Source organism: Mycobacterium sp. NPDC004974 (assembly GCF_053600815.1).
Window position 1 is genome coordinate 514,447 of sequence record NZ_JBSGAQ010000002.1, and the last position, 57,671, is coordinate 572,117.

General features: G+C 65.5%; 40 protein-coding genes and 2 pseudogenes (2 of these 42 only partly in view). 14 read left to right on the forward strand and 28 right to left on the reverse strand.

All coding sequences use genetic code 11. The features are described 5' to 3' along the window. The 4 genes from ACWEFV_RS07395 to ACWEFV_RS07410 form a co-directional block, all read left to right on the forward strand. Nucleotides 1–228: the 3' end of a hypothetical protein gene (locus ACWEFV_RS07395; protein WP_135451637.1), read on the forward strand. 594 nt of this gene lie to the left of the window's left edge; only the last 228 of its 822 coding nucleotides appear in the window; its start codon lies off the left edge, out of view; its stop codon occupies nt 226–228. A 62-nt stretch (nt 229–290) separates the two neighbouring features. Further along, nucleotides 291–2,198: a fumarate reductase/succinate dehydrogenase flavoprotein subunit gene (locus ACWEFV_RS07400; RefSeq protein ID WP_135451636.1), complete on the forward strand. Its 1,908-nt coding sequence runs from the start codon at nt 291–293 to the stop codon at nt 2,196–2,198. 2 nt (nt 2,199–2,200) lie between these two features. Next, the gene (locus tag ACWEFV_RS07405) at nt 2,201–2,950 is read left to right on the forward strand and encodes a succinate dehydrogenase/fumarate reductase iron-sulfur subunit (RefSeq protein WP_450069663.1); all 750 of its coding nucleotides are present in this window, start codon (nt 2,201–2,203) and stop codon (nt 2,948–2,950) included. 122 nt (nt 2,951–3,072) lie between these two features. Beyond that, nucleotides 3,073–3,234, forward strand: coding sequence for a hypothetical protein (locus ACWEFV_RS07410; RefSeq protein ID WP_135451634.1), 162 nt, complete (start codon nt 3,073–3,075; stop codon nt 3,232–3,234). A gap of 24 nt (nt 3,235–3,258) precedes the next feature. On the opposite strand, the gene ACWEFV_RS07415 is transcribed toward ACWEFV_RS07410, so the two are convergent. Both ACWEFV_RS07415 and ACWEFV_RS07420 read right to left on the reverse strand, forming a co-directional pair. Further along, nucleotides 3,259–3,744: a flavin reductase family protein gene (locus tag ACWEFV_RS07415; RefSeq protein WP_044514767.1), complete on the reverse strand. Its 486-nt coding sequence runs from the start codon at nt 3,742–3,744 to the stop codon at nt 3,259–3,261. A gap of 40 nt (nt 3,745–3,784) precedes the next feature. Then, nucleotides 3,785–3,907, reverse strand: a pseudogene (locus tag ACWEFV_RS07420) (isopenicillin N synthase family oxygenase); the annotation flags it as partial. Nucleotides 3,908–4,108: 201 nt separating this feature from the next. On the opposite strand from ACWEFV_RS07420, the gene ACWEFV_RS07425 reads away from it, so the two are divergent. Beyond that, nucleotides 4,109–4,576 carry a hypothetical protein gene (locus tag ACWEFV_RS07425; RefSeq protein WP_450069664.1) on the forward strand — a complete coding sequence of 156 codons (468 nt, stop codon included), beginning with the start codon at nt 4,109–4,111 and terminating at the stop codon, nt 4,574–4,576. A gap of 70 nt (nt 4,577–4,646) precedes the next feature. Here the strand turns inward: ACWEFV_RS07425 and ACWEFV_RS07430 are convergent. From ACWEFV_RS07430 to ACWEFV_RS07450, 5 genes and pseudogenes are all read right to left on the reverse strand, one after another. Continuing rightward, nucleotides 4,647–4,883 (reverse strand): annotated as a pseudogene (locus tag ACWEFV_RS07430) (SRPBCC family protein); the annotation flags it as partial. A gap of 151 nt (nt 4,884–5,034) precedes the next feature. Beyond that, nucleotides 5,035–6,789, reverse strand: coding sequence for an AMP-binding protein (locus ACWEFV_RS07435; RefSeq protein WP_450069665.1), 1,755 nt, complete (start codon nt 6,787–6,789; stop codon nt 5,035–5,037). Nucleotides 6,790–6,836: 47 nt separating this feature from the next. Continuing rightward, nucleotides 6,837–7,976, reverse strand: a complete 1,140-nt coding sequence (gene pe, locus ACWEFV_RS07440) for an acyltransferase PE (RefSeq protein WP_135451630.1) — start codon at nt 7,974–7,976, stop codon at nt 6,837–6,839. A gap of 96 nt (nt 7,977–8,072) precedes the next feature. Next, nucleotides 8,073–11,051: an MMPL/RND family transporter gene (locus ACWEFV_RS07445; protein WP_450069666.1), complete on the reverse strand. Its 2,979-nt coding sequence runs from the start codon at nt 11,049–11,051 to the stop codon at nt 8,073–8,075. Nucleotides 11,052–11,099: 48 nt separating this feature from the next. Beyond that, complete coding sequence (locus ACWEFV_RS07450) at nt 11,100–12,521, reverse strand: condensation domain-containing protein (RefSeq protein ID WP_450069667.1); 1,422 nt, start codon at nt 12,519–12,521, stop codon at nt 11,100–11,102. 231 nt (nt 12,522–12,752) lie between these two features. On the opposite strand from ACWEFV_RS07450, the gene ACWEFV_RS07455 reads away from it, so the two are divergent. Further along, entirely contained in the window at nt 12,753–23,870 is an 11,118-nt protein-coding gene (locus ACWEFV_RS07455) for a type I polyketide synthase (protein ID WP_450069668.1), read from the forward strand. Between the two features lie 71 nt (nt 23,871–23,941). Here the strand turns inward: ACWEFV_RS07455 and ACWEFV_RS07460 are convergent, their stop codons facing one another. Then, nucleotides 23,942–25,021: an NAD(P)H-dependent amine dehydrogenase family protein gene (locus tag ACWEFV_RS07460; RefSeq protein WP_450069669.1), complete on the reverse strand. Its 1,080-nt coding sequence runs from the start codon at nt 25,019–25,021 to the stop codon at nt 23,942–23,944. A 235-nt stretch (nt 25,022–25,256) separates the two neighbouring features. Here ACWEFV_RS07460 and ACWEFV_RS07465 point away from each other — a divergent pair, with 235 nt between their 5' ends. Continuing rightward, nucleotides 25,257–27,092, forward strand: a complete 1,836-nt coding sequence (locus ACWEFV_RS07465) for an acyl-CoA dehydrogenase (protein ID WP_450069670.1) — start codon at nt 25,257–25,259, stop codon at nt 27,090–27,092. 75 nt (nt 27,093–27,167) lie between these two features. On the opposite strand, the gene ACWEFV_RS07470 is transcribed toward ACWEFV_RS07465, so the two are convergent. From ACWEFV_RS07470 to ACWEFV_RS07510, 9 genes are all read right to left on the reverse strand, one after another. Continuing rightward, nucleotides 27,168–28,277, reverse strand: coding sequence for an ABC transporter ATP-binding protein (locus ACWEFV_RS07470; protein WP_450069671.1), 1,110 nt, complete (start codon nt 28,275–28,277; stop codon nt 27,168–27,170). A gap of 3 nt (nt 28,278–28,280) precedes the next feature. Next, nucleotides 28,281–29,075, reverse strand: a complete 795-nt coding sequence (locus ACWEFV_RS07475; RefSeq protein WP_286174563.1) for a carbohydrate ABC transporter permease — start codon at nt 29,073–29,075, stop codon at nt 28,281–28,283. A gap of 128 nt (nt 29,076–29,203) precedes the next feature. Then, entirely contained in the window at nt 29,204–30,040 is an 837-nt protein-coding gene (locus tag ACWEFV_RS07480) for a carbohydrate ABC transporter permease (protein WP_286174562.1), read from the reverse strand. Nucleotides 30,041–30,146: 106 nt separating this feature from the next. After that, the gene (locus ACWEFV_RS07485) at nt 30,147–31,421 is read right to left on the reverse strand and encodes an ABC transporter substrate-binding protein (protein ID WP_450069672.1); all 1,275 of its coding nucleotides are present in this window, start codon (nt 31,419–31,421) and stop codon (nt 30,147–30,149) included. 56 nt (nt 31,422–31,477) lie between these two features. Beyond that, a complete protein-coding gene (melA, locus tag ACWEFV_RS07490; RefSeq protein ID WP_450069673.1) occupies nt 31,478–32,788 on the reverse strand; it encodes an alpha-galactosidase in 1,311 nt (436 codons plus the stop codon). 31 nt (nt 32,789–32,819) lie between these two features. Next, nucleotides 32,820–33,791: a BadF/BadG/BcrA/BcrD ATPase family protein gene (locus tag ACWEFV_RS07495; RefSeq protein ID WP_450069674.1), complete on the reverse strand. Its 972-nt coding sequence runs from the start codon at nt 33,789–33,791 to the stop codon at nt 32,820–32,822. 6 nt (nt 33,792–33,797) lie between these two features. Beyond that, nucleotides 33,798–34,952, reverse strand: a complete 1,155-nt coding sequence (locus tag ACWEFV_RS07500) for an SIS domain-containing protein (RefSeq protein ID WP_135451618.1) — start codon at nt 34,950–34,952, stop codon at nt 33,798–33,800. Beyond that, nucleotides 34,945–36,345, reverse strand: coding sequence for a D-tagatose-bisphosphate aldolase, class II, non-catalytic subunit (locus ACWEFV_RS07505; RefSeq protein WP_450069675.1), 1,401 nt, complete (start codon nt 36,343–36,345; stop codon nt 34,945–34,947). Before ACWEFV_RS07505 ends, ACWEFV_RS07500 begins: the two co-directional genes overlap by 8 nt. Beyond that, the gene (locus tag ACWEFV_RS07510) at nt 36,342–37,238 is read right to left on the reverse strand and encodes a class II fructose-bisphosphate aldolase (RefSeq protein ID WP_135451616.1); all 897 of its coding nucleotides are present in this window, start codon (nt 37,236–37,238) and stop codon (nt 36,342–36,344) included. Before ACWEFV_RS07510 ends, ACWEFV_RS07505 begins: the two co-directional genes overlap by 4 nt. A 136-nt stretch (nt 37,239–37,374) precedes the next feature. On the opposite strand from ACWEFV_RS07510, the gene ACWEFV_RS07515 reads away from it, so the two are divergent. Next, nucleotides 37,375–38,160 carry a DeoR/GlpR family DNA-binding transcription regulator gene (locus ACWEFV_RS07515; protein ID WP_135451615.1) on the forward strand — a complete coding sequence of 262 codons (786 nt, stop codon included), beginning with the start codon at nt 37,375–37,377 and terminating at the stop codon, nt 38,158–38,160. A gap of 57 nt (nt 38,161–38,217) precedes the next feature. After that, entirely contained in the window at nt 38,218–38,850 is a 633-nt protein-coding gene (locus tag ACWEFV_RS07520; protein WP_135451614.1) for a DUF1361 domain-containing protein, read from the forward strand. Between the two features lie 9 nt (nt 38,851–38,859). Here ACWEFV_RS07520 and ACWEFV_RS07525 read toward each other — a convergent pair whose 3' ends face one another. Beyond that, nucleotides 38,860–39,462, reverse strand: coding sequence for a TetR/AcrR family transcriptional regulator (locus ACWEFV_RS07525; protein WP_450069676.1), 603 nt, complete (start codon nt 39,460–39,462; stop codon nt 38,860–38,862). 149 nt (nt 39,463–39,611) lie between these two features. Here ACWEFV_RS07525 and ACWEFV_RS07530 point away from each other — a divergent pair, with 149 nt between their 5' ends. Both ACWEFV_RS07530 and ACWEFV_RS07535 read left to right on the forward strand, forming a co-directional pair. After that, a complete protein-coding gene (locus tag ACWEFV_RS07530) occupies nt 39,612–40,058 on the forward strand; it encodes an MmpS family transport accessory protein (protein WP_135451612.1) in 447 nt (148 codons plus the stop codon). Further along, nucleotides 40,055–42,952, forward strand: a complete 2,898-nt coding sequence (locus ACWEFV_RS07535; RefSeq protein ID WP_450069677.1) for an MMPL/RND family transporter — start codon at nt 40,055–40,057, stop codon at nt 42,950–42,952. The genes ACWEFV_RS07530 and ACWEFV_RS07535 overlap by 4 nt, the downstream gene beginning before the upstream one ends. 19 nt (nt 42,953–42,971) lie before the next feature. On the opposite strand, the gene ACWEFV_RS07540 is transcribed toward ACWEFV_RS07535, so the two are convergent. The 5 genes from ACWEFV_RS07540 to ACWEFV_RS07560 form a co-directional block, all read right to left on the reverse strand. Beyond that, nucleotides 42,972–43,910 (reverse strand): aromatic alcohol reductase, encoded by a 939-nt coding sequence (locus ACWEFV_RS07540; protein ID WP_450069678.1) that lies wholly within the window; start codon nt 43,908–43,910, stop codon nt 42,972–42,974. A gap of 66 nt (nt 43,911–43,976) precedes the next feature. Further along, the gene (locus tag ACWEFV_RS07545; RefSeq protein ID WP_135451609.1) at nt 43,977–44,624 is read right to left on the reverse strand and encodes a LuxR C-terminal-related transcriptional regulator; all 648 of its coding nucleotides are present in this window, start codon (nt 44,622–44,624) and stop codon (nt 43,977–43,979) included. Further along, a complete protein-coding gene (locus ACWEFV_RS07550; protein WP_450069679.1) occupies nt 44,621–45,910 on the reverse strand; it encodes a sensor histidine kinase in 1,290 nt (429 codons plus the stop codon). Before ACWEFV_RS07550 ends, ACWEFV_RS07545 begins: the two co-directional genes overlap by 4 nt. 72 nt (nt 45,911–45,982) lie before the next feature. Continuing rightward, a complete protein-coding gene (locus tag ACWEFV_RS07555; protein WP_450069680.1) occupies nt 45,983–46,894 on the reverse strand; it encodes a TIGR03564 family F420-dependent LLM class oxidoreductase in 912 nt (303 codons plus the stop codon). A 425-nt stretch (nt 46,895–47,319) separates the two neighbouring features. Further along, complete coding sequence (locus ACWEFV_RS07560) at nt 47,320–48,621, reverse strand: acetyl-CoA C-acetyltransferase (RefSeq protein WP_135459734.1); 1,302 nt, start codon at nt 48,619–48,621, stop codon at nt 47,320–47,322. Between the two features lie 109 nt (nt 48,622–48,730). On the opposite strand from ACWEFV_RS07560, the gene ACWEFV_RS07565 reads away from it, so the two are divergent. Next, complete coding sequence (locus ACWEFV_RS07565; protein ID WP_450069681.1) at nt 48,731–50,083, forward strand: 3-oxoacyl-ACP reductase; 1,353 nt, start codon at nt 48,731–48,733, stop codon at nt 50,081–50,083. After that, nucleotides 50,028–50,912, forward strand: a complete 885-nt coding sequence (locus ACWEFV_RS07570; protein WP_210115445.1) for a MaoC/PaaZ C-terminal domain-containing protein — start codon at nt 50,028–50,030, stop codon at nt 50,910–50,912. Before ACWEFV_RS07565 ends, ACWEFV_RS07570 begins: the two co-directional genes overlap by 56 nt. A gap of 83 nt (nt 50,913–50,995) precedes the next feature. Here ACWEFV_RS07570 and ACWEFV_RS07575 read toward each other — a convergent pair whose 3' ends face one another. After that, nucleotides 50,996–51,700, reverse strand: a complete 705-nt coding sequence (locus tag ACWEFV_RS07575) for a DUF4386 domain-containing protein (protein WP_450069682.1) — start codon at nt 51,698–51,700, stop codon at nt 50,996–50,998. Next, complete coding sequence (locus ACWEFV_RS07580) at nt 51,697–52,431, reverse strand: NAD(P)-dependent oxidoreductase (RefSeq protein ID WP_450069683.1); 735 nt, start codon at nt 52,429–52,431, stop codon at nt 51,697–51,699. The genes ACWEFV_RS07575 and ACWEFV_RS07580 overlap by 4 nt, the downstream gene beginning before the upstream one ends. Before the next feature lie 105 nt (nt 52,432–52,536). Between ACWEFV_RS07580 and ACWEFV_RS07585 the strand changes: the two genes are divergently transcribed. After that, entirely contained in the window at nt 52,537–53,217 is a 681-nt protein-coding gene (locus ACWEFV_RS07585; protein WP_450069684.1) for a TetR/AcrR family transcriptional regulator C-terminal domain-containing protein, read from the forward strand. A 16-nt stretch (nt 53,218–53,233) separates the two neighbouring features. Here ACWEFV_RS07585 and ACWEFV_RS07590 read toward each other — a convergent pair whose 3' ends face one another. The 3 genes in view from ACWEFV_RS07590 to ACWEFV_RS07600 are tightly spaced (each overlapping or abutting the next) and all read right to left on the reverse strand, a layout consistent with a single transcriptional unit that may run on beyond the window. After that, nucleotides 53,234–56,596: an ATP-binding protein gene (locus tag ACWEFV_RS07590; protein ID WP_450069685.1), complete on the reverse strand. Its 3,363-nt coding sequence runs from the start codon at nt 56,594–56,596 to the stop codon at nt 53,234–53,236. Next, complete coding sequence (locus ACWEFV_RS07595; RefSeq protein WP_450069686.1) at nt 56,589–57,344, reverse strand: DUF4194 domain-containing protein; 756 nt, start codon at nt 57,342–57,344, stop codon at nt 56,589–56,591. The genes ACWEFV_RS07590 and ACWEFV_RS07595 overlap by 8 nt, the downstream gene beginning before the upstream one ends. Continuing rightward, nucleotides 57,341–57,671, reverse strand: the 3' portion of a protein-coding gene (locus ACWEFV_RS07600) for a DUF3375 domain-containing protein (protein ID WP_450069687.1). It continues 1,121 nt past the right edge of the window; only the last 331 of its 1,452 coding nucleotides appear in the window; the start codon falls outside the window, past its right edge — the gene reads right to left on this strand; its stop codon occupies nt 57,341–57,343. The genes ACWEFV_RS07595 and ACWEFV_RS07600 overlap by 4 nt, the downstream gene beginning before the upstream one ends.

The window sequence follows — 57,671 nt, forward strand, 5'->3', positions numbered from 1 at the left end:
CTGTGGGTCTACACGGTGTCTTGCCACTCGTGCCGGCACGTCACCGGCGGCCGGCTCAAGCACTTCTCCAAACACCCTGTGCGCTACTGGATGTGGACACAGGTGAGCAAGCTCAACACCCGCCACATGCTTTTCGCCTGGATCACGCTGGGCACCCTGGTCCTCACTGACTTCTACATCATGTTGGTGGCCAGCGGCACCATCTCCGATCTCAGGTTCATCGGCTGAGTCGCCCAACTGAATTCGTTGGCCGACAAGTACATACACGCGAAAGGCGAGTGGGGATTTTCATGGGCGAGTTGGAACGGCACACTTACGACGTCGTCGTGATCGGTGCCGGCGGAGCGGGTCTGCGCGCGGTGATCGAGGCCCGCGAACGCGGCCTGCGGGTGGCGGTGGTGACCAAGTCGTTGTTCGGCAAGGCCCACACCGTGATGGCCGAGGGCGGCTGCGCGGCAGCCATGCGCAACGTCAACACCAAGGACTCCTGGCAGGTTCACTTCGGTGACACCATGCGCGGCGGCAAGTTCCTCAACAACTGGCGGATGGCCGAACTGCACGCGCAGGAAGCCCCCGACCGGGTCTGGGAGCTGGAAACCTATGGGGCTCTGTTCGACCGGACCAAGGACGGCCGGATCAGCCAGCGCAACTTCGGCGGGCACACCTACCCGCGGCTGGCCCACGTCGGTGACCGCACCGGCCTGGAGATCATCCGCACCCTGCAGCAGAAGATCGTGTCGCTACAGCAGGAGGACAAGAGGGAACTCGGCGATTACGAGGCCCGGATCAAGGTCTTCCACGAGTGCTCCATCACCGACCTGATCAAAGACGGCGACCGGATTGCCGGCGCCTTCGGCTACTACCGCGAGACCGGCAACTTCGTGCTGTTCGAAGCCCCCGCGATCGTGCTGGCCACCGGCGGTATCGGCAAGTCGTTCAAGGTGTCGTCGAACTCGTGGGAGTACACCGGTGACGGCCATGCCCTGGCCCTGCGCGCCGGGTCGGGCCTGATCAACATGGAGTTCATCCAGTTCCACCCCACCGGCATGGTCTGGCCGCTGTCGGTGAAGGGCATCTTGGTCACCGAGGGTGTCCGTGGTGACGGCGGAGTGCTCAAGAACTCCGAGGGCAAGCGGTTCATGTTCGACTACATCCCCGCGGTGTTCAAGGGCCAGTACGCCGAGACCGAGGAAGAAGCCGACCAGTGGCTCAAGGACAACGACTCCGCGCGGCGCACCCCTGACCTGCTGCCCCGCGACGAAGTGGCCCGCGCCATCAACTCCGAGGTGAAGGCGGGCCGCGGCTCGCCGCACGGCGGCGTGTACCTCGACATCGCCTCGCGCATGCCGACCGAGGAGATCAAGCGACGGCTGCCGTCGATGTACCACCAGTTCATGGAGCTGGCCGAGGTCGACATCACCAAAGACGAGATGGAAGTCGGCCCCACCTGTCACTACGTGATGGGCGGCATCGAGGTCGATCCCGACACCGGTGGGGCGACCACACCCGGCCTGTTCGCGGCGGGCGAGTGCTCGGGCGGCATGCACGGCTCCAACCGCCTTGGCGGCAACTCACTTTCGGATCTGCTGGTGTTCGGCCGGCGCGCCGGCCTCGGTGCCGCCGACTACGTGCAGGCACTGCCGGAGCGGCCCGCGGTTTCAGAGGCCGCGATCATCGAGGCCACCGAGTTGGCCTTGGCGCCGTTCGAATCTCACGCGCATCCGGAGAATCCGTACACGCTGCATGCCGAGCTGCAACAGTGCATGAACGACCTGGTCGGCATCATCCGCAAGGCCGACGAGATCGAGGAAGCCCTGGCCAAGCTCGCCGAGCTCCGCACCCGCGTACACAACGTCAGCGTGGAGGGCGGTCGCGTCTTCAACCCGGGCTGGCACCTGGCCATCGACATGCGCAACATGCTGCTGGTCAGTGAGTGCGTGGCCAAGGCCGCGCTGGCCAGGACGGAAAGCCGCGGCGGGCACACCCGCGACGACTATCCGGACATGGACGCCAACTGGCGCAACACCCTGCTGGTGTGCCGCGCGGCCGGCGACGATCAGGTGGTGCCGGACGTGACGGTGACGCCCGAGTCCCAGCTGCCGATGAGGGAGGACCTGCTGGCCACGTTCGAGCTGTCCGAACTCGAAAAGTATTACACCGAGCAAGAACTGGCCGAACACCCCGATCGGAAGGGCTGAGCATGAGTGCCTACAACGCGAACCTGCGCGTCTGGCGCGGCGATGACACCGGCGGCGATTTGCAGGACTACACCGTCGAGGTGAACGACGGCGAGGTGGTGCTCGACATCATCCACCGGCTGCAGGCCACCCAGGCCGGCGATCTGGCGGTGCGGTGGAACTGCAAGGCCGGCAAGTGCGGATCCTGTTCGGCCGAGATCAACGGCCGCCCGCGGCTGATGTGCATGACCCGGATGTCGACCTTCGACCCGTCCGAGACGGTGACCATCACGCCGCTGCGCACCTTCCCGGTGATGCGCGACCTGGTGACCGATGTGTCGTTCAACTACGAAAAAGCCCGCCAGATCCCGTCATTCACGCCGCCCAAGGAACTGCAGCCCGGCGAGTACCGGATGCAGCAAGTGGACGTCGAGCGCAGCCAGGAATTCCGCAAGTGCATCGAGTGCTTCCTGTGCCAGAACGTCTGCCACGTGGTGCGTGACCACGAGGAGAACAAGGAGGCGTTCGCCGGGCCGCGGTTCCACATGCGGATCGCCGAGTTGGACATGCACCCGCTCGACGTGCTGGACCGCAAGGACATGGCTCAGGAGGAGTTCGGCCTCGGCTACTGCAACATCACCAAGTGCTGCACCGAGGTGTGCCCGGAAAACATCAAGATCACCGACAACGCGCTGATCCCGATGAAGGAACGGGTGGCGGACCGCAAGTACGACCCGATCGTGTGGTTGGGCAACAAGCTGTTCAGGCGCTAATCGTCCTCGAGTCTGCGTTCAGATCGCGATCCGGAACAAATATGCGATCTGAGCGCAGACTCGTCGTCGCTTCGGCGCGTAGGCTCAGGAAAAGCAGCCAATCAGCGTCGAAAGGCAGCTCCATGAGCATGGGACAGACTCACAGCATCAACGAGATCCGGACCGCGATCCGGGAACTGTCGATCCGGGCCGAGTTGGCCCGTAAAGAGGGCCGGCCGGGCGATGCCGGCGAGATCGAACAGCGCATCGCCAAATATCGCGACGAACTCGCCGCACGGCCCTGAGCCGGCCGGCCCGAGGCTCGGAGGTCAGGCGCCGAGCTTGCGGAACGTGCTGCGGTGGAACACGATTGGCGCCACATCGGCATTGACCGTGATGTCGCTGACACGCAGCACCACGATGGTGTGATCGCCGGCCTCGACGAGTTGCTCGATGGCGCTCTCCAGCCACACGCTGGTTCCGTGGATGAACACCGCGCCGGATTCGCGTGACTCGGTCTCCAGCCCGGCGAACCGGTCCCCCGTCTTGGCCGCCAAGGTGCGGGCCGCCTCGTCATGGGATTCGCCGAGCACGCTGATCCCCAGCGACGGCAGATCCTTGAGCTTGGGCCAGGTGGTCGAAGAGTTCTGCACGCAGAACGACACCAGCGGCGGGTCGAGCGACACCGGCACGAAGGTGCTGGCAGCCAAGCCGACCAAGGTGCCCTCTACCTCGGCAGCAATCGCGATGACACCGGACGGAAAGTGGCCGAACGCTTCACGCAGCGACGTCGGGCTCAGTTCTGTTGCACTCATAACACCTCCATCTTCACATTTAACCTTCAGCGTGTCACAGCTAGCCATGAGCGGCGGCCACGTCCGGGTGCGCTCGCACCCGGCTCTTCCACGCATTACGTCCGTACACCGAATAGATGCGGTCGTTGGACGGTTCGGCGCTCACGCCCCGGGCATGGGGACGACGAGACCATCGTCTCGATGAGCGTCGCGACGTCCCGCGACATCGTGGAGACCGGCAACACGACGAGACACGCTGTGCGGCTCACGGTCGGGTGTCGACCGGGTACACACGCGCGTTGCCCTCCGAAAGCTACTCTCTCCCATGACAACCTCGCCCTGGCCGACTCCCGTCGTGACCGGGCCACGACCATCGGGAGCAGTCATGGGCTACGCATCCTTCACCAACTGGCGGCGGCTGGAAGGCGACCCCGACCTCATCTGGCACGCACTCACGCACCCCGCGGAGACGCAACAGTACGAGGAGCACAAGACAGAGACCGTACTCGGGCCGAACTTCACGATGGCCGCCGGTCACAGCTGGGAGAGCAAGCACGGCGAGGAATGCGACCACGACGTCGTTCGGTGGACCATCACACGGCACGTGCCGGGCAAGGTGTTCGAGTTCACCGGCAAGCAGCGGGGCATTCGACAGAACGTGCTTCTCACCATGGAATCCGCGGATGGCGGCCACATCGTGACCGAGGCCATCCGCTTCCGCCCGGCGCTCGCCGGGCGGCCGGGTGCGCAGCTGCTGTCCTGGCTGCTGGTGGCCACCGGCCTGCTGGCCAAGGTGGGCGACGACCACGGCGAGAATCTCGACCTTCTCGAACAGCATCTCGCATCCCGGTAGCCGTCGTCGCCCCCGCGGAGCGGCGAACTCCCGGATCACGGTCCCTCGCCGCACCGGTCGGGGAGGGAATTCAGGCGGCGACGAGGTCGTCGTTCCGGTTGATCGCCGACGACGCGCCCTCGACCACACCCATGTCCAGCACCTGCTACAAAGCCTCAGCGGACTCGTAGGTGCTCACGCAGGTCGCACGAGTACCGCCGTTGTGCTCGGCGAAGGTGAAGACATTGGTGAACACCGATAGTGCGGGGTTCGGGTTGAAGTCCAGGTCGGCGAACCCGTCGACAAAGGCGAAGCTCTTCGGCTCGTCACCGAGCGGCGCGCGGCGGCCAGGGTCGCGATCGCGGTGAACACAACCCGGCCCCCGGCCGGTAAGTTGCCGGTAGCGTCGCGGTGGGCCGAACTAGGTAGTGCACTACTTTGCAATCTCGCGCGGTATCGCACAGCGGTACGGGGTCCGCTCAGGCGTCCAAGCGCGTGAACTCGTCCTGGCGGTACTGCTCGACGCAGGCGGCGCGCCGGACCTTGCCGCTCGTGGTCGTGGGTATCGACCCCGGAGACACGAGGACGAGATCCCCGACATTCAACCCGTGCGCATTGGATATCGCGGAGGTGACATCGCTCTTGATCTCCTTGAGCCAGTGCACCGCCTCTATCGTGGACTCTCCCCGCTTCTTGACCTCGATCACGGTCACCAGCTTCTCGGTACTGTTCACCGGCACCGAAATCGCCGCGACCCGACCACCGGTGATCTGTTGGACCGTCGCCTCGATGTCCTCGGGGTAGTGATTGCGCCCGCGGATGATCAGCAGATCCTTGATGCGCCCGACGACGAACAGATCACCCTCGGAGACGAAGCCCAGATCACCGGTTTTCAACCAAGGTCCGTCAGGCGTGCCGGCAGTCGGGTCGGCGAGTGCGGCGCCGAAGCACTGCTGCTCCTCCGGTGACCTGCTCCAGTAGCCGGCCGCGACATTGTCGCCGTGGACCCAGATCTCGCCGACCGCGTCCTGCGCGCATTCCGTGTTCGTATCGGCGTCGACGATCCGCACCACCGGAGACTGCGGCAGCTTGTAGTTGACCAGCGCAGAGCCGGTTCCGGCCGCACACCGCCGGACCCGGCCCGCGGACAGTTCATCGACGTCGAAGTGCGCGGGCTCCGACGCCTCACTCCACGTGCCGGTGGCCACGAACACGGTTGCCTCGGCCAGTCCGTATGACGGTCGCAGCATGTGATCGCGAAAGTTGAAGTGGGCGAACCGATCTGTGAAACGTTCCAGGCTGGCCGGTTCGACGCGCTCGGCGCCGTTGATGATGCCCCGCACCCCGCCGAGGTCGAGCCCGGCAAGGTCCGCGTCTTTCGTCTTACGGGCGGCCAGGTCGAAGGCGAAGTTGGGCGCCGCAGAAAAGGCACCCGGATTCTCAGCGAGCGCTCGGACCCATCTGGCCGGCTTCTCCAGGAAAGCCACCGGGCTCGTCAGGGCCGCGGAGTAGCCGCCGAGTATGGGTGCGCAGACACCGAGTACCAAACCCATGTCGTGGTAGAAGGGCAGCCACGAAACGATGGTCATATCAGTCGAGGTCTTGACGTTCGCATCCGCGAACAAACAGCGCATCAACTGCTCGAAATTCGACTGAAGGTTGCGGTGCGCGATCATCACCCCGGTAGGCAGCCGGGTCGAACCCGAGCTGTACTGCAGATACGCCGTGGCGGGGAATTCAGCTGTGCCACTGTCCAATCCATCTGTTCCATGGTCGGCGTCCAGGTTCAGCGAATCGACCACAACGATCTTCGGCGCGGTGCTCATACGTGACTGATCGACGTAGTCGCCGACATCCTCGGCGACCGCGGACGTCGTCAGGACCACCGAAGGCCTCGTATCGACGAACACCGCACTCACGCGCTCATGGCTTGAGCCGCGATGAGGCAGGGGAAGCGGAACCGCCACCAACCCGGCCTGCATCGAACCCAGGAACGCCAGGATGTACTCGAGGCCCTGCGGGGCCAGAATCACCGCACGGTCACCGACCGACCCGTGAAGGCGAATCTCGCGCGCCACGCTCATCGTCCGGCGCGACAGTTGCGACCACGTCAGCGTCTCGACCACGCCCGCCGGATCGGCGGCGTAATCGGTGAAGGTGAAGGCAACGTCGTTGGGCCGCAGACTGGCACGTCCATGCAGCATCGAGAGAATTGATGACTTGGGGCTGGGCATCACATCACGTCCGTTACTAGTCGATTCGATCGGCTCGGGAGGCGCCGTCAGCCCGCGCCCTGCGGGTTCAGCACCGACAACGCAGCGTTCGCCAGTTCCGACATCGGATCGGTGCCGCCGCCGAAGGTCGCCTGGTTCGCAGGTGCGGTGACTTCCGCGGGGTCGAAACCGTGCACCGGGTCCACCGTGACCGGAGCGGTCGCCGGATCGTCATTTCGCGAATAGCCCGCGTCCACCATAGGCAGCAAGACCCGGTCCAGCTCGTTGAGCGTGTTCTTGTCGTATCCGAGGTACTTGAACGGCAACACCAGCGGGAGGTGCTCCTCGGGGACCAGGTACGTCGTCGTCGTCGCACCCTTGGAGTTGACCGTCGTCCGGATGTTCTGTGCCGGAACGTTGCTCGGATTGGTGAACGCGATCGCGGTGTGACCGGTAGCCAAACCGGCGATCGCGTTGATCACGCTCATCCAGTTGTCGGGCCGGTCCGGCCAGTCGGCGATGCTGTCGTAGGCGGAGATGAACTGGTCGGTGTGGTACTGGCTCTCCACGGGAGCCGGTATGCGGTAGTCCATGAACGGCACGACGCTCCCGACGGGAAAGTTCTGGGTCAGGAAGCTCTCACCGAAGGGATGCTTGGCAATCGGGTCACCGAACGTCGCGAAGCTCAGCTGATCCGGCGGCGGAGCGGTCGGATCATTGGCCAGTCGCGCCTTCACTGCGTTGAGCACGAGGGCTCCCTCGGACAATCCCATCGCTGTCCCTTTGCCACCGTTGCGGATGGCCGCGTCGAGGTTTCCCTCTCCCTCGTCGACCGACTCGCCGATGCTGGGACCGTCGAGGCCCAGGCCGGGATAGATCTGTTCCCCGATCGGGCCGATACCGGGAAAGAGACGTTCCAGGGTGTGGCCCTGAACCTGTCCCGCCGGGTAGTCGACCTTCACCCGCTTCATGCCGGGGAACCACTGCTCACCCGTCATACGGATGTACTCGTCATAGGGAATCCCGAGGACGTGAGCCCCACCCAGGGCGTACGCGGTTCCGGGGTTTGACGTCCCAGAGGTCGGGCCGCCGGGCGTCGGCGGCCCGGGCGGCGACGTGTCATCGGCCGACGCGCTCCCGAGGACACCGAGGGATCCTGTGACGGTTGTCGTCACCAGCACCGCAAGTCCTGCAAGGAGTTTCTTCATCTCCACTCCTGATCGCCCCGCTTCGTTTCGTAGTTTCACACACATCACCCGTGCGCGCTCACCCGTCCTTACCTGCGCAACTTCCGAAATTGCCCCTCATGTGCGCTGCCGTCCGCCGGCTGCTCGGGACGGCCACCAGTTCGCCTTACCGATCAGGGCAGCGACGGCGGGCACCGTGATGGTGCGCACCACGAAGGTGTCCAGCAAGATGCCCACACCGATCACGAAACCGCCCTGGACCACCATGCCGATGGTGGAGAACATCAGACCGGCAACCGAAGCGGCGAAGATCAGACCCGCTGCGGTGATCACGCCTCCGGTAGAACTCAGGGTACGGATGACCCCATACCGGGTACTGTGCGGAGACTCGTCGCGCAGTCGCGACACCAGGAGCATGTTGTAGTCGGCACCCACCGCGATCAGCACCACGAACGCCAATGGGGGCACGCTCCAATGCAATTGCTGGCCCAGGAGTGCCTGGAACACCAGGACGCTGATGCCGAGTGCCGCGAAGTACGAGATCACCACGGACCCGACGAGGTACAAGGGAGCGACGATCGAACGCAACAGCAACATCAGGATCAGCAGCACCACGATGAGGGTCGCGGTCATGATGAACCGGATGTCCTGCTGGTAGTAGTCACGTGTATCCCGTAGTGCGGCCGGGAATCCGCCCATCGTTATCGAGGCGTCTGACAGCGTGGTGTTCGGCTGGGCCCCACGGGCGACGTCCTGGATCTGATTGACCTGATCCATCGCCTCGGAGCTGAACGGGTTGAGCTTGGTCTGGACCAGATACCGCACCGACCGGCCGTCCGGCGAAACGTACGCTGCCGAGGCTTTTTTGAACTCCGGAAGATTCAGCACCTCGGACGGAATGTTGAACCCCGCCTGTGCCGGATCTGCAGCGTCGTTGCGCATCGTCAGCAGGAACGACGAAGCCTGGTTCAACCCGGCAGAGATCACCTTGATCTGCTTGACCAGTTCATCGACGCCGCCTGCCACGTCCCGGCTCCCGCCGGCCAGGCGGTTGGCGCCTTGCTGCAGATCCTTCAAGCCCGACTGCGGACCGCCGGGCTTGTTCAGCCCCATGGCCTTGACCGCCTTGTTGACGCTGGCGAGCGCCGCGTTCAGCTTGGTGACCGTGGAGTTGAGCGATTGCTTGTCGTCGCCCGCGCCGTTCAGCTGATGAGCGAGATCGTTGATCTGGTCGAGGCTGCCGTCCTTGTTCGCGTCGACGAGCCGCTGGAACTGGATGCGAGTGTCGGCGCAGGACGGGTTGGCATCGCAGACCGCATTGTTCTGCAGCGCCGCCAGGACCGGATCGATCCAGGCGAAGATGTTCTTGACGGCGGACACGTTGTACCCCATGGCGTTGGAGAGCGCATTGACGCTCTGCACCAGCTTGGCCGTGGTTTCGACGTCCTTCACCAGCTTGTCGCCGCCGTACTCGGTTCGCACCGAGGAGAACGTGTCGACCAGGCCCTGCAGGCTGGGCGCGATCTGGTTGATCTGAGTGCGTACGTCGGCGAGGCTGTCGGCCAGCGTGTTGGCCCCGGATGCCAGTCGGTTGAGATCGCCGGAACGCTGATCGATCTGGGTGGAGCCGTCGGCCAACCGGGTACCGACGATGCCGGCCTGGAATGTGGCCCGGAATTCCGCGGGCACCTCGCCCAAGGGACGGGAGATGCCGCTGACCAGACCGACGTCGGGCAATTGGGCGACGCGCGAAGCCATCTGCTCCAGGTCCGCCAATGCTCTCGGGGTGCGCAGGTCATGTGGCGACTGGATGAGAATGTATTCGGGAATCGACTGACTGATCGGGAAATGACGTTCGACCGCGGCGTACCCGATCGAACTCGGCGCCGATGCCGCCACGACCTTGCGATCGTCATAGTTGTACTTGGCAAAGATCGCGGTGCCGGCCAGCAACGCCAACACGAGAAGACTGGCGACGAGATGCGGCACCGGCCGGCGCACGATGCGGATTCCCGAACGCCGCCAGAACCGGGCGGTGAGTTCGCGCCGCGGTTTCACCCACCCGCGCGGTCCGACCAGCACCAGGATTGCCGGCAGCAGCGTAAGTCCGGCCAGGTACGCGACGCCGATACCGATCGCCGCCGACACTCCGACCGTCTTGAACACTCCCATTTTGGTGAAGCTCAGCAGCAGGAAGGTGAGTCCCACTGTCGCTGCGGATGCGGTGATCACCTTCCCGATCGACAACATCGCGGCCCGGACCGCCTGATCGAAGTCGTTGTCCAGGCGCAGATAGTCGTGATAGCGGCTGATCAGGAAGACCGCGTAATCCGTGCCGGCGCCCGCCATGATCGCGCTCAGGAACACGACGGACTGGTTCGAGACACCGGTACCCGTCAGCTCGGAGAAACCCGCCACCAGCGCCTGGGCGATCAGCAGGGACGACCCGATCGTCACCAACGGCAGCAGCATCGTGACCGGACTGCGGTAGACCAGCAACAACACCGCCAGGACCAGCACGGCGATCGCGAGCTCGATCGGGAGCCGATCGTTCTCACCGGCCACGGTGAGGTCGGCGGCGGTGGCCGCGGGACCGGTGAGGTGCACCTGCAGCGGGCTGCCGGCCGTGCTGAGTTTGACGATCTCGGAAACCCGCTTGAACGAGTCCATCGCCCGCGGTGTGCCCAACTCACCGACCAGGCCCACCGGCAACACCCAGGTGGTCTTGTCCTTGCTGGTCAAGAACTGTCGCAATTGTGGAGTGCCGACAAAATCCTGGACGCTTTCGACGTCTGTGACGTCGTCGCGCAGGGCGTCCACCAGCTTGCGATAGGTCGCCTCGTCCGAGGGACCCAGCCCATTCTCGTTGATCAGGGCCACCAACAGCAGGTCGTTGTTGCCCGACTCGTGAAAGGCCTCGGTCATCTTCTGGGCGGTGACACTCGACGGCGCATCACTGGGCAGGATGGCGAGCGGATGCTTCTGGGCCATGTCGCTCAGCGACGGACATGCCAACGGCAGAGCGACGAGCAGCGCCGCCCAGATCCCGATCACCGCCCAGGGCCATCGCACTACGAAATCGGCTAGCCGTCGCATGTCGCCCTCACCCTCGCGCCGCTTCCATGGCCATCGCTCCGCTCGCCGCTACGCGACGCGCCCCCAGTGCCCGCTGTCAGCAACCCTCGAAGACACCGACTTCATCGCCTCCATGTACCGCGTAACCGACTTCTCGGCAACGGGATTGTCCGGATGCATGATCGCCATGACCGTGCCCTCCCCGTACCTGAAGATGTAGATCGTCAATTGGTACGAGAACCGATTGTCCGGGTACATCCCGATGTTGTTCGCGAGGCCCAAATCGCCTGCGGCGAGGATCGCGTTGAGCGGTGCGGCACCACCGTGGAGGAAATTCGACACCGGAAAGTTCGGCTGCGGCCAATTCAACCAAGGCGCCAACTCGAGCACGCGATAATACGGCACTCTCGCCATGTCCAGGCCCGAATCGAAAGAAGCCTGTGCGGCGCCGGCCGCGTCGCTGAAAGAGGTCGCCGCGACCGGCACGACAATCGGGATCAAACCGGTAAACCAACCCTGCGTGTTGAAATTGTCGCCGGCCGTGCGGGAATCTCTCGGGGTGAGTCCGTAATACGTCAGTGCGCCGGTGAACTCATGCTCGACCAGGCCCAGACAGGCGAACAGGCCACCGACGAAGCGTGCTCCCGCCGCCGCGCAGGCCGCGTCGAAGCGTTCCGTCTGCGCCGTGTCCATCAGGACCATGGAGCTCCAGGCACTGCTGGTCGACTTGTCCGGATTGCCCAGTGGCAGTGGGAATTCCGGAAATCCGTCGCTGTTGTTCTCGGCGAAGTCGATCCACGCCTGCACCCCTGGCGACTCGAGGGTCAACGCCGACGTGTATTCCCGTTCGCGGACACAGAAGTCGTCGAAGCTACCGGGTTCGGGCAACTGGAGAGCGTGACCGCTTCCGCTCATCGCGGAATACATGCCATTAGCTTCCATCATCGTCGTGCCGATCAACGTGGCATCTCCGTGCACGTGATCCATGGCCGCGAAGAAAGTGAAGTGGTCTTCGTTCTGGATTATGCCGAAAGTGAAACAGCCCCATTCCAAGGGATTGGGGATGGCCACGACATGGGCGTGTATTTCGTCGACGGTCATGGTGCCCTGATCGACCGGAACGAACTCGATATCGTCCGGCTTTTCGATCGTTCGCCTAACAAATTTGCCGTCATCGGCCTTTTCGAACCAGCTGCGGAATGTGTCGTGCCTACGCAGGTAGGTGTTGACCGCGTGGTCCATGGCCGAGATGTCACATTGGCCCGCCACCTCACAGCTGGCGATGATCTGCCGGGAGAAGTTCAGGCCGGCAGCCTTCCGCTCGCTGTAGTTCCGAAGATGTTGACTCTGCATGTAGCTAACTGGCACCGAGCTGACAGGTGCCCGATCCGCCGTTTCCTGAGCCGCAGCCGTCGGATGCCAGGACGTGACCGATCCCGAACTCAACGTCCATTCCTCAAGTGCGCCAACAGTTATCTTCCCGATGCGCAAAGCGTCGCCCTCCCGTTTGGCCGGCTGTGGCCGTGATCACCCGTGGTTGCCCAACATACCCCCACACCCGCTGGCAACCACTCCTGCGCCTCACGGCACAAGCTGCGCCCCACGCGTCACAGGTTCACGTGTAATAGTGCTCTAGTGCCGTCGGGGGGTGGACAATTTTCGCGTGCGACAAATGTCGGGCGTAGTCATTGAGTGACCGCCGACGCTAGGAGGACAACGGCCATGGGAACCGCTGAACATCCGATCGACAAGAACCCTCGCTTTGCCATCGTCGGCTACGCGGCGCGCTTTCCAGGCGCACCGGACGCCGATGCGTTCTGGGAGGTGCTGCGCGAGGGACGCGACGCGGTGTCAGAGATACCCGAAGACCGGTGGGACGCCGACGAATTCTTCGACCCGGAACCAGGCGTTCCCGGCAAGGTGGTGACCCGTCGTGCGGGTTTCGTCGACGACGTGACCGGGTTCGACGCGCCGTTCTTCGGCATGTCCACCCGCGAGGTACGGTTGATGGACCCCCAACATCGGCTCCTGCTCGAAACGGCATGGCGCGCGGTGGAGCATTCAGGCACTGCGCCAACAGCTTTGGCTGAAACCAACACCGGCGTCTTCGTGGGTTTGGCCACCCACGACTACCTCGGAATGGCCTCTGACGAGCTGACTTACCCCGAGATCGAGGCCTACATGGCCATCGGTACGTCGAACGCCGCGGCCGCGGGCCGGATCAGCTACCGGTTGGGACTGCAGGGTCCCTCGGTCGCCGTCGACACGGCGTGCAGCTCGTCGCTGGTGGCGATCCACCAGGCGTGCCAGGCGCTGCGCCTGGGAGAGTGCGACCTCGCCCTGGCCGGCGGCGCGAATGTGCTGCTCACACCGGCCACGATGATCACGTTCTCCAGCGCTCACATGCTCGCCCCCGACGGCCGCTGCAAGACATTCGACGCCGCGGCGGACGGCTATGTGCGCGGCGAGGGCTGCGGCGTCATCGTCATCAAGCGTCTTGACGACGCGATCCGTGACGGCGACCGGATTCGGGCCGTTATCCGCGGCAGCGCAATCAACCAGGACGGCGCATCCGGCGGGTTGACCGTGCCGAATGGTGTGGCGCAGCAACGGGTTATCACCGACGCTCTGAAACGCTCCGGCCTCCGACCCAGCGAAGTCGGCTACCTGGAAGCACACGGCACCGGGACTTCACTGGGCGACCCGATCGAGGCGCAGGCCGCAGGCGCGGTGCTCGGCGCCGGACGCGAACCCGACCGGCCGCTGTTGATCGGCTCGGCAAAGACGAACATCGGTCACCTGGAAGCGGCCGCGGGCATCGCGGGCGTCATCAAGGTCATCCTGTCGCTCGAGAACGAGACCTTGCCCAAGCACCTCCACTTCGAGAACCCGTCGCCCCACATTCCGTGGGACCGGCTGGCGGTGGAAGTGGTCAAGGAAGCCACCCCCTGGGAACGCAACGGCGAACCGCGCATCGCGGGCGTCAGCTCATTCGGGTTCGCCGGGACCAACGCGCACGTCATCCTCGAAGAAGCTCCCGAACCAACGGCGCGGCCGGCGGCAGAGCCGGGCCGAACTGCGCAGTCTGAGAGCAAGCGGTTCAGCATCCTTCCGGTGTCCGCACGGACACCGGAAGCGTTGGTGCAGGTCGCCGGCGAATACCGCAACTGGTTGGGCGCACATCCGGAGGCCACGTTGGCGGACGTGTGTCTCACCGCCGGCGTGGGGCGCGCGCACCTGGAGCACCGCGCCGCGTTGGTGGTCAACTCCAGGGAATCCGCTGTCGAACTGCTCGGCGCGCTCGCGGACGACCGCCCGGCCCCCGGTCTGGTTCGCGGGGAATCCCACGACACCCCGAAGACGGCCTGGCTCTTCACCGGCCAGGGCAGCCAGTACCCCGGCATGGCGCGCGAGCTGTACGACACCGAACCGGTGTTCGCCGAGACCCTGAACCGGTGCGCGGCCGCAGTCGCCGACGTCCTCGAAAAGCCGCTGCTGGACGTGATTTTCGACCTCGACAGCCCGGATGGCGAGGAGACGCTGCGGCAGACCTCCTACGCCCAGCCCGCGCTGTTCGCCCTGGAGATGGGCTTGGCCCAGCTCTGGCAGTCGTGGGGCTTCGAACCGGACGTGGTGCTGGGTCACAGCGTCGGCCAGTACTCGGCCGCGTGCGTCGCGGGCGTGTTCAGCCTCGACGACGGCATGCGGCTCATGGCCGAACGTGGCCGGCTCTTCGGCAGTCTGCCCGCGGGCGGCCGGATGGCGGCGGTGTTCACCGCAGCCGAGCGGGTCGAGAGCCTCACCGACGAGTACCCCGCGCTCTCGGTCGCCGCATACAACGGCGCCAACACCGTGCTGTCCGGACCTGCAGCGGACCTGGAGAAGGCCGTGGCGCGTTTGACGGCCGACGGCGTGCGGTGTGACTGGCTGGAAACCAGCCACGCATTCCACTCGGCACTGCTGGAACCGATCCTCGACGAGTTCGAGGCGTACGCGAACCGGTTCACTTTCAAAGCACCACAACGGATTCTGATCGACAACCGCACCGGCGCAGCCCTGGGCCGGAGCGTCAAGATGGACGGCGCCTACTGGCGTCGTCACGCGCGCCAACCGGTGGAGTTCGCCAAGAGCGTGCGCACCCTCGCCGATCTGAACTGCAAGGTGCTGCTCGAGGTCGGCCCGCGTCCGGTGCTCACCGCGACGGCCCTGGGCGCCTGGCCCGACCCGGCCACCGCACCTCGGGTGATCACCTCGCTGCGGCGGAACACCGCCGACCACCGGCAGATCAACGAAGCCGTCGCCGATGCCTACGTGCTGGGCCACCTGCCCGACTTCGGCGCCTTACGGCAGGCCCACGCGCAGAAGCTGGACCTTCCGACCTACCCGTTCGAGCACCGCCAGTACTGGTACCGCGACAATCGTGACGAGCCCAACCAGCAGCAGCACGTGGCCGCCCGCACCCAGGCGGTCCGGCTGCTCGAGGACGGCCGGATCGAGGAACTCGCAGCCCTGCTCGACGGCGCCGGCGGCGACGATCAGACGCTCGCGGTACTGACCAAGCTTGCGGCGCAACACAACCAACAGCGCTCGACGCAGTCCATCGCGGACGACCGTTACGAGTTCCGATGGGAAAAGGCGGTTACCCCCCTCTCCGGTTCCGAAACCGGAGAGAGTTCCTGGATCCTCATCGGCGACGAGTCCGACGCCGTCAAGCCTCTGGTGGACACCCTCACCGCGCGTGGGCAGCAGTATCGGTTCTTCGGATTGCCTGCGTCCGATGCGGACGAGGTGCAACTCGCAGCGACGTTGCGCGCCGCGGCAACGGGCGATTCGACGCTGCGCATCGTGCACGTCGCCGCGCTTGACTCCGGCGCCACCCCCTCGATGCGATCACTGCTGCGGATGCAACACCAGGTCCTGGCCGGAACGCGGCGGCTCTTCCGCGCCGCGGTCGCCGCTGACCTGAGGGCACCAATCTGGCTCGTCACCCGCGGGGCACAACACGTCACCGAGGCGGACACCGTGACGCCGGAGCAGAGTGCCCTGTGGGGATTCGGCCGCGCCGCGGCCCTCGAGCTTCCTCAGGTGTGGGGCGGTCTGGCCGATCTCTCCGAGGGGACGACCGGCGAATGGTCCGGGCTGCTCAACCGGATCACCACGGCAGCCGAATCGGCCGTCAAGGAAGACCAGGTCGCGCTGCGGGGTCACGAGGTCTACGTTCCCCGGCTCGTTCGGCCGGAGGACCTGCCGAGCGGCAAACCGCTGGAACTGCGCGCTGACGCAACGTATCTGGTGACCGGAGGGCTCGGCTCCATCGGGCTCGAAATCGCCGGGTACCTGGCCGCGCACGGCGCCAAGCAACTGGTGCTGACCAGCCGGCGCCAGCCCGGCGACACCGCACAAAAGCGCATCGATACGCTGCGCGACCAGCACGGCTGTGAGATCCGGGTCGCCACGGCCGATGTCGCCGACGCACATGACGTCGCCCGCCTTCTGTCCGGTGTGCGGGCCGAGCTGCCACCGCTGGCCGGCATCGTGCACGCCGCGGGCGAGATCGGTACCACTCCGCTGAGTGAGCTCGATGACGCTGAAGTGGATCGGGTCTTCGCCGGGAAAGTCTGGGGTGCCTGGCATTTGAGCGAGGCAGCAGCTGACGAGAAGCTCGACTTCTTCATCAGCACCTCCTCGATCGCCTCGGTCTGGGGCGGTTTCGGTCAGACCGCCTACAGCGCGGCGAACGCTTTCCTGGATGGGCTGGCCTGGCGCCTGCGCGATCAGGGCATCGCCGGCACCAGCGTCAACTTCGGTCCCTGGTCGGCGGGTATGGCCGACGCGGACTCCCGTGCCCGGCTGGAGCAGCGCGGGATCAAGACATTGTCGCCGTCCGATGCGCTGGCCGGTCTGGCCGATGTCGTGGCGGCCGCTTCGGCGCACGGCCCCGCCCAAGGAGTGATAGCCCGTATCGACTGGGCCCGCTTCCTGCCGCTCTATCAGCAGGCGGGCCGACGGGCGTTCCTGTCCGAGTTGGAACGTGAGTTGCCCGCCCAGCTGACGGGAGTGGCGTCGCCGGCCACCGCGTCCGGGAAGACCAAACTGGTCGAGCAGCTCACGAATGCCCCTGTGCAGCAGCGTAAGAAGCTGCTGACGGATTACCTGCGTGACGCCGTGGCAGAGGTGACGCGCGTGGACGCCGCGGAGATCCGTGAGGACGCCGGGTTCTTCGACCTCGGCATGGATTCGCTGATGGCCGTCGAACTGCGCCGCCGCATGGAACAGGGAGTGGGGGCGGAGATCCCCATCACCCTGGTGATGGACTACCCCCGGATCTCCGACGTGGCCGACTACCTGCTCGGCGACGTGCTCGGACTCAGTGAGCAGCCCAAGCCCGCTCCGCAACCGGCAGCGGCGACGACGCGCACCGACGATCCGATCGCGATCGTCGCGGTGTCGTGCCGCTTCCCCGGTGCGCCCGACCCGGAGGCTTTCTGGGACGTCCTGTCCGGCGGTGTCGATGCGATCCGGGAAGTCCCGGAAGACCGGTTCGACATCGACGAGTTCTTCGACCCGGATCCGGATGCTCCGGGCAAGACCTACACGCGATTCGGCGGATTCCTCGACGGCATAGACGGATTCGACCCCGAGTTCTTCGGCATCTCCCCGCGTGAGGCCGTCTGGATCGAGCCGCAGCAGCGGCTGATGCTCGAAACGGTCTGGGAGGGCCTGGAACGGGCCGGGTACGCGCCGGCGACGTTGCGCGGCAGCCGAACCGGCATCTTCGTGGGTGTGGCGGCCAACGAGTACGCACACCTGCTGTCGTCGGAATCCATCGACAAGATCGAGCCGCACTTCATCACCGGCAACGCACTCAACGCCATTTCCGGTCGCGTCGCCTTCTCGCTGGGGCTCGAGGGACCCGCGGTGGCGATCGACACCGCCTGCAGCTCGGCGCTGGTGGCCGTCCATCAGGCCTGCCAGGCACTGCACTCGGGTGATTGCGACATGGCGTTGGCCGGCGGCGTGAACGTCCTGCTTTCTCCGGTGACCGTCGTCGCCGCATCCCGCGCCAGGATGCTTTCCCCGGTGGGGCGGTGCAAGACGTTCGACGCCTCAGCGGACGGCTACGTGCGCAGCGAAGGCTGCGGAATTCTCGTCCTCAAGAGATTGAGCGACGCGCAACGCGACGGCGATCGGATCTGCGCGATCATTCCGAGCAGCGGGGTGAACCAGGACGGCGCTTCGAGCGGTTTGACCGTGCCCAATGGTGGTGCGCAGCAACGGCTCATCGGGTCCGTACTGGCTCGCGCCGGGCTGTCCGGCGGGGATGTCGACTACCTGGAGGCGCACGGAACGGGCACTCCGCTGGGTGATCCGATCGAGGTGCAGGCAGCCGCGGCCGCCTACGGCGGATCACGCGACTCGGACCGGCCACTGTTGATGGGGTCGGTGAAAACCAACATCGGCCACACCGAATCGGCATCGGGGGCAGCGGGTCTGATCAAGGTCGTGTTGTCTCTGCAGCACGAAACACTGCCGCAGAGCCTGCATTTCGACAATCCGTCCCCGCACATCCCGTGGGACTCGCTGCCGGTGCAGGTCGTGGACAAGGCGATTCCGTGGCTGACCAACGGCAGGCCGCGACGCGCCGGCGTGAGCTCCTTCGGCTTCACCGGCACGAACGCCCATGTGCTGGTCGAGGAGGCGCCAGCGCAAGCGGCACCGGCACCGGCCGGCGACGACCTCGCCGACGGGGATCTTGCCGAAGGCGTCGCGCCGGAAGCTCAGACCGAGCAGGTGAATGTGCTGGCGCTGTCCGGGCGGTCACCGGAAGCGGTGGTCGCGCTGGCGCAGCGTTACGGAACCTGGTTGGCCGCCCATCCGGAGGCCGACCTCGCCGACGTGTGCCTCACCGCAGGCACGGGCCGTTCACACTTCGAGCACCGCGCCGCACTGGTGGTGGATTCGATCGACGATGCGCGCATATACCTGGAGGATCTGGCCGAGAATCGCACGCGGCCCGGTGTCGTACGCGGCGAGCACTTGAACCACCCGACGACGGCGTGGTTGTTCACCGGCCAGGGCAGCCAGTACCCGGGAATGGCCCGTGAACTGTTCGACTCCGAACCGGTCTTCGCGGAAACCGTGAAACGCTGCGCAGACGCGGTCAAGGACATCCTGCCGAGCCCGCTGCTCGAGGTCATTTTCGCCACCGATCGCGAAACGGGCGGCAAGGCCGGAGAGACGTTGCGGCACACGTCCTTTGCCCAACCGGCGATCTTCGCAGTCGAGATGGGCCTGGCGCGGCTGTGGCAGTCGTGGGGCATCGAGCCCGATGTGGTGCTCGGGCACAGCGTCGGCCAGTACGCAGCGGCATGCGTGGCCGGAGTATTCAGCCTCGAGGACGGTGCGCGGCTCATGGCCGAGCGCGGCCGGCTGTTCGGCAGCCTCCCCGAAGGCGGACGGATGGTGGCGGTGTTCGCCGACCCCAAGCACGTCGAGCAGATTGCCGGCGAGTTCCCGCGGGTGTCGGTCGGCGCCTACAACGGACCCAATACCGTGCTGTCGGGTCCGGGTGAGGATCTCGAGCAGATCGTCGAGAAGTTCGGTGACGAGGGGGTCCGCTGCACCTGGCTGCAGACCAGCCACGCCTTCCACTCGGAACTGCTCGACCCCGTACTCGATGAGTTCGAGTCGTACGCAGCGCAGTTGCAGTTCGCCACCCCGACATTGCCGCTGGTCTGCAACCGCACCGGCAGCGTGCTCACGGCCCAGACCCCGCTCGATGCGAAGTACTGGCGCCGACACTCACGCCAACCGGTGCAGTTCGCCGAGAGCGTGCGCACCGTGGCGGCACTGGGTTGCTCGGTGTTGATGGAGATCGGTCCGCAGCCGGTGCTGACCGGGGCTGCGGTCCAGGTCTGGCCGGAGCACCTGCCTGCGCCGCGCGCAATCGTCTCGATGCGCAAGGGCGTTGCCGACCGGCGCCAGATCGCCGATGCGCTGGCCTCGGCCTACGTCGGCGGTCACCGGCCCGATTTCACCGCGCTGCATCGCCGGCCCCGTCGCCGACTCGAATTGCCGACCTACCCGTTCCAGCGTCGGCGCTTCTGGCCCAAGGGAAGCGGCATCGTCGGCTCTGGCATGGACGGTGCCATGGAATCCGGAATTCTGGGCAGTGGGAAAGACCTGGCCTCTGGCGATTCCGTGTACACCAGCAGGTTGTCGGTCAAATCCCAACCGTGGCTTGCCGACCACGTCATCTACGGCACCGTCGTCGTTCCCGGGGCGACGTACGCGGCCATGGCACTGGCCGCGGTCGGTACGCCGGCGCGGGCAAAGGACGTGTTCTTCTACGAGCCGATCATCCTGCCCGAGAAGAGCTCTCGCGAGGTGCAGCTGATGTTGCACCCGCTGGACGACGGTGGCGGGTGGAAGTTCCAGGTGCACAGCCGTCCCTACGGGGACCGGGTCGCTGACTGGTCGCTGAATGCCGAAGGCACGGTGGTGAGCGGTCTCGAGGACGTGGCCGAGACGCCGGTGCCCGAGGACGACCCGGTCGACGAAGCGATCGAGCGCATGAACCGGATGCGTCCGCAGGAACTGTTCGAGACCTTCTCCGACCTGGAACTGTCGTGGGGCCCGAACTGGTCCGGTTCGCTGAAGTCGCTGTGGCTCGGCGAGGGCGAGGCGATCGGCGACATCCTCGTCGGTGCAGAACTCGCCGAACAACTCGGAACAGAGCCGATGCACCCGGTGCTGATGGACCTGTGCACCGGTGTCGCCTTCCCGGCGTTCCCGGCACTTCTCGCCGCCGAGCAGGGCGTGAACGACCTGTTCCTGCCGCTGCGGTACGGGCAGGTGACGTTGAAGGAGAAGATGCCCCGGCGGTTCTACTGCCGCGCGAAGTGGCACGAGAGCGCACTGGACAGCGAAACCCAGGTCTTCGATCTCGATTACCTCGATCGGGATGGCCGCTACCTGGGCGGAATTCGGGAGTTCACGGTCAAGCGGGCACCTCGCGAGGCGCTGCTCCGCGGCCTCGGCGGTGACGCCACCCGGCTGCTGTACACCCTCGGCTGGGCCGAGGTCCCGGTACCGGCATCTGACAACGAGACAGTCGAGGCGGCGGCAACCGGCACCTGGCTGATCGCAGGATTCGACGACCTTGCCGCCAAGGTGCCGGGCTGCATCCCCTTCGATCGGAACACCGGTCAGCAGTTGGGAGAGGTGCTGACCGAGGCCAAGGAGCGCGGCTTGCCGTTCTCCGGTGTCGTCTGGCGCGCAGGCGCACCGAGCCCCGAAGAGTCGAGCGCTGACAGCCAGGCTCGACTCGAGACCGAGATCGCCAACCTGCTCGGCGCGGTGCACACCGTGCAGGGCGGGGAGATCAAATTGCCCGGCGGACTCTGGATCGTCACCGAGCGGGCGGTCGCCACCGAATCGGGTGAGCCGGTCGATCCCGTACAGGCCGCGCTGTGGGGATTCGGACGCACCACGATCAACGAGGAACCGGCGCTGCGCGCCAAGCTGGTCGATACCGACGGATCACCCGAGGCCGTGCAGGCGCTGGCGAATCTGTTGGCCACACCGGTCGAGGAGCCCGAAATCGCTGTACGGCAGGGCAAGCTGCTGGCCTCCCGGTTGCTGCCGTGGTCGCGCAGCGGGCATCTCACGGTGCCGCGCGGGAGCGACTACGCCCTGCTGCCCACCGAACGCGGGGCGATCGACAACCTGCGGATCACAGAGAAGGAAGTGCCGGCGCCGGACGAGGGCTACGTGCAGGTGCGGGTAGAGGCCGCAGGTCTCAACTTCCGTGACGTGCTCAACGTGCTGGGCCTGTACCCGGGTGACCCCGGCCCGATCGGTGGCGACTTCGCCGGTGTCGTCACGCAATTGGGTGAGGGAGTCACCGGCGTCGAGGTGGGCCAGCGGGTCTACGGCTCCATGCAGGGCGCCTTCGCCAGCCGGTTCAACGCGCCGGCGCAGTTCCTGGCACCGATCCCCGACGGGGTCAGCGCGGTCGAGGCCGCGACGATTCCCGCCGCGGCGCTGACGGTCCGGCTCGCGTTCGACTGGGCGCAACTGAAGCCGGGCGACAAGGTGCTCATCCACGCTGCCAGTGGCGGCGTGGGATTGGCGGCCATCCAGATGGCGCAGCAGTGCGGTGCCGAGGTCTATGCGACGGCGAGCACCTTCAAGCGGGCGACGGTGCGCAAGCTCGGTGTCAAGTACGTGTATGACTCGCGTACAACCGATTTCGCCGACCAGATCCTGGCGGATACCGACGGTGCCGGCGTGGACGTGGTGCTCAACAGCCTGACGAGTGAAGGGTTCGTCGAGGCGACCGTGCGGGCCACCGCCAAGAACGGCCGGTTCGCCGAGATCGCCAAGCGCGATATCTGGACTGCGGAGCAGATGGCCGAGGCCCGACCCGACATCGCCTACGAGATCGTCGCGTTGGACACCGTGATGTTCCAAGAGCCCGAACGCATTCGCGACTTGCTGACCGAGGTGTCGGACGGATTGGCCAAGGGACAGTGGACGCCACTGCCCGCCGAGATCTACCCGCTGACGGAGGCCAGGACGGCGTTCCGGCGCATGCAGCAGGCCCGGCATATCGGCAAGATTGTCTGCCAGATGCCGAATCCGCTTGCACCGCGGCCGGATCGGACCTACCTGATCACCGGTGGGCTCGGTGCGATCGGTCTGCACACCGCTGCGTACCTGGCGCAGCTGGGTGCCGGTGACATCGTGTTGACCAGCCGCCGGGCGCCCGATGCGGACGCTCAACGGTTGATCGAGGAGATCACCGAGCGGTACAAGACCCGTATCCACGTCTTCGCCGCCGATGTCGGCGACGAGTCCGAGGTGGCCAAGCTCCTCGACCGGATCCGCGCCGAATTGCCCCCGCTCGCCGGTGTGGCACATCTCGCGGGTGTGCTCGATGACGCACTGCTGGGCCAGCAGAGCCTGGAACGGTTCCGGACCACGTTGGCGCCCAAGGCGTTCGGCGCCGGCCACCTGGACAGGTTGACGAAGGACGACGATCTGGACTTCTTCATCGTGTCCTCCTCGGTGTCCAGCTTGTTCGGTTCACCCGGTCAGTCCAACTACGCCACCGCCAATGCGCTGCTCGACGGCCTGGTGGCGCAGCGAAGGGCGCAAGGCCTGCCGGCCACCGGCGTCAACTTCGGCCCGTGGGCCCAGGGCGGCATGGCCTCGTCGGAAGCCGCGACCGCCAACATCAGTGCACAGGGCCTGATTCCGCTGGAGCCCTCGGCGGCGCTGAGTGCCCTGGCCGAGGTCATCGCCAACGGCACCGGCCAGGCCACCGTCATCAAGGCGAACTGGCAGCGGGCCGCGAAGGTGCTGGGCAGTCAGCGGCCGCCGATCCTCGACCTGGTGTTGCCGAGTGCCGTCGGCGAGGTCGTCGGTGACAGCGAGGTGCTCAAGCAGCTGCTCGAGATCCCGGTACCGCAGCGGGCCGGGTTCGTGACCGAGTTCCTGCAGAAGGAAGTGCAGAACTTCCTGCGGCTGGCATCGCCGCCGGCCGCGACCAGCCGGTTCCTGGATCTCGGCACGGACTCGCTGATGGCGATCGAACTCCGCAACCGGCTGCACAGTCAGTTCGGCGGCAAGTTCACGCTCAACGCGACCGCGGTGTTCGACTATCCGACGATCGGCGGACTCGCCGAGTACCTCGTCGGTCAGCTGCCCGACGCGGAATCGCCGGAGTCACCGACGGAATCGCCGGCCGCGCCGCAGCGGGAGACTCACGAGGAGTCAACTGCGGAAGCACCGGACGACCCGGGGCCGCAGGATGAGGCGGCCGAGACCACCTAGCGCGACAAGACGCAAAACTGCCCCTTTTCACACGAAAAGGGGCAGTTTTGCGTCTGCTCGGCAGAAAAAGCTCAGACCCAGCGGGTGGCTTCGACCTCGGCTGGGAGCGGTGGGTGCAACGGCACGTCGAGGCCGTCGTAGATGCCGGGCTTCTGGGTGGCCAGCCAGTCGATCGCGCCGAGCAGTCGGTTGGCCGCAGTGGTGTTGCCGCCGTCGGCCCGGGTGCCGCCCGGCACGTCGGCGCGCACCACGATGCTCAGCTGGGGATCGCCGTCGACGATCACCCGGTGATCACCGACGCCTTCGTCCGGCTGCGGCCACTCCGGCGCACAGGCCGGGTCGATACGGGTGATGTGCTCGATGATGACCCGCTCGACCCCGTCGGCCCATCCGATCACCTGGAGCCGGAACGCGCCCTGCGTACCGGCTTCGAACCGGCCCATGACGTTGTCGACGGTCTCGGTCAGCGGCAGTCGTTCGACCGTCTCGGTGATGTCGTCGATCTCCAGGCCCAGCCCGCGGCCGATGAGCCGGACGTTGCCGCCCCACACCATGGTGGGGATGGACGGCAGCAACATCATCGGCGTCTCGTCCATGGACCCGCCGAAACCGCACAGCACCCGCACCGAGTGCGGCTGGTTGTAGGTGGAGTAGTCGAAGATCTCCTGACACCGGATGGTGCGGATCCGGGTACACAGTCCCGCCGCGATCACCGCCAGGGCGTCATTGCCCCAGCCCGGGTCGACGCCGCTGACCAGGAGTGCGGAGTTACCGGCCACCGCGGCGTCGGTGAGCCGGTCGACCCACTCCGCGGGGGCCGAGGCCGGGTCGTACAGCGAATACAGCGACGGCGTCACAACTTGTTTGCCAGCACGCAGGCACCGCTCGATCTCGGCGAGCGCCTCCTCGGGGCGGATGTCGCCGGAAGACATATAGGCGACGGCGTCGCACTGGGCCAGCGCCGCATCTATGTCGGTAGTGGCGCTGACACCGGTGAGGCCGTCGAGCTTGGCGAACGTCGCAGCGTCACGACCAGCCTTGTCCTCAGATGACGTGATGACTGCCGCCAATTCCAGCCCCGGGAATGCCGTGGCCGATCTGATGGCCGTCGCACCCATGTTCCCCGTGCCCCACACCGCTACTCGACGCATCCGCCCACCCTAATGGTGATATTCGTGAGGATCGTCACAATCCAACAAAACTGCTGGTCCAAGGCATTTCGACACGAAGGTACAGAGGTCGATCAACCGCTGGGTTGGTTAGCCCCCAGAAATTGCTCAGAGTCTCTTTGCGTTGAAGTTACCGAACGGTATAGTTGGCCGCAGTTACTGGTGGGTAACTTATCCAAAGTACCCAACCTCAGGTGGCATTCCACAAGGAGGAAAAGTGAGCCACTACAAGAGCAATGTCCGTGACCAGGTCTTTAACCTGTTCGACGTCTTCGGCCTGGACAAGGCCCTGGGGACTGGCGACTACAGCGATCTGGACGCCGACACCGCCCGCGAGATGCTCAGCGAAATGGCTCGACTGGCCGAGGGACCTGTCGCCGAATCATTCGCCGGGACTGACCGCAACCCGCCGGTGTTCCATCCGGACACTCACAGCGTCACGCTGCCCGAGCCCTTCAAGAAGTCCGTACGCGCGGTCATCGATGGCGGCTGGGACAAGTTCGGCCTCTACGAGGAACTCGGCGGAATGCCCGCGCCCAAGGCGCTGCTGTGGGCGCTCAACGAGCACATCCTCGGCGCCAACCCGGCCGTGTGGATGTACGCCGGTGGTGCCGCCTTCGCGCAGATCTTCTACGACAACGCCACCGAAGAACAGAAGAAGTGGGCCGTGCTGGCCGCCGAGCGGGGCTGGGGCTCCACCATGGTGCTCACCGAGCCGGACGCCGGTTCGGATGTCGGCGCCGGCCGCACCAAGGCCGTCAAGCAGGAGGACGGCTCCTGGCACATCGACGGCGTGAAGCGGTTCATCACCTCCGCCGATTCCGATGACCTGTTCGAGAACATCTTCCACCTGGTGCTGGCCCGCCCCGAGGGCGCAGGCCCGGGCACCAAGGGTCTGTCGCTGTTCTTCGTGCCGAAGTTCCTCTTCGACTTCGAGACCGGAGAACTGGGCGAGCGCAACGGTGTGTACGTCACCAACGTCGAGCACAAGATGGGCCTGAAGGCTTCGGCCACCTGTGAGCTGACCTTCGGCCAGCACGACAAGCCCGCCGTGGGCTGGCTGGTCGGCGAGGTGCACAACGGCATCGCGCAGATGTTCGACGTCATCGAGCAGGCTCGAATGATGGTGGGCACCAAGGCCATCGCGACCCTGTCGACCGGCTACCTGAACGCTCTGGAGTACGCCAAGGAGCGCGTCCAGGGTGCCGACCTGACCCAGATGATGGACAAGACCGCTCCGCGCGTCACCATCACCCATCACCCCGACGTGCGTCGCAGCCTGATGACGCAGAAGTCCTACGCCGAGGGCATGCGCGCGCTGTACCTGTACACCGCGACCTTCCAGGACAAGGCCGTCGCCGAGGCGGTCCACGGCATCGACGGCGAACTGGCCCACAAGGTCAACGACCTGCTGCTGCCGATCGTCAAGGGCTTCGGCTCGGAGCAGGCCTACGCCAAGCTGACCGAGAGCCTGCAGACCCTGGGCGGTTCCGGCTATCTGCAGGACTACCCGATCGAGCAGTACATCCGCGACGCCAAGATCGACTCGCTGTACGAGGGCACCACCGCCATCCAGGCGCAGGACTTCTTCTTCCGCAAGATCGTCCGCGACAAGGGCCAGGCGCTTGCCTTCGTGGCCGGCGAGATCGAGCAGTTCATCAAGAACGAGACCGGCAACGGCCGGTTGAAGACCGAGCGTGAGCTGCTGGGCACCGCGCTGGCCGATGTCCAGGGCATGGCCGCCACCCTCACCGGCTACCTGATGGCCGCGCAGGAAGATGCCGCGAGCATCTACAAGGTGGGCCTCGGTTCGGTCCGCTTCCTCCTGTCGGTCGGCGACCTGCTGCTCGGCTGGCTGCTGGCCCGCCAGGCCGCCGTGGCCATCGAGAAGCTCGACGCCGGCGCCACCGGGGAGGACCGCACCTACCTCGAGGGCAAGATCGGCGCTGCCTCGTTCTTCGCCAAGAACATGCTGCCGCTGCTCACCAGCACCCGTCAGGTCATCGAGACCATCGACAACGAGGTGATGGAGCTCGACGAGGCTGCGTTCTAGAAACCGCTGAATACGAAGAGGCTCCCGGGATATCCCCGGGAGCCTCTTTGTTTGTCTAGGCGCCTCGACCGGCGCTCATACCGAAATGCGCTCACGGTGGCGCCGGGCCTCACCGGTCTCGGCGTCGAAGAAGTACGTCCGTTCCGGCGGCATCGCCAGACCGATCCGGGCCCCGGACTCCAACTCGGTGTCCGCCGGAGCCTGGACGATCACCCGGGTCTGAGCCGCCGGTGCATTCGACGCATCACTGCTGACATCGACAAGCGCAGTCACCAAGACGTGACTGCCCAGCGGCTCGACGAAATCGACTCGGGCCGGCACCATGCCGGCGCCGCAGTGGCCGTGCAACTGCAGATGCTCAGGGCGCACACCGACGGTCACCGGGCCATCCGGCGACGCCACGGTTGTCACCTCTGCGCCGCCGATGTGGAGCATCCCCGAGCGGATGGCCCCGGCAATCAGGTTCATCGGCGGGCTGCCCATGAAGGCCGCGACGAAGGTGTTCGCCGGGCGGTTGTAGATGTCATCGGTGGTGCCGATCTGCTGCACTTCACCGTCGGACATCACGCACAACCGATCACCCAGCGTCATCGCCTCCACCTGATCGTGGGTGACGTAGATCGAGGTGACCGGGACTTCACGGTGCAGACGCTTGAGGTCGCCGCGAACCTGGTTGCGCAATTTCGCGTCCAGATTCGACAGCGGCTCATCGAGCAGAAACGCCTGTGGTTCGCGTACCAACGCACGGCCCATGGCCACCCGCTGCCGCTGACCCCCGGACAGCTGGCCGGGTTTGCGATCCAACAGTTCGGTGATCTGCAGTAGTTCAGCGGTTTCACGGACCCGGCGCTGGATTTCGGCGCGCGGGGTCCGTCGCTGCCGCAGGCCGTACGCGAGGTTGCGGTAGACCGACATGTGCGGATACAGCGCATAGTTCTGGAACACCATCGCGATATCACGCTGTCCGGGCGCGAGGTCGTTGACCACGGTGCCGCCGATCCTGATCTCACCCGATGTCGGCTTGTCGAGACCGGCGAGCATGCGCAGCGCGGTGCTCTTTCCGCAGCCCGACGGCCCGACCAGGATCAGGAACTCCCCGTCTGCCACCGTCAGATTGAGGCCCTTGAGCGCGTCCACTCCCCCCGCGAACCGGCGCGTGACGTCACGAAACTCTACTTCTGCCAAGGTTCAGCCCTTCAATCCGGTACTGGCCACCGACTGCACGAAATAGCGCTGCGCACCGATGAACACCAACAACATCGGCAACAGACTCATCACGTTCGCCGCCATCAGCAGGGGCCATTTGACCCGGTGTGCTCCCTGGAAATAGCTGAGCCCCAACGGAATCGTCATCTGGTCCTGGGAGGTGATCACGATCAGCGGCCACAGGAAATCGTTCCAGGACGTGAGCACCGTCAGCGCCGCCAGTGTGGACAATGCGGGCAGCGACAGCGGGAGCACGATCTTGAACAGCACGCCAAGGCGCGAGGTTCCGTCCACCCGGGCCGCCTCTTCGAGTTCCACCGGAACCGTCTGGAAGAACTGGCGCAGGAAGAAGATCCCGAATGCGGTGGCCAGGTTGGGCAGCATCAGGGCGCCGATGTGATCGATCCCCAGCCCGGCCCACACGTTGTCACCGAACCATTTCACGATCAGGAACACCGGGATCATCGTGACCTGAAACGGCACCATCAGGGTTGCCATCAACGTAACGAAAAGCGCTCCGCGGCCCAGAAATCGGATGCGGGCGAACGCATAGCCGGCCAGGCTGCACACGATCAGGTTGCTTACCAGCACCACCGATGTCACCAGCAGGCTGTTGAGAAAGAAGTGGCCGAACGGCGCTGCGGCCCAGGCTTCGGTGTAGTTCTCCCACCGCGGGCTTTCGGGCAGGAGCACCGGCGGAAAGCGGTTCGCCTCGCCTTCGGTCTCCAACGAGGTGACCAGCATCCACAACAGCGGAACCACCAGCAGGAACGTCAACGGAATGAGAATCAGATGCCACGGGCTGAACGGCAGCCGGAACCTGACACGATGCTTCGACAATTGGGGTGGCCGCTGCGATTGTGACTGCGGTGCAACGGTTTCAACGCGAGTATCTGGTGTGGTGGTCATGAGAAATGCACGTGCTTACGGGCGAGACGGAACTGGACAGCGGTGATCAGCAGGATCACCACGAACAACGCGTAGGCCATCGCAGCGGCGTATCCGGCGTCGAACTTGATGAAGGCGCGGTCCCACAGGTAGTACACGATGACGGTGGTGGCGCGCAGCGGTCCGCCCCGGGTGGTGGCGTAGACCTCGTCGAACAACTGCAGCGCGTTGATGGTCAGCCAGACGACGAGAAACAGGTTCGCCGGACCCAGCAGGGGCACCGTGATGGTGCGAAAGCGGGTGAACGCGCTCGCTCCATCGATCGACGCGGCCTCGTGCAGCTCGACTGGAACCCCTTGCAATGCAGCGAGGTACACGATGACCGAGAACCCGGTCCAGCCCCAGATCGTCATCGCCACAATGACGTACAGGGCCTGCGACGGTGATGACAGAAAGGGCTGCGCGGGTACCCCGACCGTATTGAGGGCCGCGTTGACCACACCGTAGTCGCGGTCGGTCAACCACAGGAAGATGATGCCCTGCGAAATGGTCGAGACCGCCATGGTGACGTACGCCGCGGTTCGGTACACCGAGATGAAGCGGACCGAACGGTTCAACGCTGCGGCCACGAACAGACCGACCACCATGGTGCCGGGCACGAACAGCGCTGTGTAGATGATGGTGTGCTTGATCGCGTCGACGAACAGCGGATCGTCGGCCAGCTTGCGGTAATTATCGAACCCCACCCACGGTGTCTCCGGCGTGAGCAGATCCGAGTGCTGGAACGACAGCATCAGCGACATCAGCACCGGCAGCAGACCGAAGGCGCCGATGAGCACCGCGGCGGGGCTCACCAATGCCCACCCCGCCACGGTCTCCGAGCGGCCGAGCCGCCTGAACCGGGGGACGTGTTGTCGCGTTGAAGCTAATTCAGACATGTGCGTGCGACTCCCCGTGGGCCTATTCCCCGGCCAGTGCCGCGTCCGTGGCCTTGGCCGCCGAATTCAGCGCGTCAGCGGGCTGCTCCTTGCCGAGCATGACGGCTACGACTGCCTGCCCGAGCGCCTCCGAGATCGCCGGATACTGCTCGACGGTGGGCCGCACCGACTTTACGTTGGACAGGTTCTCCACGAATGCCGCGCTGCCGGGCAGCTTTTCATTCAGTTGGTCACGGAACGCCGCATCCTGACCGATCGATTGACGCGTGGGCAAATCGCCGGTCCCCAACGAGAATGCCTTCACCTGCTCGGATGCGGTCATCCACTTGACGAAGTCGATCGCCGCCTGCTTGCGCTTGTCGCCGTTGTTGAAGACCACCCAGTTGTCCGGGCCCGAGATCGACTGGTGAGCGCGGCCGCTGCCGGCGAATGTGGGCATCACCTGCACGCCGTACTCGATGTCGGACAGCTGGCTGAGATCCCACGGGCCGGTGACCAGCATCGCGACCTTGCCGCTGTTCATCAGCTTGGGACCGTTCTCGTTGGTGGTGTCGAGGTAGAGCGACTTGTCAGTGACCGCCATCTGTTGCAGCGTGGTCAGCGCTTTCGCCCCTGCCTCCGAATTGAACGCAGCGTGCTTGTTGTCGGGCGTGAGGATCTCGCCGCCGGCTTCCCAGAGCATCGGAATGTAGTGCCACACCGTGTCTTCGCTGCCATCGGCAGGCATCAACCAGCCGTACTGCCCCTTCGACGGATCGGTGAGTTTCGCCGCGGCCGACCGGAAATCTTCCCAGGTCCAATCGGCCGTCGGCGGCGCCACCCCGGCATCGGCGAAGAGCTTCTTGTTGTAGACGATCGCCAGATTGTCCACCAGGGCGGGCACGCCGACGATCTTGTCGCCGACGGTCGCGGCTGCCCGCTCGGCCGGATAGAAGTCATCCCAGTTCCAATCGGGCTGAGAGACCGCCTCGGACATGTCGACGACCTGCGGAATCTTGGCGATGTTCGGCGACCACGAGCCGAACATGTAAGCAACGTCGGGGGCGCTGCCGCCTCGCACCGCAGTCAGCACCTTCTGCAGCACAAGGTCATTGCTCGAGTAGAGCTCCTTGACCTGAACGTCGGGATGCTCCTTGTTGTACTGGTCGACCAGGCCCTTGAAGACCTCCCCTTCGGTGTCCTGGTAGCCGTGCCACACCGCGATCTCGGTCGGGCCGGTTGAGGAGGAGCCACCGCATGCAGTGAGCGCGAGGGCAAGGACAGCGATCAATGCGATGCACAGCCTGCGTCGAATCACGGTAGACACTCCTTTATCTGGGTGTGATGGTGCATGTGTTTCACGACCGGCCGTTCTCACAGCGCCAGCTTCGAACGCAGCGGCTCAGGCAGCAGGTCTCCGTGCGCGATCGTCAATTCGTTGCACAGTTCCCATATCTGGTCGACGGTCAGCGTGGCCGCGGTGTTGGGATCGACCATGGCCGCTGCGCGGACCAGCCGCGGATCACCGTCGATCGCGGCGCGCACGGTCAGCTCGACCGGTCCGAGGAAGTTCCGGTTGAGCGCGGCGCATTGTGGCGGCAGATCGCCCACCCGCATCGGATGGGCACCCAGGGCATCGAGCATCGTCGGGACTTCGACTGCCACACCGTCGGGCAGATTGGTGATCAACCCCTGGTTCACGACGTTGGCAGAGATGACTCTGGTCGTCCCGGTCTCCAGAGAATGGATCACCTGCGGCGCGTATTCGGTGGACCCGTTGTCGATCGCAAGGGTGTGGGCGTCGGCCAATTCCGCTCGGACGCGACCGTACTCGGCCAGATTGGCCTCACTGATGGAGACGTACTCGCCCACATTGATCCGCAGGCGTGCGACCTCCTCGGGGTCGCGGACGTACCAGGGGACGTACTCGCTGGAGTGCTCGCTGGTCTCGGTGGGGTAATACCCCAGGCGGCGGTACATGTCGACCCGCACGCGACGCTGCAGTTCCGGATCGGCGGCGATGCGCTGGTCCAACTGCGGATACAGATCCCGGCCGCCACGTTCCCAGCGCAGTACCCACGCCTGGTGGTTGACACCCGCCGACCAGTAGGACACCTCCTCGTAGGGCACCTCGATGAGTTCACACAGGCCGACCATCGTCCAGTACACGGAATGGCACAACCCGAGAACCTTGAGCCGCGGCGCGACGTGGTGCAGGAAAGTGACGTTCATCGCCATCGGATTGGTGTAATTGAGCAGCCAGGCGTCCGGGCACACCTCTTCCATGTCGTGTGCGATACCGGCCAGAACCGGAAAAGTCCTCAGGCCGCGGAAGATTCCGCCGACGCCGATGGTGTCACCGATGGTCTGATTCAGCCCGTACCGCGCCGGGATCTCGAAGTCGCGCACCGTGGCCTCGTGCATGCCGACCTGAATGACGTTGATGACGTAGTCAGCGCCCTCGAGCGCACGGCGCCGTTCGAGGGTGGCGATCACCTCCGGATCGGCACCCGCCGCACGGGCGGTCGCACGGGTGATCGCCTCCGCGGTTTCGAGGCGTTCGGAGTCGATGTCATGCAACACAATCCGAATCGACCGCAGTTCGGGGAACGACAGGATGTCCCCGAGTAGTTCGCGGGTGAACTCGACACTGCCCGCTCCGATGATGACGATGGTGGGTGACACGTCCGGCTCCTTGGCTGCGCGATTTCGGTTGTCAGGCTGGGGTTGTGGCCAGTTGGTGCAGTGCGGCCGCACTCAACGGATGGCCACTGTGTCTGGCGGCGTAGAGGGCGGCCCCCAGCGCCGGGTCGAGCAGCGGGCGCCGCAGTTCGTACTTGGCCGGCTGCTCCCGGAGTGCGGCGACGAACATCCCCAGGAAGCCGTCGTCGGAGAACATCCCGCCCGAGTACGACACCGGCACCGTTTCGGGTTCGGTGAATCCGAGCAGCACGCGGGTGGTTTCGACGAGTGCGACGAGTTCGTCGACCGCGGTGGACAGAATCTGGATCGACGCGTCGTCACCGGCCCGCACCGCCTCGCACACCGTGGTGGCCAACGCGGCGATAGAGGTGCGTTTTCCGGACCACTTGCCGATCAGCAGGCTGACGATGTCGAGGTCGCTGTCGAGCTGCAGGCGCTCTGTCAAGAGTGTGTGCAGCGGACCCGATGGGAGCCTGCCGTCGCTCATCCTGCTGAATGCGTTGAGTCCCCGGGTGGCGATCCAGTACGCCGATCCTTCGTCGCCGAACAGTTCGCCCCAGCCGCCGACCCGGTGTCCGACGCCCCGTCGCTCGCCGTAGGTCATCGAACCGGTTCCACTGATGACGTTGATGCCGTCCTCGCCTGCCAGCGAGCCGGCCCACCCGCAGACCATGTCGTTGTCGCAGCGATAGCGGTCGTGACCGAGCACTCGCGCCCCGACCGCATTCAGTCGTTCGATGTCAGCGCTGGCCTCGCCATAGCCGGGGATGCCGAAGAAGGCCGCGTCGATTCCGGAGGGCTCGATTCCCCCTTGCTCGGAGATGACGGAAACCCCTTGCCTCAGCACGTTTTCAACGACATCGAAACCGTCGTTGAAGTAGTACGAGGCCGGTGCGGTGGCGCGGGCCAAGACGCGGCCCTGATCGTCGATCAGGGCGAACGCGGTCTTGGAACCGCCACCGTCAACCCCGAGATAACAGGCCATCGCAGGTCACCGCGCAGCCGGATGGCCGGCGGGCGTCATCGGATAGATGGTGACACCCTTGACGACTCGGCTCACCTCGCCGGATGGAAACGGATTATCCGGTGTCTTGGCGTATGCCAGCGCGGAGAACAACGCGAGATACTGAGCGAACACCAGGTACGGAAGGGCAACCTGGGCATCATCGAGCCCGCCGAGGTCGGGTAGCACGACGCTCGGGCCCAGCGCTTCCGGGATCGGCTCGGCGCTGATCACCGTGACCGCGTCCCGGCCCAGCTGAGCGCGGATCTCGGCGATGATGTCGAGGTCGTAGCGGCGGGTGTGCGGATCGGTCGAAACATACACCACCACCAAGGTATCGCCATCGAGGACGGACTTGGGTCCGTGCCGGAATCCCAATGGAGAATCGAAGTACGTGACGACTTCTCCTGCGGTCAGTTCCAGGAGTTTGAGTGCCGATTCCTGGGCGAGGCCAGCCAACGGCCCACTGCCGAGGTAGACAAATCGTTGCTTCTTGGTCTGGGCCAGGGCCCGGATGTCGGACTGCAGGCCCACCACGTGTTCGGCGGCGCGGGCGAGAGCATGCGCATTGCCGGGCCGCGCCGGACCCAGCATCAGCAGACACGACAACAACATTGAGGTCAGACTGGACGTCATCGCGAATCCGGTGTCGTTGGTGCGCTCCGGCATGCAGACGACGCGCGAATTCTCCCGCGCTCGGTGTGCGCGGCCCAGTTCGCCCTCGGGGTCGCAGGTGTAGATCAGGTGCCATACGTCGGTGACGAGCTCGTCGGCCAGCGCCGTGGTCGCCAGACTCTCCGGGCTGTTGCCCGACCGGCCGAAGGACACCAGAAGCGTGGGGGTGTCCCGCTCCAGATGGTCCAGCGGGTTGGCGACAATGTCCGTCGTCGCAATGGGTTCGACACGGCGGTTGAGGTGCCGGCGCAACGCCGGCGCCGCGATGTCACCGACGAACGCCGAGCTGCCGGCCCCGGTCAGAATGACCCGCAGGTCAGGCCTTTCGAGTATGCCGCGCAGAAAGGCTCCGGTGTCCTCACCGAGCCGGCCGGCAACCTCCCGCCAGGCTCCTGGCTGCTGGCCGATCTCGACTATCGTTGCGCCACCGTTTTTTTGGTCGGGATATTGAACCTGCGAGCTAGTCATCGGCACCTCCAGTGGTCAGGGCGCGGGAAAGGTGTCGGGCGGTACCGCAGGCGCTGGCGTAGGGCCGCAACGCGTCGCGTATGCGATCGATCACCAACGACTGGGCATCGGGTTCCAGATCACCGGAGCGGATCCGCTCGTACTGAGCGGGCAGGAACTGGCTGATCAGCGGCAGCGGAATGCCGGTGCGGTCGAGGTTGGCGAGCAGCGCCCGCCGGGCCGCCTCCACCTCTTCGTCGGCCCAGTAATAGCGCAACCGATCGCTGTAGCTGTACCGGCGGGCTGTGCGCTGGGTGACCGGGTCACCCTCGTAGTAACCCTGCCAGTACCCGGGCTCGGCCAGCATCCTGCGCTCGATGACCTCGATGAGGTTCGACCGCGCCGGCGGCGCGACAAGATCTGCCTCCACGAGGCTCAAGGCAAACAGCGCCTCACGCATGGCGAATGTGAGGCCCGGCCCGACTTTGAGGATGGCCCAATGGTCCTCAACGAGCTCACTCAGCTGGGCGGGCCGCTGATAGTCGGTGGAATGCGCTTCGAACACCAGGTTGTCCTCGGTGTCGAGAACCTTCCGTAACTGTTCGGTGGCGCTGTGCCGGTAGTCGATGACGTTGAGGTGGTCGAACTCGACACCGGGCTGCACCACCAGGGCGACGACGCGCGGCCACACGTGGGAGAGCCCCACCTCGGCGAAGGCGGCCTGGTGGGCCGCGATGGTTCGCCTGGCCCGTTCGGCCGGGGTCGGGGTGAGCTGACTCAGCGTTTCGTGCGCTCCCCCGGGGACCGGCACCTCGGTGCCTATCACGTACACCGGGCCGTCGGCACCGAGGCCGCCTGCGGTTTCTCCGGCGACGTTTTCGGCGACCCGCAGCAGCCGTGCGGTGCGGCTCGCCACCACCTCGTCGGACAGCACCGCCGGATCGTCTGCACAGGACATGCTGCAGTCGAGGTGGATCTTGCTGTATCCGGCTTCGACGTAGGCGGCGACCAGCACCTCGGCGTGAGCCATTGCCGCACTGGAGGGTTGGCCCTGCCAACGATTCGGCCCGAGGTGGTCACCGCCGAGCACGACCCGGTCCCGAGGGAATCCGTTCTCGTCGGCGATGCCGAGAACCAGGTCACGAAACTGAGCCGGTCGCAGACCGGTGTAGCCGCCGAACTGATCGACCTGGTTCGAGGTGGCCTCGATCAACACATAGCTGTTGTCGGCCGCGGCCTGCGCGATGGCCGCCGCCACCACCGTGGGGTGCGCTGAGCACACCGAATAAATGCCCACCGCAGCGCCGGCCTTATGCCACTCGATGGTCTCGGCGATCCCACTGGCAGGCCGCGGGAAATGTGCGGACATGTTGTCCGGCAACGCATTCGAAGCGTCCGATGTTGATTGGATCATCGGGCGTCACGCTCCCCGGCGCGCGCCGGTGCAAGCGACTGCACGGCACGGCACCGATCGGCCACGGTGTCGCCGACGGCCTGCCGCCCGGCCTTCAGGTATCTGCGGGGGTCGGTGGCTGTGAGATCACCGGCCAGCGCCTCGCGCACGGCCCCGGTGTAGGCGATGTTCAGCGCGGTTCCGACGTTGATCTTGCGGATGCCGGCGCGAACCGCGACGCAGAGCTGGTCGTCAGACACTCCGGATGACCCGTGCAGGACAAGCGGAACCGGCACGCGGGCCGCCAGTTGCTGGATCAGAGCGACGTCAAGGCAGGCATCGCGGGTGGTCATCGCATGGGTGCTCCCGACTGCCACCGCGAGGCCGTCCACCCCGGTCTGCTCGGCGAAAGCCACCGCTTCGTCCGGATCCGTTCGGACACCGGGCGCATGCGCGCTGACGGCTGCGTGGTCCTTGCCTCCGATCTCTCCCAACTCCGCTTCCACCCACAACTCCGCGGCATGTGCAGCCTCGGCGAAGGTTCGCGTGCGGGCGACATTGTCCCGATACGGCAGATGGGCGGCATCGACCATGATCGAGGTGACGCCGAGCGCCGGTGCGATTTCGACCGCCTCGTCGAGCAGGGTCACATCGTGAAAGTGGTCGAGATGCAGGGCAATCGGGACCGCGCAGCTCTCCGCGATACGCGCACAGGCCGACACCAGCGGCTCGATCCGACCGCCGTGGAAGCGCACGGTGTTCTCGCTGATCTGCATCAGCACGGCGGCACCGGCGCGTTCCGCGCCCTCGGAAATGCCTTCTGCGTGCTCGATGGTGATGACGTTGAACGCGAGCACTGCGGTGCGCTCGACAGCTGCCGAAGCGAGCAGATCGGCGGTGGCGGCCAGGGTCACATTGCCACCCGATGTCGGGTATCGGTCGTGTCGAACATTCGTCGATCATGAGAAGCTCGCTCAAAGCGCGCAAGATGAAACCGTAAAGCGATCAGTAAAACTGATTGCCTCAACCATCGCCCAAGGAGTCGTGAGCATGTCGATCAAGCGCACCGACCGAATGCGTGAAGTGCTCTCGCTCCTGCGTGACCGCGGTGAAGTTGCTTCCCCGGTGCTCTGCGCAGAGTTGGGGGTGTCGGCCGCGACGCTTCGCCGCGATCTCAGCGAACTCGAGGAACAGGGTCTGCTGGTGCGCACGCACGGGGGCGCCCAGGCACTCGACCCCAGTGACAGTGAGATCCCGGTACGACTTCGCGATCACCGGATGGTGGCCGTCAAACGGCGGATCGCCCAGCGTGCCGCCGCCCTGGTGCCGACAGGACAACAGGCGGTTGCCCTCACCGGCGGTATCACCACCGGCGAGGTGGCCCGCGCGTTGCGCGGACGGCCTCAGCTGACGATCGTCACGAACTCGCTGACGATCGCCACCGATTGCGCCGTCCACGCCCACCTCAAGGTGATCATGACCGGTGGCGTCGTGCGATCCAATTCCCTTGAGGCTGTTGGCCCCATGTCCGAGCAGGCGTTTCAGATGATCACCGTGGGCACCGCAGTTCTCGGCGCCGACGGAATGTCGGCCGAGGTCGGCGCAACCACCTTCGACGAAGCCGAAGCCAGGACCGCGACTGCCATGGCCGCCAACGCTCGACGTGTCGTCGTCGCAGTCGACGGTTCCAAGATCGGCAACACGACGCTCGGAAAGATGGTGCTGCCCAATCAGATCGATCATCTGGTGACCGACTCGACCGCGGACCCGCAACAGCTGGATCAGATCCGGGCGGCGGGAGTGCAGGTACACGTCGTCGAGGGCGGAGACGGCTGACGGGGTGGACGTAGTGGCACTTGGGCCCGCGCTCGCACCGACAGGCAAACTGATCCCATGACCGAAGCCCGTGGCATCCTGCTGGTCGTCTCGTTGATGGCGACGACCGCGCTGACCCTCGCTCTGGGGATCACCGATCCGGCCGCACCGATGTCCTACCCGACCAAGTTCCTGGTGTGGAACCTGGTGCTGGCCTGGATCCCGATGGTCTTCGCGATCGCGTTCGATCTGGTTGAACGCCGACTGTGGCTGCTGCCCCTGGGCCTCGGCTGGTTGGCGTTCCTGCCGAACGCGCCCTATCTGGTGACCGATCTGGTCCACCTCGGCGAGGGCTATGAACTGTGGCGGCATGTGTTGCAGTACGGGTTCGCCGCATGGACCGGGATCCTGCTCGGCGTGGTGTCGCTGCTGCTCGTGCATCAGCGATTGGACGACGAGTTCGGCTCATTCTGGGGCTGGCTGGCCGTCGTACTGTCCGTCGCGCTGTGCGCCGTCGGGGTCGTCATCGGCCGCTTTCAACGCTGGAACTCCTGGGACCTGGTGACCCGGCCCGATGCGGTGGTCGCGGCGACGCTCGACTGGGTGCGCGCACCGCTGTCCTACGTACAGTCGACGGGCGTGGCGATAGCCGTTGCGGCGTTCTTCGGGTTGGCCTATCTGACGATCTGGGCGATACGCGGATTGCGCTGACCGGCGGAGTCAGAAGCGAGTCAGACTCGGCATCAACACATCGTCCACGAGTGCGCGAACCGTCGCCTCCGTCGGCGGACGTCCGGGAATCAGGGACCGGAACACGAGATACCCCGGCATCACGTCCCACAGTTCGTCATGGATCGCCTCGGCCTCGATCTCGCCCCGGTCGACAGCATCGGCCAGAACCTCAGCCATCAATTTCTTGCGCTGGACTACGAACTGATTCTGCAGGGCCGCACTCAACTCCGGGCTGTGCGCCACCTCGGACATGATCGCGCTCATCGTGCTGCCGTGCTCTCGTGCCTGCTCGCACACCGACGTTCCGATGCTCAGAAGGTCGGTGCGTAACGAGCCGGTGCAGGGCGGGACCAGTTGCACCCGGGTGCCCTCGATGAAGGCCGCCAGGACGAGGTCGGCCTTCGACGGCCACCGGCGGTAGATGGTGGCCTTGCTGGACTTCGCCTCGGTCGCTACGGCTTCCACGGTCAACCGGTCGTATCCGTGCTGCTGCAACAGCCGCAGGGTCACCGCCAACAACTCGGCCTCCCGCTCAGTCCACTGCGACGCCGCGGCCGGCGGTGAGACGGGATGCGTCGAGGCGGAAGTCACGCGGGAAACCCTTTCCTTAGCCGGGAGCCAAGCTGTCCTAGGTCTTGCCCGGTTCAGAATAGTACCGTACGGTACCGTTCAGATACTTAGGACGGCCAAAGACTATCGCCTCACGGCGCGCTACGCGTCCGTTGTCGAAAGGCTCTGAGATGCAGGGGATCTCGGTAGGAAGCCTGGTCAGGCGGCGCTGGACGGTGATCGTGGCTGTCCTCGTGGTGGCCGTCGTCGCGTTCACCGTCAGTCGACTGCACGGCATATTCGGGTCTGACAATCATGTGTCGCGCCCCAGCGCCGACACCCTGGAGAACACCGGCTACAACCCGAAACGGGTTCTGTTCGAAGTGTTCGGGTCACCGGGTTCGGTCGCCACCATCAATTATCTGGATATCGACGCACAACCCCAGCGGGTCGAGGATGCGACCCTGCCGTGGTCGCAAACCCTGGTCACGGACGATCCGACGCTGTTCGCCGACCTCCGGGCGCAAGGGGACGGTGCGACCATCGGGTGCCGCATCACCGTCAATGGCGTGGTCAAGGACGAAAGGTCGACCAGTAACGTGAACGGTTACATCGCCTGCTTGGACAAGTCCGCATGAGCACCCGGCACGCAGAAGGTGAAGCCGCCGGTTCCCGGACGGCGCGAACCATCCGTCTGCTCGCCGTGCCGATCGTGCTCGTATGGGTCGCCATCGCCGCGCTGACGAACATCCTTGTGCCACAACTGGAAGTCGTCGGTGCAGCGCGCTCGGTGGGACTGAACGCGCCCGACGCGCCGTCGACCATGGCGATGCGGCACATCGGCCAGGTCTTCGACGAGTTCAACTCCGACAGCGCGGCCATGATCGTGCTCGAAGGCGATCAGCCTCTCGGCGACGACGCCCACCGCTTCTACGACACCCTCGTGAAACGGCTGGCCGAGGACACCAAACACGTCGAGCACATTCAGGACTTCTGGGGCGATCCGCTCACCGCCGGCGGTTCGCAGAGCAAGGACGGCAAGGCCGCGCTGGTGCAGGTGTACCTGGCCGGCAACCAGGGCGAAGCGCTGTCCAACCAATCCGTGGACGCCATCCGCCAGATCGTGGCGAGCGTCCCTCCGCCGCCCGGGGTCAAGGCCTACGTCACCGGTGCCGCACCGCTCATCACCGACAACTTCGAGGTCGGCAGCGAGGGAACCCATAAGGTCACCGGCATAACCTTTCTGGTGATCGCGATGATGCTGCTCGTGGTCTACCGGTCGCTGGTCACGATGCTCCTCATGCTGGTTACGGTCGCCGTCGAGCTGGCCGCCGCGCGCGGCGTCGTCGCCGCGCTCGCGCATTCCGGGGTCATCGGCCTGTCCACCTATTCGACGAACCTGCTGACGCTATTGGCAATCGCCGCGGGCACGGACTACGGCATCTTCGTCATCGGCCGGTATCACGAGGCACGCGCCCGTGGGATGGACCGCGAGGCCGCGTATTACGACATGTTCGGCGGCACCGTCCACGTCATCGTCGGCTCGGGGCTGACCATCGCCGGGGCCGTGGCCTGCCTGCACTTCACCCGGCTGCCCTACTTCCAGACCTTGGGCATACCCGCCGCCATCGGCGTGCTCGTGACGTTGGCAGCGGCACTGACGCTGGGGCCCGCCGTACTGACCATCGCCAGCCGGTTCGGACTCTTTGAGCCGAAACGCAATCCACGGGCACCGCGATGGCGCCGCATCGGTACCGCGATCGTGCGTTGGCCCGGCCCCATCCTGGTGGTGTCGTGCCTGATCGCGCTCGTCGGCCTTCTCGCCCTGCCGGGGTACAAGACCAGCTACGACGGCCGCCCCTACCTACCGGAATCGGCACCGGCGAACGTCGGTTACGCAGCCGCGACACGTCACTTCTCCGAGGCCCGGCTGAACCCCGAGCTACTGATGGTCGAAGCCGACCACGACATGCGGAACCCCGCGGACATGCTGGTACTCGAACGCATCGCCAAAGCCGTTCTGCACACCCGCGGCATCGCCCTGGTCCAGTCGATCACCCGGCCTCTGGGCACGCCGATCAAGCACAGCTCCATCCCGTTTCAGATCAGTGCGCAAAGCGCCAGCCAGATCATGAATCTGGGTTACCAGCAGGACCGCGCCGCCGATCTGCTCAAGCAGGCCAACGAACTGTCGAACACGATCAACATCCTCAAGCAGCAGGTCACGTTGCAGCAGGCCAGTGCCGCTGCCACCCACGAGCAGACCCAGGCGTTCCACGACACCGTCGCGATCGTGAACGACCTGCGCGACAAGATCGCCAATTTCGACGATCAGTTCCGCCCGCTGCGCAACTACTTCTACTGGGAACCGCACTGTTTCGACATTCCCATGTGCGCGGCGCTGAGATCGGTGTTCGACGCACTCGACGGCATCGACAAACTCAGCGATCAGTTCGGGCAGATCACCGCGAGCCTGGACAAGCTCGACGCCCTCCAGCCGAAACTCGTGGCGCTGCTCCCGCCGCAGATCGCCATCCAGGAGCGCAACCGTGACCTGACGCTGTCCAACTACGCCACCACGTCCGGAACCAACTCGCAGTCCCAGGAAGCCCTCGAGAACTCGACCGCGATGGGACAGGCCTTCGACTCGGCCAAGAATGACGACTCGTTCTATCTGCCTCCGGAAGCCTTCGACAATCCCGACTTCAAGCGCGGCCTGAAACTGTTCCTCTCGCCCGACGGCAAGGCCGCCCGCATGATCATCACGCACGAGGGCACTCCCGCCACGCCCGAGGGCATCTCACACATCGACGCGATCAAGGACTCCGCGTTCGACGCGATCAAGGCCACTCCCCTGTCGGACGCCAAGATCTACGTGGCCGGAACCGCTTCGGCGTACAAGGACATTCAGGACGGCGCCAAATACGACCTGCTCATCGCCGCATTGGCCGCGATCAGCCTCATCCTGCTCATCATGATGTTCATTACCCGCAGCCTCGTCGCCGCAATGGTCATCGTCGGGACGGTCGTGCTGTCGTTGGGAGCGTCGTTCGGCCTGTCGGTCCTGGTGTGGCAGTACATCTTCGGCATCCAGTTGTACTGGATCGTGCTGGCACTGGCCATCATCCTGCTGCTGGCGGTCGGCGCGGACTACAACCTGCTGCTGATATCCCGGTTCCAGGAAGAGATCGGGGCAGGGCTCAAGACCGGCATCATCCGCGCCATGGCCGGGACCGGCCGGGTGGTGACCGCGGCCGGTCTGGTGTTCGCAGCCACCATGTCCTCGTTCATCTTCAGCGATCTCATCGTCCTCGGGCAGATCGGCACCACGATCGGCCTCGGCCTGCTCTTCGATACCTTGATCGTGCGGTCGTTCATGACACCGTCCATCGCGGCCCTGCTCGGCCGGTGGTTCTGGTGGCCACAGATCGTGCGGCCGCGGCCGGCCAGCCGCATGTTGCGCCCCTACGGCACTCGCACCTCGGTTCGCGAACTGCTCGACCCGGAGCCCGAGCCAACCACGTCGAACTAGCCTCCGATGTGTGCCGGTGTCACACCAGGTTCGCTCTGGCCCATTCCTCGGCAGTCGTCGTCCTGATGCGGCGAATAGCGTTGTACGACTGATCCTTCGGCCAGGCAACACCATTGGTGCGGGCGAACACCGCCCGGTACTTGCTCATCGTGTCCTCGGGATCCTGCTGTAGCCGGTCGGTCAGGACGTCGGTGGTCCACAGCGTGCGGGTAACCGATGTCGCACGGACGCGGTCGACGATATCGGCGAGTTCCCGGTAACTGACGGTGTCGCCCGCGAGATAGACGACGGTGTCGCGAATACGCGGTTCGGCGAAGACGATGTCGGCGGTGAGCACGCCGATGTCTTCGGGGGTGGTGAGGGTGACTTGGTTGTCCCAGCTTCCCAACGCATGCACGGTCTCGGCCGACAGATCCACGACGGCGAACTCGGGTTCGAACAGGAAACTGGTGAACATGCCGGTGGAGATGATCACCCACTCCGTGGCGTGCTGGCCGCGCAGCAGGTCGCGCACGTCGAGTTGCTCGTCGAACAGCGTCTGCGCGCTACCGCGCCCTATCTCGTCGTAGTCGACGCCGAACTGCCATGGAAAGAACCGCGATACCCCGGCAGTGAGGGCCGATTGAGCGAGTTTGTGCTGTGTCCCCGGCCCGGCCGCGAAACCGACACAGCTTATGACTGTGTCGTAGCGCCGCATTATGGCCGCGAGCTCGGCCACCGACGCCGTCGCGACATCGGCATGCTCGATGGTGATACCCGACCGGGTCAGTTCCTCGCTGCGCGCATCGCGTTTCATATCGGCACGTGATGCCGGCGGCCTCAGCAGCACCGCGATGCTTGCGGCGCCGGGATGGATTGCCAGGTGACGGGTGAGAGCGGACAACACACTGGCGCCGAGTTCGCCTGTCCCGATGACGAGAATGCTCAGGCTGTCTGCCGTTGGCGGTGTTGCGGGCACTGTGGCCTCCGTTTCTGCGGTGATGCATGGGTTGCAACCGACAGATCGGCGAGAATCATCCCGGACCTAGGAGTTCAGGTAAGTGACGACGGCAAGCACGCGCCGATGATGCGCCGTCGACGGCGGTAGGTCGAGTTTCGTGAAGATGCTGCCGATGTGCTTCTCCACGGCACGTTCGGAAACCGAAAGATGTTCGGCCAGAGCGCTGTTCGAATGGCCTTCGGCCATCAGGGCGAGGACTTCACGTTCGCGGGGAGTCAGCCGCGCCAGCGCATCACCACTACGCCGCGTCCCCATCAGCTGCCGCACGACCTCCGGATCGAGCGCGGTACCTCCGTCGGCGACGCGCCGCAGCGCGGCGTCGAACTCACCGATATCGGCCACGCGGTCCTTGAGCAGGTAGCCCACCCCTTCCGGATTTCCGGCCAACAGCTCAGCGGCATAACGGGTCTCGACCCACTGCGAAAACACCAGAACCCCGACATCCGGATGCGAGCGCCGCAACGATACCGCCGCGACCAGGCCCTCGTCGGTGAAGGTCGGCGGCATGCGGATGTCGATCACGAACACTTCCGGCCGCAGCGTCTGAGCGATCTCCCGGACCTGGTCGGCCGTGCCCACCTTGGCCACAACATCATGCCCGCGTTCGACGAGCAATTGGGTCAGGCCGTCGCGCAGAATCGCATTGTCCTCGGCGATCGCCAGCCGGGTCACCGTTGTGTTCCCGCCGGTACGACGGCTGTCACCGTGGTGGGGCCGCCAGAAGGGCTGTCGATGTCGAGCCGGCCGTCAACCATCCTCAGCCGATCGGCCAATCCCGTCAGCCCCGAGCCGTTGGCCGGCTCCACCCCACCGGAACCGTTGTCCGCCACGACGATCCGCAGCTCATCGGCATCGCTGTGCAGCCACACGGTGGCCTGGGTCGCGCCGGAATGCCGGGAGACGTTGGCGAGCAACTCGGCTACGCAGAAGTACGCCAGCGTCTCCACACCCAACGACGGGTGCACCGTGATGTCATCGACCAGCTCTACGGGGATCGGGTTACGCGCAACCAATGTCTGCACGGCCGGCACCAAGCCGAGATCCAGTGCAGGCGGCCGGATTCCGCGGACCAGATCGCGCAGTTCGGTCAGGGTGTCCTTGGTGTTCGCCAGTGCGTCGGAGACCAGTTGCCGGGCCCGGTCAGCCTTGTCCGGATCGGCCAACTGTTCCTCGGCGCGCGCCAGCGTCATCGCCACGGCGATCAGCCTGGCCTGCGTGCCGTCGTGCAGATTGCGCTCGACGCGGCGCAGCGTCGCCGCCGAATCATCGACCACATCGGCACGGGCGCGCTCCAGTTCGCCTACCCGGCGTTCGCGGTCGGTCGGGGCGAGCAGTGCTTCGGCCAGCCAGACATGGGCACGCCCGACACCGATCATGACCCACGCCAACGTGTACAGAGCGAGCAGTCCACCCGCCGACAGCAGTAGGTAGATGCCGAGCGAGTCCACCGGTTCGCCGAAACTGATGATCGCTATTCCGCACGCCCAGACCACCGGGGAGACCACCAGCACCGCCGAGATCACGATCGCCAGCACGACCCCGTATCCGAGGGGTGTCATCACGACGCTCTGCAGGAGAAGGAATCCCAGGCTGCGCCAGCCGACCGCATCGGTAAGGGCCGAGGCCAGTGTCTGCGGCCAGCCGGCCCGCCGGGCGAACGGCGCCGGCGGAGCGATCGTGACACCGACCAGCCGGGCCAGCGATCGGTACAGCGCGTTCCACCGTCGACCCGACAACACCAGGAGCGCCAGCAGCGGTACGCCGACCAGGGTGACAAGCAACAGCCCCGAGGTCAGACCGGTGACGAACAGGTAGACCACGCCGACCACGGCAAGGACGCTCACCAGGAGGAAATACAGATAGCTACGACAGGCTGCCGCGGTGAACGGGGTTCGCAGTGTTCGGCGCCGGTCTTCGGGTGCGGAGGCGGAGGTGATTGCGGTGGTAGTCACGGTCATCATCGTTGCCCGATACGTTGGCACCGGGCGATGGTGCTGTCCAGCCAATATGGGGTGTGGCTAGCCACACCGTCAGCTGTCGAGCGAGCGCAGGAGTGCCCGGGTACGGGCCCGCGTTTCGGGCGACGCATCGAACACCACCCCGACATACTCGTCCACGCCAACTGTTCGAAGTGCCCGAATACGTTCTGCCACAGTGCTTTCGTCACCGATGATCGCAGCGTCCTCGGGACCGGCGTAGCCCTCGCGGTCGAGCATGGCCCGGTAGGACGGCAGATGCCCATACATCGCGAACTGCTTGGCGGCCTGGGCGCGGGCGCCGTCGACATCGTCGGTGACGCTGACCGGAAGCGCCGCGACGACACGGACCGGACGGTCCCCGGCTGCCTCGCGCAGCGTCGGGACGACGTGGTCGGCCAGCGTGGTCGGACCCGTCATCCAGGTGACGGTGCCCGCGGTGCGACGGCCCGCGAGCTTGAGCAGTTGCGGCCCCAGCGCGGCGATGTAGACATCAGGCGCCGATGCCCCCGGGATCTGCAGGGCACCGCGCGTGGTGACCGTCTCGCCGGGCGCGTCGGCGGGCTCGCCGGCCAGCAGCGGTTGCAGCCCGTCCAGGTATTCACGGAGCCGGCGGACCGGCTTGTCCCACGGAATGCCCCACATACCCTCGGTCACCGCCGCGTGCGTCATGCCGAGGCCGAGCAGGAACCGGCCCCCGCTGATCAGGTTGAGCGTGAGCGCGCGCTGGGCCAGCAGCATCGGGTGCTGATTCTGGATGGGGATGACACCGGTGCCCACCTCGATCCCGTCGACCTCGCGAAACGCGACTGCGAGAACGGTCAGCAGGTCGGGTTCATACGGCATCTGGGTCATCCAGACCCGCCGGAATCCCTCTTCGTGCAGTTGCGCGAGATTCTCCACGGTGGCGTCGACCGGGGAGCGGCCGCCGGTTTCACTGAGCGAGGCGATGAGGCTGATCTGCATGGCACCACGCTATGCGGAGGGCGGGCCGAATGGGACCAGAAGAGAAGGGTAATCAGACAAAAAAGGGCGGGTTCGGGAGGACACCTGGGGGCGTTTCAATTCGTCTCACGCAGCCGGTCTTTCACCCCTGTACCGACTCTTTGGATCAGTCACTCCCGAACCCGTCGTAGGCTCGATCGTACGCCTCGGGTACCCCTCAAACCAGAGAAAAATACGGCCGAATATTGCCGAGAATTCGAAGTTAGGTCGCCCCGTGTTGCCGTCGGGTCGGGGGGTCAGACGGCAACACGGAGCTACCCATGTATCGACCTCTATGCCGCGGCCGTTACACATCGGAGAAAGAAACTTTTCGGATGTTTTCGCGGCCTGCGTTTGTGGAGGTCAGGCCTCGCTACGCCACAGTGCCTGATGGTCGGCTCCGCAAGCTACGCCTCCAAAATCGCGGCGACGCCCTGCCCGCCGGCCGCACAGATCGAGATCAGACCGCGCACCGGCTGACCCGTCTCCTTCTTCTTCTCCGCCAGCTGCTTGGCCAGCTGAGCCACGATCCGGCCACCGGTGGCCGCGAACGGATGGCCCGCGGCCAGCGAGGAGCCGTTGACGTTGAGCTTGGTGCGGTCGATGCTGCCCAGTGCCTTGTCCAAGCCCAAGCGTTCCTTGCAGTACTCGTCAGAGTCCCAGGCCGCCAGCGTGGCCAGCACCACCGAGGCGAATGCCTCGTGGATCTCGTAGAAATCGAAATCCTGCAGTGTCAGCCCGTTGCGGGCGAGGAGCCGGGGCACCGCATAGGTCGGTGCCATCAGCAGGCCGTCGGGCCCGTTGACGTAGTCGACGGCGGCCGTCTCCGAATCGACGAAGTAGGCCAGCGGCTCGTGGCCATGCGCCTGGGCCCACTCCTCACTGGCCAGCAGCGCCACCGAGGCGCCGTCGGTCAGCGGGGTCGAGTTGCCCGCAGTCATGGTCGCGTCGCCCGCCTTGACGCCGAACACCGGCTTGAGCTTGGCCAGCTTCTCCGGCGTGGAGTCCGCGCGCAGATTGTTGTCGCGGTACAGGCCGAGGAACGGGGTGACCAGGTCGTCGAAGAACCCGCTGTCGTAGGCGGCAGCCATGTTGCGGTGGCTGGCGGCGGCCAGCTCATCCTGGTCGACGCGCTTGACGCCCATCTTCTTGGCGGTGACGGCGGCATGCTCGCCCATCGACATTCCGGTGCGGGGCTCACTGTTGACCGGGATCTCCACACCGAGGGAGGCCGGCAGCTTGCCGACCAGCTTGAGCCGGTCGAGGTTGGACTTCGCCCGACGCAGGCCCAGCAGCACCTGACGCAGGTCATTGCCGAACGCGATCGGGGCATCCGAGGCGGTGTCCACACCACCTGCCGCCGCGGAGTCGTACTGTCCCAGCGCGATGGCGTTTGCCGCCGCAGTGGCAGCCTGCAGACCGGTGCCGCAGGCCTGCTGAATGTCATAAGCGGGCGTGTAGGGCGACAACGCGCTGCCCAGCACGCATTCGCGCATCAGATTGAAGTCGCGGCTGTGCTTGAGCACCGCGCCGCCGATCACCGCACCCAGGCGTTCACCGGCCAGATCGAAACGATCGATCAGCCCGTCCAGGGCGGCGGTGAACATGTCCTGGTTGGAGGCGTTGGCATAGGCGCCGTCGGACCGTGCGAACGGAATCCTGTTGCCACCCAAAACGGCAACGCGTCGCCGGGTCGTGTTGTTGGCCATCTGTTTGCCCTCCACTTTCGGGTTGTCCGGGGCCATATTACCCACTGTTCTTACTCTGGAGTAAGTTCGGTGTGGACAACGCAGTACTGCGAAGCGAAAGGCAGCTGAAGTGGCTTCCGACCTGTTCTCCCAAGTGGTCAACTCCGGGCCGGGATCGTTCCTGGCCAAGCAGCTGGGCGTGCCGCAGCCCGAAACGTTGCGCCGCTATCGCCCCGGACAGCCCCCGCTGTCGGGCTCCCTGCTGATCGGCGGCGAAGGCCGCGTCACCGAGCCCCTCCGCGCAGCGCTCGCCGGCGACTACGACGTCGTGTCCAACAACATCGGCGGCCGCTGGGCCGATTCGTTCGGCGGCGTGGTCCTCGACGCCACCGGCATCGCCGATGCCGCCGGGCTCAAGGAGCTCTACCAGTTCTTCACCCCGGTTCTGCGCAACCTCGCGTCGTGCGCACGGGTAGTCGTCATCGGCACCACCCCGGATCAGGCCGGCAGCGTCCACGCCCAGATCGCGCAGCGTGCCCTCGAGGGCTTCACCCGCTCACTGGGCAAGGAACTGCAGCACGGTGCCACCGCGTCGCTGGTGTACCTGGCCGCCGACGCCAAGCCCGCCGTCACCGGCCTGGAGTCCACCCTGCGTTTCATCCTCTCGGCCAAGTCGGCCTACGTCGACGGACAGGTGTACCGAGTGGGCGCCGCCGACTCGACCCCGCCGGCCGACTGGGACAAGCCGCTGGCCGGCAAGGTCGCCGTGGTGACCGGCGCGGCCCGCGGCATCGGTGCGACGATCGCCGAGGTGTTCGCGCGTGACGGCGCGACCGTGGTCGCAGTGGACGTTCCCCAGGCCGCCGAAGATCTGGGCAAAGTCGCCGAGAAGGTCGGCGGCAGCGCCCTCACCCTGGACGTCACCTCAGAAGATGCAGTCGACGCCATAATCGCCCACGTCACCGCACAGCATGGCGGCAAGGTCGATGTGCTGGTCAACAACGCCGGCATCACCCGCGACAAGCTGCTCGCCAACATGGACGAAAGCCGCTGGGATTCCGTGATCGCGGTGAATCTTCTTGCCCCGCAGCGACTCACCGAAGGTCTGGTGGCCAGTGGCACGCTCGGCGAGGGCGGTCGGGTGATCGGTCTGTCCTCGATGGCCGGCATCGCCGGTAACCGCGGGCAGACCAACTACGCCGCCACCAAGGCCGGGATGATCGGACTGACCGAGGCGCTGGCACCGGTGCTGGCCGAGAAGGGCATCACGATCAACGCGGTGGCCCCCGGCTTCATCGAGACCAAGATGACCGACGCCATCCCGCTGGCCACGCGCGAGGTCGGCCGCCGGTTGAACTCGCTGTTCCAGGGCGGGAAACCGGTGGATGTGGCCGAACTGATCGCCTACTTCGCAAACCCCGCGTCGAATGCGGTCACCGGCAACACCATCCGGGTCTGCGGCCAGGCCATGCTGGGGGCGTGAGCACGTGAACAACATGCTGCGCGCCGTCGTCGGCGCCCTGCCGTTCATCTCGCGCGACGACACCCTGCCGGCCCGCACCGTCACGGTCGACAACCTGCCCATCGACCCGGCCAACGTTGCCGCCTATGCGCAGGTGACCGGGCTGCGGTTCAGCGACACACTGCCGCTGACCTACCCGTTCGCGCTGACCTTCCCGACGGTGATGTCACTGGTCACCGGATTCGATTTCCCGTTCGCCGCAATGGGTTCGGTGCACATCGAGAACCACATCACCCAGTACCAGCCGATCAAGGTGACCGACGCCGTCAGCGCGGCCGTGCACGCGGAGAACCTGCGTGAGCACCGCAAGGGTCTGCTCGTCGACATCGTCACCGAACTCAAGGTCGGCAACGACACCGCGTGGCACCAGGTGACGACGTTCCTGCACCAGCAGCGAACCAGCCTGTCCGGTGAGCCCAAGCCGGAGCCGCAGAAGCAGCCGAAGCTGCCGCCGCCCAACGCGGTTCTGAACATCACCGCCGGCCAGATCCGGAACTACGCGTCGATCGGCGGGGACCACAACCCGATCCACACCAACGCGATCGCCGCCAAGCTGTTCGGCTTCCCCACTGTGATCGCCCACGGGATGTTCAGTGCAGCAGCGGTTCTGGCGAATATCGAGGGGCAGCTCCCCGATGCGGTCAAGTATTCGGTGCGGTTCGCCAAGCCGGTGGTGCTGCCGGCCAAGGCCGGACTCTACGTCGAGCGTGACGCCGAGGGCTGGGAGTTGACCCTGCGCAACCTCTCGAAGGGCTACCCGCACCTGACCGCGACGGTCACCGGGCTCTGACGCATCTCTCTGACGCGTCGAGTGTGCGTACAGATCGCATTTTGTCGAGAAATCGCGATCTGTACGCACACTCGGCAGCGGATCTACGCTGAGCCTGGAACACGTACGGCCCTCGTCAGCAACCACCCGATGAACGAAAGTTCCGCGACCGCCGCAACTGTCAGGGCGACCGGCGAGACGGCCGCCCCGAAGTCCGGGGCGAGGAAGCGGGCGAACACGTCCACGAGGTGACCGAGACATCCGGTCATCAGCAGGACACCCAGAACCTTGGGGAAGTAGCCCGACCTGACGACGAGATAACCCAGCGGCAGCAGCCACAGGCCGAAGTACGTCTGGGCGATGAGGTACCCATCGCGTTGCAGGTCGGAAAACAGCATGACCAGCTGGTCGGAATCAGTTGGACCGAAGGCGTAGTGGCCGGTGGCGATCATCAGCGCCGCATTTTGATTGAGCAGGTTCAGGCTCTGGATCGCGACGCTGACCGCGACAAAGGTGACCATCACGGCGGCGGCCAGCTGGTTGACGTGCTTGAAAAGCATGTAGAGGGCCATGCCGGTCGATAGAAAGGCCGTAGCCCCCAGGAGTTCGCTGACGAAGCCGACGCGGAACAGGGTGGCAGAGGTACTGATGTTGACGGTCGTGGCCGCTGCATTCCCTGGCTCCACGAGTCGTGAGTTCACCAGCCCAGCGAAGATCGTGAGCACGGCAACGGTCAGGTAGAGGCACCCGGCGATCCTCGCCAGTGTCCTGGGTGTGACATGCGAGGCCGACGCGAACCGGACGTTCATGCCGGATCACTGGCATGGGTGAGGGCAGACGCAGTCAGCCGACCGACGATGGCCGGTGCCTCATGGACGAGGGCGTCGTTCTCCACGGCCTCGACCATGAAAAGCGCATAGTCCACCCGACGGGTCAGGTTGCTCGCCAAGACAGGATCGCCCACGTGCCGGCTCCAGACCGGCAGCCCCTGACTGTCGCCCTCCTCCAGGTCACTGCCACGCACGACTGTCCAGCGGGTGTCACTGGCGAAGATCCTCCGACATGCCTCCACCTGGTCGTACACGTCCACGACCCGGGCAAGCTTGGCCAGCCGCCCGAGCACGGCCACATACAACTTGAACTTCCGGGTATAGCGGTCCTGGCCGTCGCGGGTGATGTGCCACCCGCACGAGAACACCAGGCGGGCATCCGGGCCGGCGTGGTCGAGCACCGCTTGGGCCGTACCGGAGGCGTAATGGTTCATCCCCCACGGCACCAGGACAGTCAGGACGGCATCGCATCCGCGCACCGCCCGTGCGATAACCGCCTGGTCGTCGGTCGCTCCGGGGATCACCGTGATCTGCCCCTCGAAGTCGGCGAGCTTGGCCACGCTCTGCTCGCGGCAGACACCCACGACTTCGTATCCACGGTCCAATGCGTGCTTCACCAGGTAGCGCCCGAGCTTCCCGGAAGCCCCGACGATGCACACCTTTTTCCCCGCGCCCGTCTTGCCGACTCCATCTGACCCGATCGGTTTCACGATCCACTCCTCTGCTCGCGCCGCCCGCTAGCCTTACGCCGTAAGGTACAGCCTTGCAGCGTAAGGTTGTCAAGCGTCTTCTGGACCGCGACAGGAGGACCTTCATTGACCACCGACACAGCCGGCCCGCCCGCCGCCCGCCGTAACCCGCTCAACAAGGAGCTGGTGCTTCGCACAGCGGTCGCACTGGCAGACGAGGCCGACAGCGGTGTGCCGAGTATGCGCAGGCTCGGCGAGCGGCTCGGCGTCGAATCGATGTCGCTGTACCACCACTTCCGCAACAAGGAACTGATCCTCGACGGCATGGTCGACATCGTCTTCGACGAGATCGAACTCCCACGGGACGACGCCGACTGGCGGACAGCGATGCGACAGCGGGCAGTTTCGATGCGCGGCGCACTGATCCGTCACCCGTGGGCGATCCGCCTGATGGACTCACGGACAAACCCCGGTCCCGCGACCCTGCGCCAGCACAACGCGGCCATCGGCTGCCTCCGGTCGGGTGGCTTCTCCATTGCCGGTGCGGCACACGCGTTCTCGGTTCTGGACAGCTACATCTACGGTTCCACGCTGCAGGAACTCAGCCTGCCCTTCCAATCATCCGCCGAGCTCGCGGACGTGGGAGGCTCGATTCTCGAGCAGATGCCCGGTGACGAGTTCCCGCATCTCACCGAGATGATCGTCGACCGTGCCCTGAAGCCTGGCTACGCGTATGCCGAGGAGTTCGACGTCGGGCTCGACCTCATCCTCGATGGACTGGAGCGACACCGCGAAAGCTGGTCCTGACCCATTCGGTGCAAGATCAGGCGCTCGGTACCGCGTCCCCCGAAGTCTTTCGCAGATCGGCGAATTCGGAGATCGACGCCGAGGTGACCGAGGCGACCGGCCGGGCATTGGGCGCCGAGGCATCGGACTTCGACACCATCACCACGTTGTCGATGTAGGGCTGAATGGTCGTGCTGTTCTGCACGGTCGACACGATCACCAGTTGGAAACCGAACTTGCGGAACGCCGACAGCGCCTGCTGGGCGAACTGCGGATCCGACTTGGAGAACGCCTCGTCCAGCATCAGCTGGGCGAACAACGGCCGGGTGTCATTGCTGTCCGGGCTGGCCAGGTTGAAGCTCAGCGCCCCGGCCAGACAGAACGCCATGAGCTTCTCCTGCTCACCACCGGAGTTGTCACCGGAGTTGCTGTAGGTCCGGATCACCTCGCCGGTCTCGGCGTCACGCTCCTCGCAGTACAGCACGAACCGGTTGCGCACATCCAGGGCGTCACGGGTCCACTGCCGGTCCTCGGGGGTGGTGCCGGCCAACAACTTTCGCAGCTGCAGGATGTCGGTGTACTGATCGAACATCGCAGTCTCGTCGCCGAAGCTCACCAGCGATACCCGGGAGGAGATGCGCTGGGCCTTCTCGTTCAGCTCATCGACCGCCGCCAGATGCCGGGTACCGGCGTGCAGGGTCAGCCGGGTACCCCGGTTGAACTCCACCGCGCCCAGGCCGGTGTTCACCCGGGCGATCTGCTCGGTGATCCGCCGCGCCTCGTTGTCGGCAATCATGTGCAGGTTCAGGATCGCGCCCGGCGCCTGTTCGGTGATCAGCCGCTGCATGCGCTCGTACGCATCGGGCAGCTCACGCTCGTCGATCCGCCGGCACAGGCCCACGTAGTCATGCACCCGCTCGTCGAACACGTCGCTGTCGTTCGGGATCGCATCGGGGAACGAGCTGTCGTAGGCGGCCATGATGCCGGCCAACTCGTCATGCGATCGGTTGCGGTCCGCCCGCAGCCGGTCCCGCTCGCGGCTGATGACGCGGGTCAATTCGCTTCGGTACGGCTCGGATTCGAGCAACTCAAGGGTCAGGGCGACGTCGGCGGCGTAGCCGTCGATCGTGTCGCGGGCGTGCGACGGGAACTCGCTGGGCCCGAGGCGTTCGGTCAGGAGCTCGCTCAGCTCCAGCAGCGCAGTGCGCCTGCGGTCCAGCGTGGTCTCGCGTTCGTTGAGCGAGCCGATCTGCTGGATGACCTTCTCGACGCGCTCCCAGCATTCGTCGGCGCGCTGCTGCAGCCGTTCGGCGTCGGGGTTGTCGGAGACCAGCAGTTCGTGTTCGTCCTGCAGCCGCTCGAGCATCGCGTCGACCGAATCCGTGTCGATGTCGCTCCACTGCATGAACTGGTCACACAATGCCCGGCAGGCCCGCTCGCGGGATTGCAGCTGCCCGCGGTGCTCGTCGAGCCGCTCACGCGCGGTGCGCGCCACCTGGTACACATCCTGCGCGGCAGCCAGATCATCCTGCAGCGCTTCGACTTTGGCCGCCGTCCCGCCGAGGAAGATGTAGTCCGATGGCCGCAGCCGCGACCGGTCATCCTTGATCGAGAGCCGGCCGCTGTCCTTGCGCAGGCCCTGATCGGTGACCGCGCGGGACTGCTCGGTGAACTCCCCCGGTCCGTCGACGCACACGTAGTCACCGACAGCGGCGATTACGTTGAGCGCCTCCACGGCACTGTCGTGCGTCGGATCGGCGAGTTGCAGTTTGGTGGCCAGCGTGCCCGAAGGCGGGGTGCGCAATTGCGCACCATGCTGGACGTGCTGCAGCTGGATCCGGCCGCGCATGTCGTTCTCGTTGACGAAACGCAGTGTGCGTTCCATGTAGGCATCGGGCACCAGAAGGCGTAATCCAGCTCCGCGCAACACTTTTTCGACGGCCAGCCGCCACCGCGACTCGTCCGGCTTGAGCTCCATCAGTTCGGCCACGTAGACCAGATCGCGCTCGGAGATGTCCAGGGCCCGGGCGATGCGCGCCCGCATCTCATACTCGGTCCGCGGCAGCGGGGAACCCAGCCGCTGCACCCGCTCCAGCTCGGTTTCGACGCTCTCCCGGGCCTCACGGGCCCGGACTTCCTTCGCCGACGCCTCGACGTAAGGCTGGTTGCCGGTGAACAACTCCCGGTGCAGCCGGTCGGCTTCGTCCATCAGCGTCTCACGCAGCGACCAGAATTCCTCGCCGTCGTCCGGCGGGGTCAGACCCAGTGAGGTGACCTTGTCTTCATAGCCGGTGCGACGGCGCGACACCTCTTCACTGAGCCGCTCGGCCTCGGTCAGACGTTGCTGCAGCGGCACCAAATCCACCGTGACGGTGTTGATCTGCGCCATGAGCGAGTTGTGCTCGTTCTTGAGCTGGCGCTGCTGCGAACCGAACTCGTCACGCTGGGCGCCGAGCTGGGTGATCTGATCGTCGAGGTTGTCGATCTCCGGGCCGGCCTGGGCCAGCCGTAGGTGGTCGACGTAGTCGCGGATCATCGCGTTGTCGATGGTGTCGATCACGCCGAACTTGGCGGCCTCGTCGGCGTAACGTGCCTGTACCGCAGCGATGTTGCCGAGGGTGTTCCGCTTGCGCCGGGCCACATCGAGCAGGCCGCGGGCCTCGACCAGCGGATTGATCTGTTCCAGCGCCTCTTCCACACCGCTGAGGCTGACCGGCTCGTCGAGCATGAACTCGCGCACGAACTGCTCAAGACCACCAACGCTTTTCAGCGACTTGGCCTTGCCGAGCAGCTGCTGGGCCGCCTCGGAGGCGCGGATCCCGATGCTGGAGTACAGCTGGGCCAGGTACTGGCTCTCACTGCGACCGCCGGTCCAGCCGTCGTCGCGGAACACCGCGGCGTCATACCCGTTGGCCGCCCACCGGTTGCACAGGCCGAAGATGTCGCGGTCGTCGTTGATCAGGTAGTAGCGGCTGCCCGGATCCGAGGTCTTCTCAGCGGCCAGCCATTTGAGTACCAACCCGGTGACCGAACGCCCCGTACGGTCGCTGTACGTGACGGCGACCGCCGACCAGGCCGGGCCGGTCCCGCGCAGGTACATGATCTGGCGGCTGGTTCCTTCGCGTCGCTCACCCCAGGCACCACGGACGTACTTGTCGACGGTGCGCTTGCCGGTGCCCGAACCCGCGGCGGTGGTATCGCCGGAGGCGTTGAAGTTACGACGGTGCGACGGCAGGAAAGCCAGCGAAATCGCGTCCAGCAATGAGGATTTGCCGCTGCCCGAGGATCCGGTGATCAGCGTGCCGTGCTGACTGAACGGGATCGAATGGTACCCGTCGAACACGCCCCAGTTGATCACCTGTAGGCGCGAGAGGGAGAACTGATTGGTCGGTTCAGCCATGGGCGTCCACCTCGTCCTCGACTCGTACAAGTGCATCAGCATCGCCGGCATCATCGATCGTGCCGTTCGCAGCCCGCTTGAGCTGCTCGAACTGCTGCTGCAGTTCGGTGATCATCGACGCGGTCATGATCGCGTTGACCACCGGGCTGATGGTGAAACTGTCCTCGTCCTCCCGGTTGCGGCCGAGCATCTCGATATCGGTCAGCCGCTCGATCGCGTTGTCGATCCGCTTGTCGAACGAGGCGGTGTCGCGGTCGGTGTCGTTGTTGACCCCGGCGAACAACTCATGGATCTCGTCGCGGCTGATGAGAACGTTCTCGTCGCGCGCCGCCCCGCGCATGAGCTTGGCCAGATGCAGGGCCAGGATCGAGTCGTAGGTGTTCAGCGTCTCGCGTCGCAGCAACCGGCGCCGCCACTGAGATTCGTAGTCGGCCTGCTCGACGTAGGCAATGTCGTGATCGTCCGAGATGCACAGCCGCATATCGAGTTCCGACAGCCGCACGGTGAGCTCGGCGCGGTACCGGGTCACCCACGACCACAGCTCGGAGTGGTTGTCCTTGCTGACGTAGCGACGCGAGAGCAGGTGCTGCAGTGCCCAGCAGGCCCGGTCGGGCAGTTCGCTGACATCCCCGTCGAAGCGGGGCGCGCGGCGCTGGTCGGTGGACCGCTCGACGGCATCGATGCTCGGTAGCGCATCGAAATCGATCGACGTGTCAGTTACCGGCGACGTGTCCGGGGTGTCGGTCATAGCATGCTCTCGGTGGCAGTAGGGATCGACTCGGTGAAAACCAGTCGGGGGATTTCGATTTCGCGGTCGGCGCCCTCAAGGGATCGGAAGCGCACCCGAACGGATTCGGCACCGTCGGCAGTCTGTTGTTTGAGCGCCCAGGACCACAGCACGATCACGTGCCCGAGATAGGCCGAGTCCAGCATTCCGATCGCATCGGGCAGCGACAACGGCCCGGCTGCCACCGCGCCGTTGATCAGGTCGGCCAGCTCCGCGGCGTCCACCTGGGAGGCCAGCGCCGAGAACGCCGACAGGTTCACCTCCCCCTCCGAGGACTCGGCCTGCGAC

What these genes read in the sequence shown, in the direction of transcription:
- ACWEFV_RS07400 (WP_135451636.1), top strand. Translation starts at nt 291, where the DNA reads ATGGGCGAGTTGGAACGGCACACTTACGACGTCGTCGTGATCGGTGCC.
- ACWEFV_RS07405 (WP_450069663.1), top strand. Translation starts at nt 2,201, where the DNA reads ATGAGTGCCTACAACGCGAACCTGCGCGTCTGGCGCGGCGATGACACC.
- ACWEFV_RS07410 (WP_135451634.1), top strand. Translation starts at nt 3,073, where the DNA reads ATGAGCATGGGACAGACTCACAGCATCAACGAGATCCGGACCGCGATC.
- ACWEFV_RS07415 (WP_044514767.1), bottom strand. Translation starts at nt 3,744, where the DNA reads ATGAGTGCAACAGAACTGAGCCCGACGTCGCTGCGTGAAGCGTTCGGC.
- ACWEFV_RS07425 (WP_450069664.1), top strand. Translation starts at nt 4,109, where the DNA reads ATGGGCTACGCATCCTTCACCAACTGGCGGCGGCTGGAAGGCGACCCC.
- ACWEFV_RS07435 (WP_450069665.1), bottom strand. Translation starts at nt 6,789, where the DNA reads ATGCCCAGCCCCAAGTCATCAATTCTCTCGATGCTGCATGGACGTGCC.
- pe (WP_135451630.1), bottom strand. Translation starts at nt 7,976, where the DNA reads ATGAAGAAACTCCTTGCAGGACTTGCGGTGCTGGTGACGACAACCGTC.
- ACWEFV_RS07445 (WP_450069666.1), bottom strand. Translation starts at nt 11,051, where the DNA reads ATGCGACGGCTAGCCGATTTCGTAGTGCGATGGCCCTGGGCGGTGATC.
- ACWEFV_RS07455 (WP_450069668.1), top strand. Translation starts at nt 12,753, where the DNA reads ATGGGAACCGCTGAACATCCGATCGACAAGAACCCTCGCTTTGCCATC.
- ACWEFV_RS07460 (WP_450069669.1), bottom strand. Translation starts at nt 25,021, where the DNA reads ATGCGTCGAGTAGCGGTGTGGGGCACGGGGAACATGGGTGCGACGGCC.
- ACWEFV_RS07495 (WP_450069674.1), bottom strand. Translation starts at nt 33,791, where the DNA reads ATGGCCTGTTATCTCGGGGTTGACGGTGGCGGTTCCAAGACCGCGTTC.
- ACWEFV_RS07500 (WP_135451618.1), bottom strand. Translation starts at nt 34,952, where the DNA reads ATGACTAGCTCGCAGGTTCAATATCCCGACCAAAAAAACGGTGGCGCA.
- ACWEFV_RS07505 (WP_450069675.1), bottom strand. Translation starts at nt 36,345, where the DNA reads ATGATCCAATCAACATCGGACGCTTCGAATGCGTTGCCGGACAACATG.
- ACWEFV_RS07515 (WP_135451615.1), top strand. Translation starts at nt 37,375, where the DNA reads ATGTCGATCAAGCGCACCGACCGAATGCGTGAAGTGCTCTCGCTCCTG.
- ACWEFV_RS07520 (WP_135451614.1), top strand. Translation starts at nt 38,218, where the DNA reads ATGACCGAAGCCCGTGGCATCCTGCTGGTCGTCTCGTTGATGGCGACG.
- ACWEFV_RS07530 (WP_135451612.1), top strand. Translation starts at nt 39,612, where the DNA reads ATGCAGGGGATCTCGGTAGGAAGCCTGGTCAGGCGGCGCTGGACGGTG.
- ACWEFV_RS07535 (WP_450069677.1), top strand. Translation starts at nt 40,055, where the DNA reads ATGAGCACCCGGCACGCAGAAGGTGAAGCCGCCGGTTCCCGGACGGCG.
- ACWEFV_RS07550 (WP_450069679.1), bottom strand. Translation starts at nt 45,910, where the DNA reads ATGACCGTGACTACCACCGCAATCACCTCCGCCTCCGCACCCGAAGAC.
- ACWEFV_RS07555 (WP_450069680.1), bottom strand. Translation starts at nt 46,894, where the DNA reads ATGCAGATCAGCCTCATCGCCTCGCTCAGTGAAACCGGCGGCCGCTCC.
- ACWEFV_RS07560 (WP_135459734.1), bottom strand. Translation starts at nt 48,621, where the DNA reads ATGGCCAACAACACGACCCGGCGACGCGTTGCCGTTTTGGGTGGCAAC.
- ACWEFV_RS07570 (WP_210115445.1), top strand. Translation starts at nt 50,028, where the DNA reads ATGCGGTCACCGGCAACACCATCCGGGTCTGCGGCCAGGCCATGCTGG.
- ACWEFV_RS07575 (WP_450069682.1), bottom strand. Translation starts at nt 51,700, where the DNA reads ATGAACGTCCGGTTCGCGTCGGCCTCGCATGTCACACCCAGGACACTG.
- ACWEFV_RS07590 (WP_450069685.1), bottom strand. Translation starts at nt 56,596, where the DNA reads ATGGCTGAACCGACCAATCAGTTCTCCCTCTCGCGCCTACAGGTGATC.
- ACWEFV_RS07595 (WP_450069686.1), bottom strand. Translation starts at nt 57,344, where the DNA reads ATGACCGACACCCCGGACACGTCGCCGGTAACTGACACGTCGATCGAT.